This window comes from Weissella minor, from assembly GCF_001437425.1.
GTDB lineage: Bacteria > Bacillota > Bacilli > Lactobacillales > Lactobacillaceae > Weissella > Weissella minor.
Genome location: NZ_JQCD01000017.1, coordinates 1 through 53,525 on the forward strand (window position 1 = coordinate 1; position 53,525 = coordinate 53,525).

At 37.9% G+C, this 53,525-nt stretch carries 69 protein-coding genes and 4 tRNA genes; 8 read left to right on the forward strand and 65 right to left on the reverse strand.

What is annotated here, in order from left to right; all coding sequences use genetic code 11:
- The 45 genes from IV67_RS01280 to IV67_RS01480 all read right to left on the reverse strand — a co-directional run.
- Positions 1–3,251: phage tail spike protein (locus IV67_RS01280; protein ID WP_157050262.1), on the reverse strand; the 3,251-nt coding region annotated here is incomplete at its 3' end.
- The gene (locus IV67_RS01285) at positions 3,251–3,991 is read right to left on the reverse strand and encodes a distal tail protein Dit (RefSeq protein ID WP_057786349.1); all 741 of its coding nucleotides are present in this window, start codon (positions 3,989–3,991) and stop codon (positions 3,251–3,253) included. The genes IV67_RS01285 and IV67_RS01280, both read right to left, overlap by 1 nt.
- 8 nt (positions 3,992–3,999) lie before the next feature.
- Positions 4,000–8,346: a phage tail tape measure protein gene (locus IV67_RS01290; RefSeq protein ID WP_057786351.1), complete on the reverse strand. Its 4,347-nt coding sequence runs from the start codon at positions 8,344–8,346 to the stop codon at positions 4,000–4,002.
- A 15-nt stretch (positions 8,347–8,361) separates the two neighbouring features.
- A complete protein-coding gene (locus IV67_RS01295) occupies positions 8,362–8,544 on the reverse strand; it encodes a hypothetical protein (protein WP_057786353.1) in 183 nt (60 codons plus the stop codon).
- A 41-nt stretch (positions 8,545–8,585) separates the two neighbouring features.
- On the reverse strand, positions 8,586–8,990 hold the full coding sequence (gene gpG / locus IV67_RS01300; protein ID WP_057786354.1) for a phage tail assembly chaperone G: 405 nt from the start codon (positions 8,988–8,990) through the stop codon (positions 8,586–8,588).
- Between the two features lie 50 nt (positions 8,991–9,040).
- Positions 9,041–9,667 (reverse strand): major tail protein, encoded by a 627-nt coding sequence (locus IV67_RS01305; RefSeq protein WP_057786356.1) that lies wholly within the window; start codon positions 9,665–9,667, stop codon positions 9,041–9,043.
- 3 nt (positions 9,668–9,670) lie between these two features.
- The gene (locus IV67_RS01310) at positions 9,671–9,958 is read right to left on the reverse strand and encodes a hypothetical protein (protein WP_236698225.1); all 288 of its coding nucleotides are present in this window, start codon (positions 9,956–9,958) and stop codon (positions 9,671–9,673) included.
- Positions 9,959–10,038: 80 nt separating this feature from the next.
- Positions 10,039–10,467, reverse strand: a complete 429-nt coding sequence (locus tag IV67_RS01315) for a hypothetical protein (RefSeq protein ID WP_057786360.1) — start codon at positions 10,465–10,467, stop codon at positions 10,039–10,041.
- A complete protein-coding gene (locus IV67_RS01320) occupies positions 10,454–10,786 on the reverse strand; it encodes a hypothetical protein (protein ID WP_057786362.1) in 333 nt (110 codons plus the stop codon). Before IV67_RS01320 ends, IV67_RS01315 begins: the two co-directional genes overlap by 14 nt.
- 58 nt (positions 10,787–10,844) lie before the next feature.
- Positions 10,845–11,165, reverse strand: coding sequence for a head-tail connector protein (locus tag IV67_RS01325; protein WP_057786365.1), 321 nt, complete (start codon positions 11,163–11,165; stop codon positions 10,845–10,847).
- A gap of 113 nt (positions 11,166–11,278) precedes the next feature.
- Positions 11,279–12,355, reverse strand: a complete 1,077-nt coding sequence (locus IV67_RS01330) for a phage major capsid protein (protein WP_057786367.1) — start codon at positions 12,353–12,355, stop codon at positions 11,279–11,281.
- 19 nt (positions 12,356–12,374) lie between these two features.
- Positions 12,375–13,133 (reverse strand): head maturation protease, ClpP-related, encoded by a 759-nt coding sequence (locus IV67_RS01335; protein WP_057786370.1) that lies wholly within the window; start codon positions 13,131–13,133, stop codon positions 12,375–12,377.
- On the reverse strand, positions 13,114–14,223 hold the full coding sequence (locus IV67_RS01340) for a phage portal protein (protein ID WP_057786372.1): 1,110 nt from the start codon (positions 14,221–14,223) through the stop codon (positions 13,114–13,116). The genes IV67_RS01335 and IV67_RS01340 overlap by 20 nt, the downstream gene beginning before the upstream one ends.
- A complete protein-coding gene (locus IV67_RS01345) occupies positions 14,224–15,912 on the reverse strand; it encodes a terminase large subunit domain-containing protein (protein ID WP_057786374.1) in 1,689 nt (562 codons plus the stop codon).
- Positions 15,909–16,229 carry a P27 family phage terminase small subunit gene (locus IV67_RS01350; RefSeq protein ID WP_057786376.1) on the reverse strand — a complete coding sequence of 107 codons (321 nt, stop codon included), beginning with the start codon at positions 16,227–16,229 and terminating at the stop codon, positions 15,909–15,911. The genes IV67_RS01345 and IV67_RS01350 overlap by 4 nt, the downstream gene beginning before the upstream one ends.
- A gap of 109 nt (positions 16,230–16,338) precedes the next feature.
- Entirely contained in the window at positions 16,339–16,668 is a 330-nt protein-coding gene (locus IV67_RS01355) for an HNH endonuclease (RefSeq protein WP_057786378.1), read from the reverse strand.
- 68 nt (positions 16,669–16,736) lie between these two features.
- The gene (locus tag IV67_RS01360) at positions 16,737–17,396 is read right to left on the reverse strand and encodes a hypothetical protein (protein ID WP_057786380.1); all 660 of its coding nucleotides are present in this window, start codon (positions 17,394–17,396) and stop codon (positions 16,737–16,739) included.
- 2 nt (positions 17,397–17,398) lie between these two features.
- Positions 17,399–17,803 (reverse strand): hypothetical protein, encoded by a 405-nt coding sequence (locus tag IV67_RS01365; RefSeq protein ID WP_057786382.1) that lies wholly within the window; start codon positions 17,801–17,803, stop codon positions 17,399–17,401.
- 8 nt (positions 17,804–17,811) lie between these two features.
- Complete coding sequence (locus IV67_RS01370; protein WP_236698226.1) at positions 17,812–18,705, reverse strand: ParA family protein; 894 nt, start codon at positions 18,703–18,705, stop codon at positions 17,812–17,814.
- 94 nt (positions 18,706–18,799) lie between these two features.
- A tRNA-Lys gene (locus IV67_RS01375) sits at positions 18,800–18,872 on the reverse strand.
- A gap of 599 nt (positions 18,873–19,471) precedes the next feature.
- Positions 19,472–19,539: transfer RNA gene (locus tag IV67_RS09175), tRNA-OTHER, on the reverse strand.
- 121 nt (positions 19,540–19,660) lie between these two features.
- On the reverse strand, positions 19,661–20,074 hold the full coding sequence (locus IV67_RS01380) for an ArpU family phage packaging/lysis transcriptional regulator (protein ID WP_057786386.1): 414 nt from the start codon (positions 20,072–20,074) through the stop codon (positions 19,661–19,663).
- A gap of 178 nt (positions 20,075–20,252) precedes the next feature.
- Positions 20,253–20,975 carry a hypothetical protein gene (locus IV67_RS01385; RefSeq protein ID WP_057786388.1) on the reverse strand — a complete coding sequence of 241 codons (723 nt, stop codon included), beginning with the start codon at positions 20,973–20,975 and terminating at the stop codon, positions 20,253–20,255.
- 94 nt (positions 20,976–21,069) lie between these two features.
- Positions 21,070–21,288 carry a hypothetical protein gene (locus IV67_RS01390; RefSeq protein WP_057786390.1) on the reverse strand — a complete coding sequence of 73 codons (219 nt, stop codon included), beginning with the start codon at positions 21,286–21,288 and terminating at the stop codon, positions 21,070–21,072.
- A 2-nt stretch (positions 21,289–21,290) separates the two neighbouring features.
- The gene (locus IV67_RS09180) at positions 21,291–21,479 is read right to left on the reverse strand and encodes a hypothetical protein (protein WP_157050264.1); all 189 of its coding nucleotides are present in this window, start codon (positions 21,477–21,479) and stop codon (positions 21,291–21,293) included.
- Positions 21,480–21,506: 27 nt separating this feature from the next.
- Positions 21,507–21,635, reverse strand: a complete 129-nt coding sequence (locus IV67_RS09545; protein ID WP_269082753.1) for a hypothetical protein — start codon at positions 21,633–21,635, stop codon at positions 21,507–21,509.
- A gap of 149 nt (positions 21,636–21,784) precedes the next feature.
- Entirely contained in the window at positions 21,785–22,066 is a 282-nt protein-coding gene (locus IV67_RS01400) for a hypothetical protein (protein WP_057786394.1), read from the reverse strand.
- A gap of 2 nt (positions 22,067–22,068) precedes the next feature.
- Positions 22,069–22,305: a hypothetical protein gene (locus tag IV67_RS01405; RefSeq protein WP_057786396.1), complete on the reverse strand. Its 237-nt coding sequence runs from the start codon at positions 22,303–22,305 to the stop codon at positions 22,069–22,071.
- A complete protein-coding gene (locus IV67_RS01410; RefSeq protein WP_057786398.1) occupies positions 22,305–22,733 on the reverse strand; it encodes a hypothetical protein in 429 nt (142 codons plus the stop codon). The genes IV67_RS01405 and IV67_RS01410 overlap by 1 nt, the downstream gene beginning before the upstream one ends.
- Positions 22,734–22,886: 153 nt before the next feature.
- Positions 22,887–23,063, reverse strand: coding sequence for a hypothetical protein (locus IV67_RS09185; protein ID WP_157050265.1), 177 nt, complete (start codon positions 23,061–23,063; stop codon positions 22,887–22,889).
- Positions 23,064–23,145: 82 nt separating this feature from the next.
- Positions 23,146–23,658 (reverse strand): hypothetical protein, encoded by a 513-nt coding sequence (locus IV67_RS01415; RefSeq protein ID WP_057786400.1) that lies wholly within the window; start codon positions 23,656–23,658, stop codon positions 23,146–23,148.
- Between the two features lie 50 nt (positions 23,659–23,708).
- On the reverse strand, positions 23,709–23,855 hold the full coding sequence (locus IV67_RS09190; RefSeq protein ID WP_157050266.1) for a hypothetical protein: 147 nt from the start codon (positions 23,853–23,855) through the stop codon (positions 23,709–23,711).
- Positions 23,842–24,660: a hypothetical protein gene (locus tag IV67_RS01420; protein WP_057786402.1), complete on the reverse strand. Its 819-nt coding sequence runs from the start codon at positions 24,658–24,660 to the stop codon at positions 23,842–23,844. The genes IV67_RS09190 and IV67_RS01420 overlap by 14 nt, the downstream gene beginning before the upstream one ends.
- Positions 24,661–24,671: 11 nt before the next feature.
- Positions 24,672–25,190 (reverse strand): single-stranded DNA-binding protein, encoded by a 519-nt coding sequence (ssb, locus tag IV67_RS01425; RefSeq protein WP_057786404.1) that lies wholly within the window; start codon positions 25,188–25,190, stop codon positions 24,672–24,674.
- Positions 25,162–25,863 (reverse strand): putative HNHc nuclease, encoded by a 702-nt coding sequence (locus IV67_RS01430; RefSeq protein WP_057786407.1) that lies wholly within the window; start codon positions 25,861–25,863, stop codon positions 25,162–25,164. The genes ssb and IV67_RS01430 overlap by 29 nt, the downstream gene beginning before the upstream one ends.
- A complete protein-coding gene (locus IV67_RS01435; protein WP_057786409.1) occupies positions 25,863–26,525 on the reverse strand; it encodes an ERF family protein in 663 nt (220 codons plus the stop codon). The genes IV67_RS01430 and IV67_RS01435 overlap by 1 nt, the downstream gene beginning before the upstream one ends.
- Positions 26,526–26,535: 10 nt before the next feature.
- Entirely contained in the window at positions 26,536–27,024 is a 489-nt protein-coding gene (locus tag IV67_RS01440; RefSeq protein WP_057786411.1) for a siphovirus Gp157 family protein, read from the reverse strand.
- Positions 27,025–27,184: 160 nt separating this feature from the next.
- Positions 27,185–27,424: a helix-turn-helix domain-containing protein gene (locus tag IV67_RS01445; RefSeq protein ID WP_057786413.1), complete on the reverse strand. Its 240-nt coding sequence runs from the start codon at positions 27,422–27,424 to the stop codon at positions 27,185–27,187.
- Positions 27,417–27,614 carry a helix-turn-helix domain-containing protein gene (locus IV67_RS01450; RefSeq protein WP_057786414.1) on the reverse strand — a complete coding sequence of 66 codons (198 nt, stop codon included), beginning with the start codon at positions 27,612–27,614 and terminating at the stop codon, positions 27,417–27,419. Before IV67_RS01450 ends, IV67_RS01445 begins: the two co-directional genes overlap by 8 nt.
- Positions 27,599–27,802: a hypothetical protein gene (locus IV67_RS01455; protein ID WP_057786416.1), complete on the reverse strand. Its 204-nt coding sequence runs from the start codon at positions 27,800–27,802 to the stop codon at positions 27,599–27,601. The genes IV67_RS01450 and IV67_RS01455 overlap by 16 nt, the downstream gene beginning before the upstream one ends.
- A complete protein-coding gene (locus IV67_RS01460; RefSeq protein ID WP_057786418.1) occupies positions 27,799–28,011 on the reverse strand; it encodes a hypothetical protein in 213 nt (70 codons plus the stop codon). The genes IV67_RS01455 and IV67_RS01460 overlap by 4 nt, the downstream gene beginning before the upstream one ends.
- Before the next feature lie 10 nt (positions 28,012–28,021).
- Positions 28,022–28,264, reverse strand: coding sequence for a hypothetical protein (locus IV67_RS01465; protein WP_057786420.1), 243 nt, complete (start codon positions 28,262–28,264; stop codon positions 28,022–28,024).
- Positions 28,265–28,324: 60 nt separating this feature from the next.
- On the reverse strand, positions 28,325–28,543 hold the full coding sequence (locus IV67_RS01470; RefSeq protein WP_057786422.1) for a hypothetical protein: 219 nt from the start codon (positions 28,541–28,543) through the stop codon (positions 28,325–28,327).
- 2 nt (positions 28,544–28,545) lie between these two features.
- Positions 28,546–29,307: a Rha family transcriptional regulator gene (locus IV67_RS01475; protein WP_057786424.1), complete on the reverse strand. Its 762-nt coding sequence runs from the start codon at positions 29,305–29,307 to the stop codon at positions 28,546–28,548.
- Positions 29,308–29,309: 2 nt separating this feature from the next.
- Positions 29,310–29,531, reverse strand: a complete 222-nt coding sequence (locus IV67_RS01480; protein WP_057786427.1) for a hypothetical protein — start codon at positions 29,529–29,531, stop codon at positions 29,310–29,312.
- 272 nt (positions 29,532–29,803) lie between these two features.
- Between IV67_RS01480 and IV67_RS01485 the strand changes: the two genes are divergently transcribed.
- The 5 genes from IV67_RS01485 (at position 29,804) to IV67_RS01505 (ending at position 33,359) form a co-directional block, all read left to right on the forward strand.
- On the forward strand, positions 29,804–30,172 hold the full coding sequence (locus IV67_RS01485; protein WP_083486639.1) for a helix-turn-helix domain-containing protein: 369 nt from the start codon (positions 29,804–29,806) through the stop codon (positions 30,170–30,172).
- A complete protein-coding gene (locus IV67_RS01490; RefSeq protein ID WP_057786429.1) occupies positions 30,159–30,587 on the forward strand; it encodes a hypothetical protein in 429 nt (142 codons plus the stop codon). Before IV67_RS01485 ends, IV67_RS01490 begins: the two co-directional genes overlap by 14 nt.
- Before the next feature lie 163 nt (positions 30,588–30,750).
- A complete protein-coding gene (locus IV67_RS01495) occupies positions 30,751–31,431 on the forward strand; it encodes a PH domain-containing protein (protein WP_057786431.1) in 681 nt (226 codons plus the stop codon).
- A 71-nt stretch (positions 31,432–31,502) separates the two neighbouring features.
- Positions 31,503–32,129 carry a hypothetical protein gene (locus IV67_RS01500; protein WP_057786433.1) on the forward strand — a complete coding sequence of 209 codons (627 nt, stop codon included), beginning with the start codon at positions 31,503–31,505 and terminating at the stop codon, positions 32,127–32,129.
- Positions 32,130–32,270: 141 nt separating this feature from the next.
- The gene (locus IV67_RS01505) at positions 32,271–33,359 is read left to right on the forward strand and encodes a tyrosine-type recombinase/integrase (protein WP_057786435.1); all 1,089 of its coding nucleotides are present in this window, start codon (positions 32,271–32,273) and stop codon (positions 33,357–33,359) included.
- A gap of 304 nt (positions 33,360–33,663) precedes the next feature.
- Here IV67_RS01505 and IV67_RS01510 read toward each other — a convergent pair whose 3' ends face one another.
- The 4 genes from IV67_RS01510 to IV67_RS01525 form a co-directional block, all read right to left on the reverse strand.
- Entirely contained in the window at positions 33,664–34,404 is a 741-nt protein-coding gene (locus IV67_RS01510) for a peptidoglycan recognition protein family protein (RefSeq protein WP_083486640.1), read from the reverse strand.
- Between the two features lie 43 nt (positions 34,405–34,447).
- Positions 34,448–34,873, reverse strand: a complete 426-nt coding sequence (locus IV67_RS01515; RefSeq protein WP_057786437.1) for a phage holin family protein — start codon at positions 34,871–34,873, stop codon at positions 34,448–34,450.
- Between the two features lie 340 nt (positions 34,874–35,213).
- Positions 35,214–35,615 (reverse strand): DUF722 domain-containing protein, encoded by a 402-nt coding sequence (locus IV67_RS01520; protein WP_057786439.1) that lies wholly within the window; start codon positions 35,613–35,615, stop codon positions 35,214–35,216.
- Between the two features lie 15 nt (positions 35,616–35,630).
- Positions 35,631–36,167, reverse strand: coding sequence for a hypothetical protein (locus IV67_RS01525; protein ID WP_057786441.1), 537 nt, complete (start codon positions 36,165–36,167; stop codon positions 35,631–35,633).
- Positions 36,168–36,495: 328 nt separating this feature from the next.
- On the opposite strand from IV67_RS01525, the gene IV67_RS01530 reads away from it, so the two are divergent.
- Positions 36,496–36,870, forward strand: a complete 375-nt coding sequence (locus IV67_RS01530; RefSeq protein ID WP_057786443.1) for a helix-turn-helix domain-containing protein — start codon at positions 36,496–36,498, stop codon at positions 36,868–36,870.
- 3 nt (positions 36,871–36,873) lie between these two features.
- Positions 36,874–37,272 (forward strand): hypothetical protein, encoded by a 399-nt coding sequence (locus tag IV67_RS01535; protein WP_057786445.1) that lies wholly within the window; start codon positions 36,874–36,876, stop codon positions 37,270–37,272.
- 44 nt (positions 37,273–37,316) lie between these two features.
- Here the strand turns inward: IV67_RS01535 and IV67_RS01540 are convergent, their stop codons facing one another.
- The 12 genes from IV67_RS01540 to IV67_RS01595 form a co-directional block, all read right to left on the reverse strand.
- Positions 37,317–38,036, reverse strand: a complete 720-nt coding sequence (locus IV67_RS01540; protein ID WP_057786447.1) for a glycerophosphodiester phosphodiesterase — start codon at positions 38,034–38,036, stop codon at positions 37,317–37,319.
- A 3-nt stretch (positions 38,037–38,039) separates the two neighbouring features.
- Entirely contained in the window at positions 38,040–39,365 is a 1,326-nt protein-coding gene (locus tag IV67_RS01545; RefSeq protein ID WP_057786449.1) for an ABC transporter substrate-binding protein, read from the reverse strand.
- A 50-nt stretch (positions 39,366–39,415) separates the two neighbouring features.
- Entirely contained in the window at positions 39,416–40,234 is an 819-nt protein-coding gene (locus IV67_RS01550) for a carbohydrate ABC transporter permease (RefSeq protein WP_057786451.1), read from the reverse strand.
- Positions 40,224–41,102, reverse strand: coding sequence for a carbohydrate ABC transporter permease (locus IV67_RS01555; RefSeq protein WP_057786453.1), 879 nt, complete (start codon positions 41,100–41,102; stop codon positions 40,224–40,226). The genes IV67_RS01550 and IV67_RS01555 overlap by 11 nt, the downstream gene beginning before the upstream one ends.
- 31 nt (positions 41,103–41,133) lie before the next feature.
- Entirely contained in the window at positions 41,134–42,210 is a 1,077-nt protein-coding gene (locus IV67_RS01560) for an ABC transporter ATP-binding protein (RefSeq protein WP_057786455.1), read from the reverse strand.
- Positions 42,211–42,417: 207 nt separating this feature from the next.
- Complete coding sequence (locus IV67_RS01565; RefSeq protein WP_057786457.1) at positions 42,418–42,939, reverse strand: HdeD family acid-resistance protein; 522 nt, start codon at positions 42,937–42,939, stop codon at positions 42,418–42,420.
- A 91-nt stretch (positions 42,940–43,030) separates the two neighbouring features.
- On the reverse strand, positions 43,031–43,927 hold the full coding sequence (locus IV67_RS01570; protein WP_057786459.1) for a DNA/RNA non-specific endonuclease: 897 nt from the start codon (positions 43,925–43,927) through the stop codon (positions 43,031–43,033).
- Positions 43,928–44,008: 81 nt separating this feature from the next.
- On the reverse strand, positions 44,009–44,365 hold the full coding sequence (locus tag IV67_RS01575) for a DUF956 family protein (protein WP_057786460.1): 357 nt from the start codon (positions 44,363–44,365) through the stop codon (positions 44,009–44,011).
- An 80-nt stretch (positions 44,366–44,445) separates the two neighbouring features.
- Positions 44,446–45,411 (reverse strand): PTS system mannose/fructose/sorbose family transporter subunit IID, encoded by a 966-nt coding sequence (locus IV67_RS01580; RefSeq protein WP_057786461.1) that lies wholly within the window; start codon positions 45,409–45,411, stop codon positions 44,446–44,448.
- Between the two features lie 19 nt (positions 45,412–45,430).
- On the reverse strand, positions 45,431–46,243 hold the full coding sequence (locus tag IV67_RS01585) for a PTS mannose/fructose/sorbose transporter subunit IIC (RefSeq protein WP_057786462.1): 813 nt from the start codon (positions 46,241–46,243) through the stop codon (positions 45,431–45,433).
- 35 nt (positions 46,244–46,278) lie between these two features.
- On the reverse strand, positions 46,279–47,265 hold the full coding sequence (locus IV67_RS01590; protein WP_057786463.1) for a mannose/fructose/sorbose PTS transporter subunit IIB: 987 nt from the start codon (positions 47,263–47,265) through the stop codon (positions 46,279–46,281).
- Positions 47,266–47,434: 169 nt separating this feature from the next.
- Positions 47,435–48,856, reverse strand: a complete 1,422-nt coding sequence (locus IV67_RS01595) for an aspartate ammonia-lyase (protein WP_057786464.1) — start codon at positions 48,854–48,856, stop codon at positions 47,435–47,437.
- A 142-nt stretch (positions 48,857–48,998) separates the two neighbouring features.
- On the opposite strand from IV67_RS01595, the gene IV67_RS01600 reads away from it, so the two are divergent.
- Positions 48,999–51,863 (forward strand): YfhO family protein, encoded by a 2,865-nt coding sequence (locus tag IV67_RS01600; RefSeq protein WP_057786466.1) that lies wholly within the window; start codon positions 48,999–49,001, stop codon positions 51,861–51,863.
- 30 nt (positions 51,864–51,893) lie between these two features.
- On the opposite strand, the gene IV67_RS01605 is transcribed toward IV67_RS01600, so the two are convergent.
- From IV67_RS01605 to IV67_RS01620, 4 genes are all read right to left on the reverse strand, one after another.
- Entirely contained in the window at positions 51,894–52,838 is a 945-nt protein-coding gene (locus IV67_RS01605; RefSeq protein ID WP_057786468.1) for an ADP-ribosylglycohydrolase family protein, read from the reverse strand.
- Positions 52,839–52,851: 13 nt separating this feature from the next.
- Positions 52,852–53,151, reverse strand: a complete 300-nt coding sequence (locus IV67_RS01610; protein ID WP_057786470.1) for a hypothetical protein — start codon at positions 53,149–53,151, stop codon at positions 52,852–52,854.
- Positions 53,152–53,258: 107 nt separating this feature from the next.
- Positions 53,259–53,332, reverse strand: a tRNA-Pro gene (locus IV67_RS01615).
- A gap of 33 nt (positions 53,333–53,365) precedes the next feature.
- Positions 53,366–53,450, reverse strand: a tRNA-Leu gene (locus IV67_RS01620).
- Positions 53,451–53,525: the final 75 nt, after the last annotated feature.

The window sequence follows — 53,525 nt, forward strand, 5'->3', positions numbered from 1 at the left end:
CCTAGTCCAAAATTTTCATTAAACAACGATAAAAAAGTGTCCGTATTTGAGACTGGACCAGGGATATACCTTCCAAGTTCTAACGGGCCAAATCCAATATACGGACGTGAAACATACGCATTGGCATTGCCTCGAAGTTGATATTGAATGTATGCATTTACTGCACCACTAGGAACCGTAAATGATTTGGTATATGACGTCCATGGTTGAGGTTTTGTAATAGTTCCAGCTAAAGAACCGCTGCTATAATCGCCAACTTGGTTCCCATTTTTATCCATAAATACCACATAAACAATTAAATAATCATTACTGGTCGTGCCCATAGATCTAACAAATATATCAACATTTGCATAAATTGTTGTAATAGCTCTTACGTCAATTGGTTGACTAGTTATGAATGCATATTTATTACCCTCTCCAGTATTGTTAATACCAATAGATGGAATACTTTTATATCTAGTTGCGGCACTATAATACCAGTCTTTAGCACTTCCTTTAGAACCTTTAAAATTAGTTGTAGTCCACCATTTCACACCTTCAGTCAAGCTAGAATCAATCACTAAATTAGCCTTTGAAACATCTAGCATTATGCCATCAGCTGTCTGTGATATTGTGCTCTTAAGACCACTTTCAGAGCTTTTAATTTGGCTCGTCGTGAAATCTTTACTTTGCGTCAATGTATTGGTATCACCACTTTTACGATCCTTTATTTCTTGCTGAATCGCACTGTCTAATTGTGTTCTAGTTGCTGACAATCCAGTCGTTGGATTGTTGACAACACTGGCAATGCTGTCTGCTTTCTGTGTAACATTACTAATCTTGCCTTCTAAGCCCGTCACTGTAGATGTAATGCGGTCATCAAACAAAGCAAGTGTAGTATTACTATTAGATACTGGACCAGGGATATAGTTTCCGACATCTAGGGGGCCAAATCCAATATACGGACGTGAAACATATGCATTTGCATTACCTCGAAGTTGATATTGCATATAGGCTTTAGTAGCACCTTCAGGAATCTCAATGTTTTTTGCATGCGATTCCCATTTTCCATCTGTCGTCCTTTGATAAGTTCCAGTAAGATTAAATTGAGCGAGCATGTTGCCTGTCTGGCCCACAAATACCACATAGACAATCAAATAGTCTGAAGATTCTGCACCTATTTTTTGAACCCGCACATCAACATTGGCATATAACTGTTTAGATTTATTGGCAACATTAATGGGTTGACTTACAACAAAAGCATAACCCGCGTCTTCATTTGTGTTATTAATCCCTAAAGAATAAATCCCTTGATCAAGCGTGAGACCAGCCCAATACCAGCCATTCTTTGCCGTATTTGGATTGCCCTTCCAGTTTCCTGATTTCCACCAACTCATTTTTTCGATCAAACTTGAATCAACAATCAAGTTCTGACGTCCAACATTCGCCATAATGCCATCCGCAGTTTGATTAATCGTTGATTTCAAACCTTTTTCAGAATTTTCAATTTGACTAGTCGTAAAATTCTTACTTTGAGTTAGGGTATTTGTATCACCAGTTTTGCGATCTTTAATTTCCTGTTGAATCGCATTATCTAATTGCACTCGAGTTGCTGATAAACCTGTTGACGGGTTGTTAACGATGCTTGTAATACTATCCGTTTTGATTTCAACCTTTGAGATTTTTTGCGACGCATCCTGCATTGCTTCTTGTTTCGCTTTATCAATACGTGGTTGAACAGTCTGTAAATCTTTGGTAACTTGCTGGTTCAATGCATCAACTTTTTGTTGCGATGTATCAATAGCATCTTTTTTTGCTGCATCAATTTTGGGTTGAATCTCAGCTAATCCACTGTTAACTGTTTTTTCAAGCTCTCCAATATTCTCATTCGTCTTTTGGTTTAATTGTTCAGAATATTCTTTAGCTTTTTGAAGTGCATCATTTACTTCGTTTTGAATGCGTTCCCCGGTAGCCGGATCAAGAACTAGAACCCATTCTCCTTTTTCATATCGATAAACTTCAACATCACCGTTAGGTAATTCCTTAAACCACAAGTCACCTTCTTTAGCGCTAACAGGTTTTTTATCAGAGTAGAAAGTCCTTGTCCCATCACCGTTTTGCATGGCCCATAATGACTTATCATTTGCGCTTGAACTACTTGAAGATATAGATTTAATTTTACTTTCAAGGCTCTGCCCCGACATGTTATCACCCAGAGATAATTGTGCATTCTTGGGTGATAATAAATCATATTTAATCTTAAAAACTCGCGTCTTAAAATCTAAATCCCGGTTATCATTGCGTTTCACAACTACCGTATCACCCAAATTCAATTGATGACCATCTACAACTTGTGCCTGATACTCCACTTGAATATGATTGATCTCATTTAGACGACGGTATGCAGCTTTAATTAGTTGCTCAGGTTCTTCAATATCTTCAAATACTTCTACCAAGTATCGGTTGGTGCCATCTAATTGTCCAAACTTGGCCTTAGCATTCGGATCAATCAACACCTCACTTTTAAGTGGTTTATCTAACGGATTCCCTTTACTTTTAGACCAAGCAACATTGGCGATTGTTATTCTTCGACCGTAACCATCTGGCGTATCAGGGTTCTCGTCTTCAATCAATTCCCCCTTTCCACGAGGAACAATAGCCGTGTATATCGTACCTAAATTAGCTTCTTTAGAAACGTCAACAAGATTATTACCATACTCAAATCTATAGCCATTATCTGACCCTTGTTGATTTAAATATTCAATGTATCGACCAGTAATTTTATTTCCTTCAATAGTTATATAAAATGAAATTTCGCCTTTGGCCAACTCTAGAATTTTTTGAAGAGCTTCAAAGGGTGAAATATAATAAAAATTTGTAGAATAAGAGCCATCCACATTACATTTAGCTAAAGACCACGGTGTACCACTAATGGCAATGCTTACTAACTCTCCAGGCGTACGTTTTTGTGGACGTACATCTTTAATGTATTTGTAAGTTGCTAGTTCTGTATATGCCATTTCAGACGCTTGATATTCAACAGTTTCAGCTTTATTGAACACGTCGCCCAACATCAAAAATGAATATTTTTCAATTTGATTAGGATAAGGAACCGCAACATACATCGCATCATCCGGTAACTTCAATTCTTTTGGGAGACTAAAGGTTAATTCATCAGCACTATTAATCGCCTCTTCTAGGTGCATTTCAATAAACGCATCATCTCCGTAAGCTTTTAATAATTTCTGTGAATTATTAAATACATATAACATTAAATCACCTTCTCCCGGTACTGAATTTTTAGGTCATCGACCGTATTACTAGAAATTTTCATGCCGTTTACCAACTTTAAATCTGCCACATTTGAAGCGATCGTTAAGTGTTGATACTCATTCACACCACTTCTCGTTATGGTATTATTCTTCAGATTAATGACAATCACTTGTCCCGCAGGGTATGCAATGTCAAATTCAATCCGATATTTGTTATCGAACAAAATTGTTGGTTTCCCTTTAGTTGTTGTCGTCAGGGTAATCACATCTGGTTTAACCGGAGACGATACATTTAATCCATCTATTATTAATCCGCCAGTTTTCGTTTCAAGCATTTTGGTACCGCTATATTTATATGGATCAGACGCTTCAATCGTAAACGAACCCACTGGTGTTGTTGAATCACCCGAGGGTAAATTAAAGTCTACAACTGTTCCATAGCGCGTGTATTCAAGCTCGTCACCAAATTTAAAAGGCACCGCTTCTCCTTGGAGCAGTGCCTTTAATTTATCGGATAATTGATTAAGTTTTTTCTTGTCTGCAGCCTTAAGTAGAAAATTGACCCCGATTTGACGAGAATTCAAAAAAGCATTTAATACAATATCACCATCCCTTGGCGCATCTACTTTATTAACTTTACGTGAATAATTATCACGGCCAGTTGAATCTAACGTTAAATATTCAGGGATTTTTTGTTCTAAATCAACGCCGTTCCATATCAATCCTTGTTCGGTCTTCATGCTCACTCCTAAAAACTATTATTATTCCGTTGTGTAATTCTTTGACCGCTTCTATTATTTAGCGCATCAATCAATTCATTAACTGTGTTTTGAGATATAGCATTCCCATTTCCTGCCGTTCCTGAATTTGCCAATTCTAAGAGCTGAACAATCTGCCCTAGTCCACTATTTGAAGTTTGATTAAGTTGCTTTAACAAACTAACAACATCCGCATTAGGCGCTGTATTTACCTGATTTTTCCCAACTTGGCTTAAGCTTTGCACATCATCCATATTTCTACGAGCATCCAAAATTTGTTTCGTATCTGTAGCGTTGTAAATGGTAGAACCTGCGGGAAGATTAATATTACGATTACGCCCTGAAAATAGCATTTCTTGGCCATTCGGCTTAACGATCAATTCCTTATATAGGCTTCCTTTTTGGTCATTGACGGTAACATCTCCACCCGTAAAGTTTGGATCACCACCAGCTCTGAAGTGTTTCGTAATGACGTTAATATAACGTGTAACATTGTGAACGCTATTCAGAGCTTGTTTTGCCCAAGAAACAGCACCGCCACCCTGCCAACTAGCATTTATTCGCTTCGTTGGTACTGACTTACCATTATATGATGAAATGGCATTTCTACCACTAGAACTGGCGCTTCGAGCACTGGATGAATCCCCTCTTAAATGTTTCGTATTAGGGTTCGTACCATTAAACCGATTAATCCCATCTTTACCGCTCTTTGAAGCATTGTCCACATTACTAGAATTACCATTTAGCTTCTTAAGTTTTGGATTCGTACCATTGAAACTTTTGATACTTCCTTTTCCTTTATTAGAAGCTTTATCAACGCTTGATGAATTACCGTTTAATTTCTTGGTTTTAGGATTAGTTTTATTAAAACTATTAACACTTGACTTACCTTTTTTACTAGCATTATCTACATTTTTTGAATTACCTTTCAAGATTTTCATATTGGGATTAGTTCGGTTAAAGTTTTGAATACTTTTCTTTCCACCCAAAGTCGCTTTTTGAACACTGGCGTCTTTCCCGCGTAGAATCTTCATGCTTGTAGGTGTGTTGTTGTAGTCTTTAATATTAATCTTTGCCTCACTCAAAGCGTGTTTAGCATTTTCATTGTTAGCCAATAACTCTTTCACATCCGTGGGCAGGGCATTCCAATCTGATTGGCTTTTGATTGCCGCCTTAAAGTTTTCTGATGAATAATCTTCAGTCAACAATTTCTTCGTTGCTGGCTTTAAGTTATTCCAACCATCAATCTTCATTTTGCTGGCGTCGGTCACCATTGGTGCATTTGATTCGGTGATCAGCTTTTTAATTGGTGCTGGTGCATTTTTCCATTCACCAATTTTTTTCAATCCCTTTTCAATCTCTTCGGGCGTGTTTGAAGTCGTAATAATCTTTTTAGCTGGAATGGACATCTTATTGAAAGCATTAATCGTGCTTTTATCGGTTGCAATCTTTTGACCAACATTACTATTAATAGTCGCCTTCTTTTCCGCAATCGATAGTTTGTTCCATTTACCTGTCTCTAACGCCGCTTCTAAAAACACCTTACGTGCATTAGATCCAACTTTAGCTTGCTTGGCAGCTAGAACTAAGTTGTTCCAGTTCTTACCGGAAGCCATGGCTTTTTCAACCTCTTCTTTGGCGTTAGTCTTGACTTTTCCTGTCTTCTCGTCAAACACTAAACCATTCCATTGTTGAACCGCACTGCGGGTCTTTTCACTCATCTTTGAGGTTGAATCAATCACCATTCCGGCACTCTTGTTAGCTCCATTGGACATCTTTTCATACGCTTTTTGAGCATCATTTAAAGAGACGCCCATAAGTCCGAATTGCAACTCCATCTCATTAGTAGACATCCCGTTTGCTTTCATCAATTCATACATACGACCAATCATGCCATCTGTTGACTTTGCATGCTGTGAATCCAATTCTTTTAAAGCTGCGTGATATGCTTTTGAATCAATGATACCGGCATCATATGCTTTTTTGATTCCTTCTCGTTGCTTATTATAGGCTTGTTCTGTTTTTTCTAACGTTCCCCGAATGTTTTCGACAGCCTTCGTTCGCGAACTACGTGACATATTATCAACATCCGTATTTAATGCTGCTAGTACCTCTTTTTGCTTTTTACCACTTAGGCCCAGCGATCGCACTGCTAATTCATTCATCTTTTCTCGGGCATTATTAACATAAGTTTGTTGTTCTAGTGTAAGCTTTCCTTTTTGGTTTTCAATTTTACCAACTGTATCAGCCAACTTCTTCGCTTCATCAACTCGCTTGTTATTGGCATCTTGTTCTGCTCTAATAGCTTTTTCCATAACCGCACGTACTTCTGGTGGATAATCCTTTAAAGATTTTTCAAGCGCAGAATTAGTTTTCTTCGCCGCTTTTTCAACAGCCCCCGCAAGCTTATCAAACGCATCTCCCACATCTTTTGAAGCGGTTCGACCATCATTTCCAGTTTTAGCTAAAGCATCACTAATACCTTGTTGAGCATGTTGTACACCATCTAGACCTTTAGCTGCCCCTGCGCTCACGCCATCTCCCCAACGAGTTGCATATACATGGTCAGCAAATAATTTACCTGTAAGGGCCAACCCCCCGCCTAACAGAGCAAGGCCTCCTACTACACCTAAAGTGACCGGGTTCAATGCTCCAAGTAGGCCTGCCGCTTTTCCAGCTCCCATTCCTAGAACTGCCATTTTTCCGCTTGTCGCGCCTGCGGTTCCCCCTAATGCAGCAATGGTTTGTGCTGCTGCTGCGCCGGCTCGCATCCCTCTAAAAGCCGCAATCATTTCAACTGTACCAGTGGTTAACTTTCCGAATATCATTAATGTTGGTCCTGCAGCAACGGCCAACAATCCCATTTGAACGAGAATCCGTTGTGCAGTGGGATTCAACTCACTAAACTTATCCGCCAACATTCCAACAAAGTCTGCCAATTCACGAATAGTTGGAGCTACTTGTCCAGCAATTTTAATTCCGGCAGTCTCTAACGATCCCATCATTTGTTCAATAGATGCCTTGGCATTATCTTGCATGGTTCGAGCCATTTTATCAGCCGCACCATCTGAATTTTTCAAGCTGTTTGTCAACTTATCATATTTACCTGGCGTTGTGCCTACTAATGCCATCATTCCTGATAAAGCTTCTTTACCAAACAATGTTGTTAATGCGGCAGCCTTAGTTTTATCATCAACACCACCTAACTTGCCTTGTAATTCTTTCAAAATAATGCCGAACGGCTTCATCTTTCCAGACGCATCAAAGAAAGAAAGCCCATATTCGTTCATTGTGTCCGTCATCGCTGCTGTCGGCTTAGCTAATCTTGTAAGGGCACCACGCAAAGTGGTTCCAGCTTGACTCCCCTTAATACCGTTATCCGACATAACTCCAATAGCTGCTGCTGTTTCTTCAACAGACATTCCTAACTGATGAGCAACAGGCGCAGCGTATTTCATCGCTTCACCCATATCAGCAGTTTCAGCATTAGTTTTTGCTGCCGCTTCTGCAAACACATCTGCCATGTGACCAGCTTGGCTTGCATCCATACCAAAGGCTCGCATTGTTGATGCTGCAACATCAGCAGACGCAGCAACGTCTCCACCTGACACCGCTGCTAAGTCTAGAACCCCGGGCATTGCTTGCATAATTTCTTTAGCATTAAATCCTGCGGAAGCCATGTTTTCCATACCTTTTGATACTTCGGTCGCACTGAAGGCAGTTTTTTTACCTAAATCTAAAGCTTGCGCTGTCAACTGCTTCATTTCTCCAGCGGATGCACCAGAAACAGCTTTCACTCGACTCATACCTTCTTCAAAGTTAAATCCTGTTTTCAAAGCAGCGACTCCAACTGCTCCCAATGGGACAGAGACATGTTTAGTTAACTTTCCCCCTATTTCAGTTGCACCAGTACCAAGCTTATACATCGTCCCCGTGACACCGGTAGTTTTTGTTTGCATCACTGCCATTTCTTTTGATGTAGCAACAAACTCATTTGAATAACCATTCAGTTTAGCTTTGCTTTCATCATAAGCAGTCCGGAGTTTTTGTTGTTCCCCGGCGGTTAGCTTTGACATCTTACTGCTATCGCCCAATACACTATTATATTTTTGAGTGATCTTTGCTTGATCTTGGATAGAATTTGATAACATTCTCAACTTAGCTTGATTAACCGCTAATTCTTGTCCACCTCGACGAACAGCAGAAGAAAAACTAGAAAACTGTCGTACCCCGCCTTTTAAATCTCTTTCGATTTTATTAACGCCATCCGACACACCAGCGCCATCTAGGCCAACCTTAATTTTAAGCTTTCCTAAATCCATATCTCCTGCTGCCATATTTTTACCCTCCTGTTATATTTCACCAATATCCTCAGCCGACATCTTACTAAAATCAACCGTCTTTTTCTCTTTTGTTTCTTCGCTCTTTTTATCAGACAACAATTTCATTAATAAACGTGTATCAGATTCCAAAACATCATTAATCGAGAAATTAGGCATGTTTCTCACGACCGAAGCTAACAAATCTTCTAACATCTTAATGGTCTTAGAAATTTGTTTTTTGGCTTCAGAAGGGCTTAGTCTTTTCCCGAATCGTTACTTCCGTCTGCTTTGCTGTACTGATTCATTACAATTTCTTGAACATCAACAATTAGCTTATCCATAGCATTTGCATTATCGAGCAGTGCATCATACGTGACTTCTTTGTTATCAAATAAATCTGCAATTAATTGAATACGTCGTTCAAAAATTTCAATATCTGATAAAGGAGCCGTAGTTTCTGGGATTTCGCCAACTTCCTTCCCTTTACCTAAATCATCAAAGTACTTAAATAACTTTTGTTGATTATCGACCATCTCTGCGATCTCTTCCTCTAACTTAAGCCAATCCAAGACTTTACGAAGTGGAATAAATGTTTGAGTCACCGTATTAAATTCACCGGTCTTTTTGTCCCATAGCCGTACTTTCAGTGTTTTAGTCATGATAATAATTCCTCCATTTATTTATGTATGCCGGAAAAATCCGGCGATTGTTACTTTGCAGGAGCTGCAGGAATGGTTGGCTTTTCAAATCCTAGAACTGTAAACAAATGTTCTTTACCAGCATCATCTCCAATATGAGTTGCAACTGTATTTCCATTAAAATCTTTGTCATCAGAAATCAAAGTTTGTGCAGTGAACACATACTCCGCACCTTCTGGCTTAAACTCTTCATCTGGATCAATGCTGTCTGCTCCAGTCTTTTCACGACGGAATACACCACGCAAGACCGAAATATAAACAGGCGTTCCATCATCCAAATGTGATTCGGCAATAAAGGCCGCTTCAGGCGCCTCAGTTTCCTTTCCAATCAATGAAGTACCGTCCGTTGTGGTCTTACGTCCCAACATTAAGTTTTCACGTTCAAAAGGAACATCCAACAACGTTAGATTAGCAGTGACCTTTCCAACACCCTTACGTGCTAAATAGTAAGTGATATCAGAAGCTGCTACCGTAGTAGGCTCTTTAGACAAGCCTTCAATTTCAAGCTTTTGCGTTCCACCTTCACCAGCCTTTCCTTCAATTACGAAGTACTCAGGCGTTGATCCGGTATACAAAAAGACATGTAACCGTTCAAACCCATATAAAATACCACTGTGTAAAGTTAGTGATTGTGCCATGTTTTATTCTCCTCTGTTAAAAAATCTATATCGCCTTGCAGCGACATATAAGTAATCAATGCGATCAGAAAAGGCATCCCCAATTCTGAGAATGCCTTTGTCCATCAATAAGTTTTCTATTCTATCTGAAATATCAATCACATCAGCAAAACTATTTCCCTCCACATTAATTTGAAACTCAAATCTCCGCTTACTTGGAATATTGCTGGCCCATTCTTCCGGGCTTCCGAAATCACCCGGAATTAAAATAATTTGTGAACCATCTTGAACAGGAGCAACATCTTCATTCATGAAGAATTTCGCTTTTTTCCCTTCCGTCAAGTTCAGAATTTCCTTATTTTGATTGATAGTAGTTAAAATATCAGGAATTGTTAACGATTTAATATCTTTAATACCTCCTGTCTTGCAATTAAACGCGCTTGAACCCCAATTGGATTAACCGACCTTTGAATTGATCCTAGCCCTTTGGGATAAATACGATGAAGTGCCCCATTTTTACGTCTGGTATATCCAAATTCATTCAAATGAACTAATTTAACACGTTGTTTTGGACCACTCCATCCGATGTCAGCGTATGTAACACCGGCCAATGGCGCTCGTACCCTATAAGTTGTTTCTTTAACTGTCGCTCCTGTATCGGCATACCCTTTTTCAGCTGCCTTCACAATCTTAGCTCCCGACTGACCAGCCTTTTTAGCAAAGCCATTTGAAGCTTCCAAAATTGCACCACGACCTAATTTGCGCTCCAAATTGTTAAAGATACTATCTAAGCCTTCAACTTTAAACTCAGTTTTCCCCATCTTTGGCCTCTGTAAATTGTCCTTTTGCTTGCGTATGTCGTTTGACTAAAAGTTTGAGATATCGGCCATTTTGGATATCTGGAATAATTTCATCCACATCAAAATAACCAACTCCCAACCGTTTATCGTCGATGCGCAATATTAGAGACGTGTCGACAGTAATTTCATTAGACTGCGGTAATATAACAGTCAAACTGGTTTCTGACATTCGTGATCCCAAACTTTCAATGTCTTTCATCGATGGTTTATACACCAATGCCAAATTTTGACTGATTAAATGTAGTAAATACCTCACCCCGGAAAAACCACCATCATCCATTTCTTCTTTTCTGAACAATTTAACAGGCGTGTTTAATTCGTTTGATTGATATCTTAAGTTACGCGTTCGCTGTCTTTTGTTCAGCAACGTGTTCACCCCCATCCATTAATGCCAAATCATTAATTTCGGTTCGATAGTTCTCGAAAAAGAACTCAGCCTGATCATTAAACACATACATGGCTCTAGTTAAAATTAAATTACGATAGGTCGCATTTTCAAGATTTGTCACACCAGTAAATTGTGTAACAACTTCAACCGAAGCATCTAAAATGTCTTTTAGCATTTCATCTTCCTCATCATGAAATATATGCAATCGCTTTTTTAACATTTTTAGCAGTGCAAGTGCATCAGTTGGCTCGCTCAATTCTTTATACTCCATATCTGCCTCCTTAATTAGAAATCAACGCCAATAACTCTGCCTTACGTGTAACCCCCGTATGGTCTATGTGCTGTTGGTCTAAATAATCTATAATTTCAGCGACAGTATTACTGCTACTTAGCGCCACTTTCTGTGGGTGTAGTGCTTGAGCCTGCACCCCCTAATACTTGAGGCAAAGTAATCTTATAAAGACGAGACGCTTTATTATCAATAGCCTTTCCGTATGCAAATTGCTTTGCAATGTTTAGATTCATATCTTCCATTGCCAAAGTTTGGTCATAATTTGAAATCGTCAAACCACCACCAATTGCTGCATCGTATCGGCTTGGGATATACGCAATCGCTTCTCCCTTTTCCACCCCAGTTGCAGGCACTACCTTGATGCCCAAAGGATAGTTTTCAACATAAACGCCTGCCGCATTTTGCATCATAAATGTTCCACGCAAGATGTGATAATCAGCAGGACTGACTGCCAAGTTGACCACATTATCAACAGGTAGCATCTTTCCACTTTCAGTAATTGCCAAATCCTGGGCCATTTGAGCAACATCTTGAATAACCTTATCGTGATCAGAAAAATCAATTGTTCCGGCAGCGGTCTTCTTAGGATAAGTTGTAACACCATTGGCCACTTGTCCCTTTGAAATGTCCATCGCCAGACCGATTGGACGATTAGACCCATCACCATTAATAAAGGCTTCTTCTAGCGCAACCGCCATTGCTTCAGTAATTTGAGTAGTAACAAATTTCTTAATCCATTCAGGACCAAAGTCAGTCAGATCCTTTGGAATTGCAATAAAGGCAGTTAACTTATGGTGCAACGCATCTTCTGTTACAAATGTAGCATCCAATTGCCCCTTAATGTCGCCGAAAATGTCGCCCCATACTGCATTACCTGATGTATCAGCCTTAATAACTTTCATACGCAAGCCAGTATTTTGCATATTCAAAGTTGCTAAGAATGGGTGATCTTCAGTCAGACCATTAAACACTTCATTAATGGTGTCTTCAGGCAACACTTGTGTATCTTTAGTTCCAACATTTGTATTAATATCTGCAAAGAATTTGCGTTCTTCAGCAGTCATCTTTACGTCTGCTGCCTTACCAGATTGTGCATCAGCAACCATATCGACTACCATGGCGTTAATCTTTTCTTCAAATTGCTCTTGTGGCGTTTTTTCTAAATTCATAATATTCTCTCCTTAATAATTAGGCTTCAAGGCCAAACATCTTTGAAAATGCATCCGCAACAATCTTTTCTACATCGGATTGTGCCACAGGCTTTTCAACTTCTGGTTTCTTTTCATCATCTTCCTTCGGGTCTGCCTTCTTGGTCAATGCCTTTTCAATAGCTGCCAAATGCGCATCAATTGACTTCAATACATCCGCGTTGTTTACTTCTGGGGTCTTATCTTCATCCATGATTTTATCCTTCATTTCTGCCACCAATTGGCTAGTTTCTTCATTTTCAAACATCATGCTATCTGCAAAGCCTAGATTTACAGCTTGTCCGGCTGTCATCCAAGTTTCTTGAGACATCATGTTCTCAATTTCCTGTCGTTCTAACTTAGTTTTAAGGGCATACACATTTAGCATCCCTTGATTAATCGTTTCTAAAAATGCATCACTACTAGCGTTCCGTGTTGACGCATTATGAATCATAATGAACGCCGATGGACTAATAGCCACACTATTTCCCGCCATAGCTATAATACTTGCAGCACTTCCCGCCAATCCTACAACTTTAACGTTAATATTTTTTTCTGATGTTCGAAGTGTGGCATATATCTCACTACCAGCCATCACATCTCCACCACCCGAATTAATAAACACATCAAGAGAATCGGCTTCTTCATTAGCCAAGGCTTGTTTTACATCAGCTGGAGATGTCACTGTTTTACCGGATTGCCTAGCCATCACTGCAGTTTCATCATCCACAATTGTTCCTTTAATCTCCAGAATCTTCATCACCTCCCTTCATTGCATAATTCTTAGTTACAAACAATTGATCTCCACCTTCAATAGGTGGCAAATCATAAAAATCGGCGACCATATTGCGAGTTAATACACCCGACGAAATTAATTTTTCTACTTGTTCCGCTTCATCCAAAATCGAATGGTCTTTTTTAAAGGACATCGAAACATCTACTGCTAACTTTTTAGATACTTCACTTTCAAGCAAATGTTTAATTGGTCGGACAACATTTTGACGATACAAGGAGAGAGCTCCTGTATTATCAGCTTGCGTCCCAAATAACAATGCTGCAGGAACACCAAGAGCACTCGCAATATCAGATACAACCATCTGCTTTAATTTCGTAATTTCATCTGTTCCGCTCGTCGCATTAACATTACCTTGACTAGACTTTTCTTCATAGGTTAGGCCTTTTAACTCGGGGAATACTGCCACTTGATTATTTGAAATAGACCTGCGAATCTTTTCAATAACGTTGTTGATATTTTCAGACTGCCCATCCTTGGCTAGATTTCCATTCGCATCAACTGACAAAACAGCTCGTAACTGATTTTTCAATTTTGCATTTCCTAAAACATAACTATAAAGTGTATCGAGTTCTCGATTCATGCCACTAAAAACAGATTGCCAGTTTTCAGAACTTAGCGTAATGTGCCACACATCTTCAGCTTGGAACACCCTTTGAAACGTAAACTCGTTCACTCTGACATGTTTATATTTATCACCAAAATTAGTCCATTCTTCTGTATCAAATGAATCAGCAACTAACAAATCCTTAGAATCGTTCAATATCACCAAAACTTCATTATCAGTAATTAACTTATATACAATGTCTCGCCAAAATTCTGCTGAATTCTGATTCTTATTTGGTTTTAAATTCAACCGCTTATCAATAAGTTCATTACCACTCATGACTTTGACTTCCATAAAAGTTCGAGCTATAAAATTAGCCGCAATAGTCTTCCCGTAATCATTAAGAGTGCCTTTAACATCATCAAAGAAGTTTTCAAATATTACATCCGTTTCTTTGTCATAGGATGGATCACGCGCATTAGCATTAAACAACTTATTCCAAATTCCCATCTAGAAATTCACCTCCATCATCAAGTTTATCGATTCATCTAAATTGAATGACTCTTCCAATTCATCAGCTCGATAGAGTGCATATAAAAACGCCATAAAACCATCAGTTTTACGACGTCGTTCTTCTTTCTTTAAATATTCGCGGTTACCATCGGGCTTTACTTTGACTAACACATTCCATGTATACCAACGCATAATTGGCACATCTCCCCAAGCAAATTCACGATTAGCGAACCCAGCCTCAACTCTTGGTGCAAGCAATGATGTTACAGAACGTGGGCTTCTAATGACATCAAAATTATCAAATCCTGCATTTAAGAAGGCTTGTCTTAAAAAGTCTGCTCTAAAAGTATCAATCACAATCCTTGTAATCTGATATATTTCTCTCCGAGTATCAAACCAATCTACTACAACACTAGGCGAAATGATTTCTGAATCTAATATGGTTAAATCACCACGAGACTCCCAATCCTTCAATGGCGCAAATACTCGGCTACCTTTTATCTCAGTTTCTGGCAAATTGTAACCCATATGCGTTTCAACAAATTTCTTAGTAGCAAAACTATGCGTCTTCCACACAAATTTTCCATCAACATTAAATAACAGCCCAACTGCCGTAAAGTCGCGCACACTTGAGAAATCTACAGCTCCAATTGCCATAGCTCCTTGGGGCACTTCAATTTCTACATTAGTTGCCAAAATCTCATCTTTGGTTGCCACACTTTTTGTTGTGTCCGTAGCTGGTAAATTCATACGCTTGGTTAAAAATTCAGCTCGTTGTGAATCGCTCTCTGTCGTTTCTTGATACTGCTTCTTCACCTTATTAAATAATCTCTTGCCATAATCTGACAGCGGTTTAACAAACATAGGATTGGCTAACTCCCAATTATCTGGATCATCTAATTGCTTTTCATCATCGAGTTGAGCAATTATGGGTAACAATGTATCCATCGGCCTATCACCATTCAAAACTTTGTCAGCCAAATCTAGTTTTTTATCCATGAATCCACCACGAACATATCCCATTGAACCAATCATAATAGACCGTGACTCAGGCACTTTACCCAGTCCAGACTCGAAAACATTGACAATCGCGTCACTTTCGTAAGCGTGTATTTCATCAAAGACAACTAAACTATCTCGCTTACCGTCTTTAGTTTTGACGTTAGACGTACGGGGCGTGATTTTCCCATGCATCGTTTTACTTGCAATCGATTTTTTTAAACTTTCAAATGAATTATTCATTTGTGGATTGTCATCAATCACTTGGTTAATTTCATCAACTGATGTCATAGCTTGGTCTTCAGAAGTTGCGACGATCCCAACGTTATAGTTCTTAACACCATTCAATTCAGATACCAAGAAAGTCGCAACTGTTGAAAGCCATCCGTTTTTACCTGCACCACGTCCTAAAACCAAGAGAATTCGGTCAAAGAATGGCTCTTTTGTACTTTTACGATATAAAAACAGTAATGCATCACAAAATTTTTGAAAATCAGTATGCGCGAAGAAATACTTATCAGAAAATGCGATTAAATCATCAATTCTTTTGTCATCAAAATATAAATCATCACGAGTTAACACATCATGTTCCAGCCGATTTACCAGCTTAATACGACGTGTATTTAATCTAATTGAGCCATTCTTATAAGATTCAATGTAGTCATTTACATATTTATTGCTGATCATAGCAAGCCACCTCCCTGACTGGAGTTGTTTCCTTGTTCAGCTAAACTTTTTGCATCCAAACCAAGCGTTCTTAAAATAGCATTCATTGCAGTATTAATTTTCTCTTTTTCGGTAACAGCGGGGTTAACTTTACGATATTCTTGTGTACTATTAATGACTGTTATCATGACACCATTTTCTGCAATATCTTTATCAAATTCATCTAGATTTTGCTTAAATTTAACGTATCTAGAAATCATTTCTTGATCATATTCAGTGACCTCTCGTACCTTTTCAATACCGTCATACAGGCTTTTCTCGAATTTAGATTTTGCCATATATCTGTTAACACCCCCCTCCTACTAAATTTTTACGATTTTTGGTGAAATCGAGCCCATCCCCCCGGTTTCCACCGTTCTTCTTTGAGCGTTTTTTCTTAGGGGGGGCTTAGCCGAACCACTCATCAGATTTTTTTCTGTGACTTTTGAGCATGCTCTTGTACTTCTCATGTTTAGCATTGTGGTGTAGCCTGCATAGAACCTGCAAATTATCAGCGTCTAATACTAAGTCTGGTCTATCAATAATTGAATGAATATGATCTACTTCAAGCACTACACCATCTTGTCTATCAGTAGTGATGATGCCATTTGCTTTACATTCCTTACACTCATGATGTTCACGGTCAACTACTTCATCTCTAAGCTTGCGCCATCGCCTTGAGTTATAGAACTTCACTCTGTCTGCTTTATCATAAAATGTTTTAGGTAATTCACTCACATAACATCACCTCCTAATTTTGTGTACAAAAAAAGAGCAACCAACTTAATGATTACTCTTTTCTAAATTTAAATAAGGGATTCGTTTATATTTTTATATTCAATTTTTTGAGCTATTGTTAGCTGGTCAACATTAGATAATTTTTTACGCCATACTTCAGATACGATAAAATCATAAAAATACTTAATATCCTTATTAATTTTCAAGATTGTTTTGTTATTCTTTGTTTTAATTATGTCATTCAAAAAATTAACAACCATTGTATTACTAAATTGACTACGATGAATATTACTTGACGATTTGGCAAATAAATTATTGATATTATTTAGCGGATCTTTGTCTTTAAAATATGGTGTGTCTTTAAGAATTTGCCACATTCTCGAATGATTCATATTAGAAAGTTCTAAAAATGTAATCTGCCCGTCTGCATATTTAACACAAAGTCTCATAGTCCACTCAGCGGCAGACCTCACTGAACTCTCATACGCAACATCACTATAATTCAATAAATAGTACATCAACCACATATATACCGTTCTTACTTCCGTAAGGATTTTTTGAAAATCGTCATCATCAGAAATTCTAATTAAAAAGTCAAAAATATCAATACATAAAATTATGTATTTAATACTTGCTTTCATCGAATTGAGTGGTAAAACAGAGTTTGGAAAGTGATTCTCAGACCAATCAATTACCTTATTAACTTCTTCTTTTTTCTTATTTTCCATATTTATTCATGTCGTCCGAATTGTGTTAATAACTGGTCTACAGTATTTTTCTTGTTGCTTTTTTCTGGTTTTTTTTCATTATTACCTTCTAATTCATATTGGATAATCACTTTCTCAAGTGCGGTAACTAATTTTTTATTTTCTTCAAAAGAATTCTTTTGAACAACTCTAATCATTCTCGCAATAAGCTGAGTTCGACTAGAATAAACATATTCTTTTAAAAATATTCCATTTATTTCCAAAAACTTTTTAATATCTGAATTTTTTGGAAATAAATTTTTTGATAGAATCACTGCGGCAAAACCACCATAAAGTACTAATGAATTAGAATTACCAAAATGTTCCTGATATTTTATAAATTCCCTTAAATCACTTATTTCAGAAGTGAAGTCTCTATTATTTTCCATAATATTTCCTATTTTTCTACTTTTTCAATGAATTCTTTGTATAATTCGTTTAAATCATGCTTAGAATTATTAGCATTCGAATCTGTTATCGTGTATGCCAAATTTTTAGGAAATTCAGAATTATATTTAAAAGCATTGTTAAATTTTGGGACATTGACTAATTTTTCACTATTTAATATATCATCCTTTAAATTAATTTTACCAGTGGTTTCATGCGTTTTTTCAGCTGTAAATACAATACCCAAATTTTTAAGTGGATACTTAAATCTTAGATCATCTTCTTCTTGCACAGCTTGAACAACACTCAAGAGCATATTAACACCTAAAATAGAATAAAATTCTGTCCTAATTGGTATAATATATGCATCACTAGCAATTAAAGCGCCTGTTACATATGATGAATAAGTAGGTGGACAATCAATAAATATATAATCGAATTTCTCTTTTAAATTTTTGGTTCGGATAAATTTTTCTATCCCTATTTCAATAGTCTTACTATCAGTATTTCTTTGTAAAAAATTTATCCCTAGTTCTCCAGGAATAATTGAAAGGTTATCATCTAAATCTAAAATCGCATCACCATAAAGAATATCGCCCGTTTTCGTTTGTTTATAAATATTTGCAATACTCGCCCTGCTGACAATTAATTTTGAATTTGTTTTTTTGTCACTTCGATTTGCACGTTCGATCTCCTCAGCAACTTCTTCAGTTGCGGCGTATCCATATTTTAAAAACAACGACTGCGTTAAATTCATTTGTGGATCCACATCTATTACTAAAACTTTCTTCTTATCTATGGTTGATGCATATACTGCCAGTTCTTTTAACAGAGTAGTCTTACTTACACCACCCTTCATATTTACGAATGAAACAACCTTTCCCATATCTACAATATTCTCCATATCCATTTTTACCTATTATCCAACAAAAAAGACGAGCTGTAAACTCGCCAAAAATATGAATATGGTCGACTGTTGCATTTTTTGCAACTGTCAATGCTACCAGTAGGATTCGAACCTACGACCCAAGGATTAAAAGTCCACTGCTCTACCAACTGAGCTATAGAAGCAACAAATCATTCAACAATCTAGACTATAGCCAGTACATGTAGTCCACAAGCTAAGCTGAACGATTAACAGTATTGTACTACTGTCAGAGCATACGCTATTGTTTACACCCAATAGCAGGAATATCGCCGCACAGCAGCGTTATTATTTTGCCCACTCACTTCTGAGACTATCTCCGTGAGCCATAAGGACTTTAGGACTAACAACCCAGCGACTTCGTCCATAGTTTAAGTTTGTGTGAGGTCATTTGGTCATTCTTGGATGTGCGTAAAGCACTCGATGTCTTTAAATGACACTCACATGTGCACTCTAGGATTTATGTACATGTTAAGGCCACGATTGCCTTAACAATATTATCAACAACTCACAGTCGCCGTACGCACGCTGATGCCATCGGAACCTAGACAATTAAGTCAGACCTTCGCGTTATTGATAAATACACCGGTAAGGATTTGCACCTTACATACAGCTTTTCAGCATTGGGGCTGCATACCCGTTATATGTGCGTCTACCTATTCCGCCACGGTGTATAAAGCAAGCACCGGATTCCATTTTACAATGAATGCTTGCCAGTTATTCAAATATACAGCCGACGCTGCAACAGACACGGCAGGAATCAAACCTGCAAAGATACCTAAGTATGTGGCTTTACCATTAAGCTACGTGTCTTGCCATTTTATAAGGATTCTCATTACTCACGTCAAATGGCCTCGCCCTAATCATTCAACACTACTATAATAACACCTAACGTCTCCACTCGGTGTCCGATAATCCTCCATAGAATGTCCAATTATTTAAAAACTCGATAATCATAAATATCTGAAAATGCTTCAGCAAACTGTAAGAACGAATCATTGATCAACTGGTGTCCACGACTTGTGGAATATCCTAATCGTTCTGTTACTTGCATCCAACTAAGCCCTTTAAAGTATCTCGACTCTAAAACATCACGATAAGGGAACGACATAGCCTCACAAGCTCTGACGATGTCATCTAACGTTTTTCTTGCGTATGAGTAGTTGGTTAGCTTATCATCATTAGAATTGCTCACAGAACTCCCTGTTGGCATTCCTGATATAATGGGCGACTTAATACTGACATAAGAGATGTGCGCCATATTCTGCAATCGTTTAAAATCGTGTTCAAAGAAGTCCCGTACATTTGCAATAGTCTTTTCTTCATCAATCTCTGGTAATAACGCCACTCCCTAAGCCCTCCATGGTATAATTGAATTACTCAAATCAATTCGAAGAGCGTCTAGCAAAAGCTGGGCATTTTTTGTGTTATGATAGCTATGCATGGATTGTAGTTTTTCCTTGTTAAACAAACTCTATATAGCCCAATCCATGTAACACCACTTTCCCATTAAGTGGTGTTTTTATTTACTTCAAAGTCTGATTTGCCAATTGCAATGCTAACAATCGAGGCTCTTCGTCCGGTACATCCATCAACGTCTTCCCATAATCTGCGATCAATTCAATTCTAAATTCATGAATCAAGCTAAGTTTTGCTTTTCGGCTTTTTGCACGCATTACTGCATTAGCTAAACTATGATCAGCATATGCCAAACCTGCCTCATAACTCTTTTTAGTAACAATTTGTCTTAAAGCAGCAACTTCCATGTTCAACTTTTTAGCAATTTCAAAAATAGACAATCCCTGGCGATGATAATCAATGTATTTGTCATATACCTGAATCGCTGTTAATCGTTTATTTTTGTTGAAAGTTTTTGCTCTGTGATTTCTCATTTCTGGATGTTCACGATTAAAACGTCTGACATATCCACCTTGATAGTAATAACCTTTTCCACGATTCCTATTACGTGAAATATCGTCAATACTTTCCCCAGCCAAACGCCGTTCTTCAAATACACGATACTCTTCCTCGTCTAACTTCCCTCGATAAGTACGTGCTGATGTTACTTCATAATCATGCGCTCTACGTCCACGTAATTCTGGAAAATCAGGATGTTCATCATTGAACCGTTCCACATATCCATTTCTAATATAGTAATCTGTTCCATGACTATATTGGGTTGCAATATCACGTAGTGTCATACCACTTAGACGGTCTTTTTCAAATTGCTTATATATCAATTCATTCATATTGCCGCTCCTTTCTACAGTTTAATCTATTTCAATTGATTATTTCTATTCTTTTGTTAGTTTTAAATTAACTGCATTGTACATGTTTGTTCATTCATAGCTCATCATCGTCTTCTGATGCACCTTCACTGATTTCTTCATAAATAAATGGTCCAACAAGCATCGTCGTCACTATTCCTGCAAGAACTAAGTCAAATGTGTCTAGTGTCTCAAAAACCCAATCGAACAGTGTTAATGTTACAGCCGCTAAAAAACATAGACAAAAAAATATTGTGATTACTGCCAGTATCCAATTAGTTATATTTTTAATCATCTTCACTTACCTCTTAACTTCTCAATATAATCTAACGCTTCTTGCTCAGTTCCAAATAATGAATCCATGTAATAAGTCTCACCTTGACCCATATAAGGGACCTCCTCCTTAATGGTATGCCAGAAAAACTTATTCTTATATTTAATAATCCAATATCTATAACCCCACGGTACTACTTTATACTTACGCATTAGTCACTTACCTCAATCAATTCTGGATTATCGTGGGTATTGTACGATGTATTTTTCATCAGCCTCGTAAATTGCTGCATCATCTACTTGACCAGAATAACGTGTCTCTGTTTTACGATCATATCCCACAAGCGTTGCACCTTTATGCTTAGACATAAAAGTATTCACTTCTTTAAGATTTGAAAAACGTTTAATCTGATAAGTCAGTAACGTGTTTTTAATTTCATCACTGGCCGTAACTGTACTGTTTGTACTAAATATGCTGAATGCTATGATAGAAAAAAATATTAATACTAACTTTTTCATTACTCCTCTACCTCAATTAATTCAGGATGTTTGAATGCGTCGGCGTATCCATGTTCGTTTGACAACAACACTTCTGGTTTATCTCCTCGATAATCCACAATACCAATTCCAATGCCATCAGTTTCTCGCATTTTCATAATAGCCATCGCAATTTCTTTTTCAACCGGAACAGCTTTTGCATATGTGTCACATAATCTGTCTACTAACATTGCCATAATCGCTTTGTATTCTGGTTCAATATCATAACTGTTAATCTGTTTCATCGCTTCATCCAATGTCATTATTATTCTTCCTCCAAAGATTTCTCGAATCTTTCTAACATTTTTTTAGCAGCTTCTAGTTCATTTATATCCTGTTCTGCGTAATGAATAGAAGCCACCCAATCCTCGTGTGTAGTACCTGGGTTATCTTCGTTACATTCCTCATCACCATCTAGACCACGAATACAATAATTAAGTTCATCGTTTGCATTTTCCAACATGCTGTTAATATAATTCCAAAAATCATCAAATTTTGTCATTACTTTTCCACCTCAACTGCTTCTGTTTCTGGATTCGTCCACAGTTCTGCTCCTTCTTTGGTATCGAATTTAACAATTGGACCAACAAAATCATAATCGATTTCATATGTTGGTAAATCTGTATCCTCTGAATAAATTAGGTATTTATAATGATTTTCTCCATCATGATTGATACTCCGCACAATCCACTTCTTAGGCTTCTCTGCTTTGAATTGTGGGTCGTTTAACCAAACGTGCTTAATGAGCTTTAGTTGTGTTTGTTCACTGAGAGTATTTTTATATAAATAGTTAGCTAATTGTGGGTATGTAAAAGATAACATACTACGATGATAACGATTGAAAAGCTCAAAAGGAGAACCGTCCCTACAAAATTCTTCAAGCTCATCCATCATCTCTTGAGATACTACTTCTAAATTGTCTTCACTCATGCTTACTCTCCTTTTATCTTGTCTTGCATTTACACCTTTAAGCACAGGATGCGTTTTAAACTCGTTTTCACCCTATTGTCGCTTTGTTTGATAGCGTTTCTACCTCACCGAGGGTAAATACACCACTTTACATTAAAAGCTCTCAAATCGCCTTTATTTGCTTTGTGCTTCAATCAACCATTTATCGATGTAGTACATCATGTCGCTGTACGCATCAATTGCGCCTTCTGCGTATAGGTCATCATTCTTATTTTTCTTCTGTCGCTTGGCTAACCAGCTGATACGTTCTGTAGCTCGTTCGCTTAACGTCTCTCGTAACGTCTTGCTCATCTATCCATCCTCCGAATTAACCAAATAAATAATGCGATTAGGCTGCCCCAGCCTATTAATAAAAACCAAATCATGCTTTCTCCTACTTAATTAATTTCTGCATATCAATAAGATACGCATTTGCTTTATCACGTTGTTCTACCACCCTATCAATCCCGCTCACGAGCTTTTCGTACAATTCTGATACATTATTCACATCATCACCAGAACGCAACTGATGGGCTAATAAGTCCAAATTCATCAAAGGCACGTACATGTCTGATCCAAATTGGATTTGCTTGTGCTTAATTTTTCCCAATGCCATTTGTTCCAAGTCCACTTGTGCTTGCTTATCAGTCACAACATCTTCGATGTCAACATGTTCTGATTTCAGGTATACCGTCAGAATTGTCTTTGAACTAGGCTTAATCGCCATAAACACGTCATTACTTCGCCAAAGTTGTTTACCTTCTGATTGGTCCTGTATCTTTTCAGCATGCTTATTAAATGCCAACAACCAGGCCGTAATGTGACTACTCGTTGTCATAAACCGCTCATGTAAACGTCGCTTAGCATGTTCTGTAATCTGATAGGTTTCTATCTGTTTGATTCCCACCTTGTTCTCCTAATCCCCACCGCTTTACCCGCTTTCGCTATCCTTATTATTTAAAACAATCTATCTTGGTGCTGATCTGCACGATAATCTGCATACAATACTTTTGCTGTTTGTTCACCGTATTCTAAAACCATTTCATCCCAAGTACGGCATCCATGAGACTCAAGCCATTCTTTATACTCACTATATTCGCTCATTGTTTTGTTCCTCTTTCCGTAATTGCGTTAAATCTAGGCTGTGTATATCAATATCAGTCACAATTTGCGGAACAGAATCTTGATTTAGCATTTGCTGTTCACTCTTGTTAAATTTCATAAACTGATCATAATTCTTTGCCCCCCAATCGACTGCGTTGCTTACAATTGTGATTGCATAACTGACTGGCTTCTGAACTTTACCTAGATTGGTTTTGTCTATTGCGTCTTTCAATGCATCATCAAACATTGCATTTAGTTCTTTGACTGAATCAACATTTTTAACTAACGGCAATAATCGCTTCGTCACTACTGCTGAATATTCATTTTGGTTTTGCAGCTTGTTTTCGTTGAATGCTTTTTTCACGTTTGTATTAATGACTTGTTCATCATCATCCTTAGTATTGTTAGTATTTGGTTTATTAGTATTGGTTAAGTCAGTAATTGGTAGTGTTGGATTAGCCTGTGTAGGCTCACCCTGTGTTGGCTCAGCCTGTGTAGGAAAATCCAACATAGGCTCATCTGATATAAACCAATCAGAAGTTGTAACTTGTCCTTGCTTATTACGACTACGTTTGCGCCTTAGATAGCCATAACGTTCCAGTTCCTCAAGCCCTGAACGTAAACTATCACGCCCATCTCTTTCAGAATGTTTAGCTACCTCTGTTTCATAAAACTGCCAGTCTTCAGATTTTGAATAAAGATACTGAAATACTCCCCGAGCTTTCCAAGTTAACCGTTCGTCCTCAATAACCGTATTGGAAAGCATCGTAAACCTTTGTTTTCTAATTTTAGTCATCTTTGCCATGTCAATAACTCCTAAAACGGTAAGTCGTCATCTGAAATATCAACTTCTCGGCCACCCGCAAAAGTACCATTGGTTGGCATACCTGCATTTTGATTTTGTGCGTTATACACATTACCTGCCGCATTATTTCCAAATGCATTGGGTGTTTGTGAAGTATCCCCAAATCCACCATTATTCTGTGGTGCTGCATTCTTACGTTGTTCACTCTCCGCTCGGCTCTCGAGTAATGAGAAATTATCTACGACGACTTCTGTCACATATACTTTTTGACCTTGTTGATTCTCATAATTACGTGTTTGAATCCGTCCCTCTACTGCAATCAATGATCCTTTTGACGTGAAATTAGCTAGGTTCTCTGCTGATTTACGCCAAATTACGCAGCTAATAAAGTCTGTCTCACGTTCTCCATTCGTATTTGTAAATTGTCGGTTGACTGCTAGATTAAAGCTCCCTACAGCTGTCCCAGAAGTCGTGTACTTTAAATCAATGTCTCTCGTTAGTCTACCGACTAGTACGGTTCTGTTTATCATCGATTTGTTTCATCCTTTCATAAGTCATAATGCCTAATTGATTTAGCATTTTAGGTTCTAAATAAATTCCTTTAACGTGGTATAACTCTGAAAAACTAAGCCAGCCCATATTCTCAGCTTCCTGATGATGAATCCGACACAAGGCCACCAATCTCTTTTCTCGATGATCTGCTAATGCTCTAAATTGATTATTTCCAATTGCATCAACGTGATGTACATCCGCATGCTTCCCACAAAGCACACAGCTTCGATATTTGAGCGATTGATACATATATATGTCCAAATCATCTTGATATGACAAAGCACTCTTAGACAGCGGAATATGCCATTTAAGCGCATAGTCTAATAAAAAGCTAATGAAATATCTTGCCGTCGTCATATCAACATCTTTAAACGAAAATTGTTCAATTCCAGTAGCACCTTCAAACATGAACATCATGGTGTCTTTAAACACACTGTCTTCATAACCACAATAACTAGCCATATCATGCATTAAAGCAAATGCCTTCTTTCGTTGTACTGCACTAATATGTCGGTTATCAGGAATCTGTAAAACGGCTTCTGGCCTATCTTCTTGGGTGTACAAAGATAAGGTTGCAAGTTCTTCCAAGTTCTCTGCTGCAAAGCTCACAACATTCCCTTGCACACCTAACATGCGTCCCCAAAGTTCCATTATTTTACCTGTCCTCCAAGCCAGTTCAGAACATTTTGTTTGGTCTGATCATCTAGCTTTGCAAATGCATAAAAATCATGGATAGGCATATTCAGGCCTGTACTCATTTGATTGAAAAATGTTTGTTCATCAATATTTAAGTTGTTAACGATCTTATTTTTTAAGACGCCAAATTTTGAATTTAGTGGATTAGATGGCTTTTTATTTTGTTGATGTGCTTCTTCTACATCAGCATCTTTAGGTTGGGCCAAATTTCCGTCGTCATCAATTTCTGATGCAATACCAAACACCATTGCAAGACTGTACCGACGAGCATACGTTTGACCTGAACCATTAGCTTGTGGGTCTAAAGCTGTTTGCCACCCTTGCCCTCTGACTTGTCGCGCGCTAATAATTGCAGACCCACGATATACTTTTGTTTCATCAGTCGTCATAATCTCGGTGAAAATGTATTCCATACCTTGTTCATTTGTCTCGGTATATTGAGTGTAAGTGAGCTGGATGTCATTTTCTTTAATCGCCTTATCAATTGCTGTATAAATGGCGTCTAGCGTTACATAGTCACTTTGAAACTGTGGATTTTTTCCATCTTTTTTTGGTTGGTCAAACGCCTTCCTAAACGCAAGCATTTCTGTAAAAACATTATGTTTTTCTTCTGCCATAACCTATCCTCTACTTGATATTTAAACGGTCCCCTTGCTCAATTAAATTAGCAAACTGTTCCCCGTTACTCTTTTTCCATTCGTCAATAATTTCTTTTTTATCAATGACTGTTTCGGTCTTGGTTTTGACATACTTTTCAGGAACATCATCAATTGAAATGCCACCTTTAACATGTGGTGGATTCTTCTGAATACCAAAACTAAACAGCTCCGTATTAATTTTCTTGTTATCAGTACGTTCCATACTTTCTTTTAAAGCTGCTTTCATTGCTTTAATTCGATTTGTATTTGACTTTTTTCGTTGCGTCAAACGATCAGCTTGTGCCTTAATAGCATCATTTTCTGCTTCGAATTGTGCAATCATCTTTGCATAGTTATCAGCCTTCTCATAGATGGTTGTATCAATCGCTTCAAGCGTATCAATGTACGTTTCATCATCTAAATCATCACGATTAAACACTTCTTCATATGCGGCTGTTAGTTCATATAGTGTCTTCATTACTACTCCTCCATCATTGTGTATACTTGTAATTCAGATAATCCATCGTATTCATCGTCTGGTGGGTCTAACGGCTTATCAGGTACTTCATTCATTTGCCTGACCTCATTTTTTTATGCTATAGTTTAGGAGTTAAAAACTCGCCAAAGTTAATTAACTCCTAAGCGTTCTCTGTTGTAGCAGAGTGCGCTTTTTTATTTATCCATTTTTCATCTGTCCGCCCTAATAAATAGTCCAAGCTAACGCCAAAGTAATCAGCAATAGTACAAAGAGTCTTCAATTTTGGGTTCCTTAAGTCATGCTCATATCTGCTGATATTGTTATCAGTCACACCTATCTCATCTGACATCTGTGCTAACGTTTCACCTTTCGCTTCACGCAATTCTTTTATTCTATTCATCAGTTCTCCCCATCAAATAGTCGAGTGATACATCGTAATAATCGGCTAGTGCAATCCATGCCTCTTTATCCGGTTGATGTTTGCCCCGTTCGTATCGAGACAAAGTATTAGGATCTATTTTTAACTGTTCACTAACGTATCTTTGAGTTTCACCCAAATCCAGCCTTAACTGCTTTAATCGGCTAACCATTTTGAATGTTCCTTCCGAATGACTTCCGCTTGCTGTTTTCCATTTGTTAGCCAAACAATTGGATAAGCGCTCATACGCAATACCGCCATAAAAATGTTAATTATTGGTTTCTTGTACTTATCCCATGTCACTTTCATTCCGATTAATGCAAATGCAGATATTACTGTTACAAATAAAACTCCTGTCATTTGTATTCCCCTCTCCCATACTTTCTTAAAAGCTCTAACGAAAATCTGCTTGGTACTTCTTTACTTTCAACCCCCATAGATCTAAACAACGGGTCAACTCTTATTGTTTCGTTGAATTTCGAAGTGCTTAAGCTCATTAGGCTTGCTGCAGTTTGACAATCAACCCAGATTAACTGTTCGACGGGTAAATCCGTTTTAGCTTTTCCCATTTTCCTTCTCCTACATCCAATTCAAAGTAACCGTTTTATTCATGAGGTCAAGTTGTTCAATAATGATGCCCTCTTTTTCAAATTTGCCTTTATTTGCCATTACAAAATTAAATAGCCGATCTTCTGATGTATTTTTTTCGTAACTAAGCGTTTCCCAATTTTCAGCGGCCTTTTCTAAATCACCTTTGATTTCATCCCAAAATTCGTCAAACTTCTTATTGGCTTTATTTTTTAGTTCTTCCTGTAATGTCATGTTCGTACCTCTTTTGTTTTATAATTTATCTACTGGCTCATTTGCTTAGTCACTAATAAATCATTTTCGATATTTTTTTAACCCACGTTTCCAAGCTAAAAAGATAAATAAAGCTATAACAAATAGTAATGTGCTTGCCCCAAATAAGAACATTGCTATTTTTGTTTGCCAAATTAAATAGGCTAATAGCATAATGGCCTCTAAGATGGTCCCGAGTGATAGCCACCCTAACGCAAGCATTCCTTTCAACTTTTCTTTTTCTCTTTCATAGTTGTTCATCTCTATGCCTCCAATCGTGCACGCATCTTCTCTACTGCGCCATCTGTGTAGAACCAACGTTCATCTGCATCTTGAATACGATCAATACCTTCACGTAACCCTGTCCGGTTAGCAATCGTTCCAACCTTTGTTGGAGTTAATCCAAATCGTTCGGCAATATTTGTCGCTGTTAGATAGAACTCTGATAAATCAGGCGTATGTGCAATCGGTACAGCTTGCTTAATCGGTTGTCCAATGAATGTTTCCACTTCCTTTTCTAGCAACAACTCGGCTAAGTCATTTCGTTCCAACTTATCTGCCTGCTTCATCGCCAAACGGAACTCTTTCATTCGTCCGTTTTCACACTGCATCTTGTAAGCTTCCGCTGTGATGCGTTTTGTCTGTTGGTCAGGCGTTTCAACTTGGAAGAACTGTTGTTGTGCTTGTTGTTCAAGTTGCTTCTGCATATCGTCAAATTGCTCAACGAACATAACCTTATATTCCATGAATTTTTTATCAGTAAATCCACCAGCTAAAAGCGAAAAACCTTTTTGATTCATTTTGTACATACGATACGTCTGATGGTTTTGTTCATTCACATACTCACCAAGCTCAAAATACGCCATCGCCTTTTCTTTTAGGGTCTGCGTAATATTGCGCAGACCCTTTTCAATAATGTTGTCAATCGCTCTTAAAACGTCTCGATGCTCTTTATCAAAATACTTTGCTACTTCCAAGGACGTTGTCATTGGTTCGCCATTCTCTACAATAATTACGTTATCCATCGTTATGCCTCCTTTTTAACCTGTTCTTTTTTAAAAGCAATGTAATCTAATGCATCTGACCAGCGTTTCTTATCCAGATCAGTGGCAGTCAAGCCCTTGCCAACAATCATTTTTTTAACCAACGTACTCATTGGTGTTTTCTTCAAACCAATTTGTTTTCCAACTTGCTCTTGAGAAACTTTTGCTTCTGCAAGTTCTTGACGCCAATCCCATTTATCCGACATTTTTCTCCTCCTTGTATAATTAGTTAACAAAGTTAGTTGACTTTACCAGTTTTTGGCACTATAATTACACACATAAACAACCCTTTATTTATCAGGGTTTCAACATATTATCTCTTTCGCCTCGTACGCTATAAAAGATAATTTTTTTATGTTGTGTAACATCGTTTACTAACTGCTACAAGAAATATAGTACACCATAACTGGTATTTTGTAAATCACAATTTTACAGTTTTTGGCACTTTTTTCTTTAATTTTTTGGAGAAAACACTGATATGACGCTATTAGATAGAATAAAAGAAATTTCAAAAAAACGAGGACTGTCTGTGAAAGAAGTATCAAAAAGGGCTGGATTCGGAGAACGCACTATTTATAGATGGGATACTAATAACCCATCAACTGAAAAAATTAAGGCCGTCGCCGACGTCCTAGGCGTATCAGTAGACTACCTATTAGGTAACGCAGATGAGATGCATACTAAACAAGCAGACACTTCAAAGCCTATTGAAGTGAACCTTGATGAAGCTCTACAAGACAAGGGTATGGTCATGAAATTTAACGGTAAAGACTTATCTGATACAGCTAAGCGTGGAATATTGAATATCCTTGAAATGCTCGAGGAGGATAAGCATGATTCCAAATAATCTTGAGGAAGTCGAAGCTTTATTGGATATGAAAATATATCAAGCTGGTATTCAACTTTTTGAAGATGAATGGGAATCAGATGATCCAGACGTGGCCTTTAGAACAAATGATGATGAATATCTTATTATTATGAACACCAATTTTAAGACGCCTTATACTCGTGTACACCGAAAAGCTCATGAATTTTCACATACCTTATATTCTGATATACAACATGGTGAAGCTTATCACTTTTCACCATATTTAAGAAATAAGGATGAAGTTGTGGCTAACCACGGTGGAATAAAAATATTAACTGAAATAATCTACCATGAAATGCCTCTTGAAGAACGTGATTGGATGAAATTCATGGATGTCATGAACCTTCCAATAGAGTATGAATCTATTGTTCAAGAATGTGTACGCACTGCTTAACCTAATTTCAAATAAAAAACCACCTATAGGTGGCAAATCAAATGCTAAAATCTTCAATATTTCAATTTGAGTCATACTGAAATTGGCTTTAAACGTCAACCAACCTTACCCAAACTGCTTAAAACGCACGTAATGTTCGTATACCTCTAGGAGAAATAAAAAATTGTTAAACCTCAGCATCCTTTTACTAATAATCTTTACTTGCACTTTATTAATTATATTTTCTATCAACTCAGGAACTAAATCAGAAAGTAAAGTTAAAACTGAACAAATAAAAACAGAAATATTGTACCCAGAAACCACGTCAAAGAAATCTAAACGGATTAATACCCAGTTGTGTAACTTACCCGGTTTCGATTCTTTTGGAACAAAAAAAGAACTGTCTTTGCTGCCCGACATCTTAAACGATACGGAAAACATAATTTACGTAGTAAGCGGTAACGCCAAAAACGATGGTTTATTTGGGATAAGTTCCATTTTACTTGTTTTGACTGATCAACGTTTAATCATGTTCGATGCAGGTCTTCTATACGGATCAGAATATACGGAAATACCTTTTGATCATATACAAGGGGTCTCCCTATCATCAGGTTTGGTACTTGCAGATATACACATTGAAAATGGGCGACGCCAAATCAATATCATAAACGTCACTAAACCATTTGCGGCTTATTTTGTTGATCAACTTAATAAGAAAATTAACGAAATCAATTTTTCTAAAAACAATCAGAATACAATTAGCTCTCCAGCCGACGAATTACAAAAATTGGCTAACTTATACGAAGACGGTATTTTAACAAAACAAGAATTTTCAGATCAAAAGAAAGAGTTATTAGGCAAATAAAAAAAGCCACCCTTTCGGATGGCATACATACGTGTAAATCTGAATCACGTTAAAAGCTGTAGGAGATTTTTTTGGCATACTTACTATTAATTTTAGCGATGATTGGCATAATTTTAGGCATTTTCATACTAAATAATGAACAGCATAAAAAAGCAGGAATATTTATTATAATAACTTGTTTTATCACAACTATCTTGTCTATTGCATTGATGATGTACACACAAAATGTATCAGACAAAAAAGAAGCTCAAGAAGCTTCTATTGAAAGCAGCATCATGAAATCAGTTGAAGAAACTTCATCAGGATCAAATGAGTCAGATAAAAATTCAACCGAAATCAGTTCGGATGAAGATGTAGCAGATGGATTTGATTCAAATTATGCACTGGAAGATTTCATTCAGGAAAATACATCGTATTCAGACGTTAGCGTTAAAGGTACATACGTATCTGATCCGTATACATGTGTAATCACGATAAATGATACCCATGATTTTCGAGTAGTTATTTCCAATGTATTAGAAGCTTTCCACGATCATGCAGATGACAAATTAAATAACTTTGATGAAATTAATATACAGGTAAAAAATGATAGTCAAACCTTAAAAACTTCATACCCAGTATCTACTGTTATGTACGATAGTGGTGTATATCGGCCTTCTAAAGTCGAAGGATTGGCTACTCAATGGATCATTAGATAAACAAAAAACGCATATCCCCCACTCCGCTAAAAGTAAGGATATGCGCCCCCTCGGGTTTACTCCCGTTTGATTATTATATCAGACCTGAGTATGTCTTTAAACTACTCAATTATTAAAACGGAAGGTTAGGTTTAAATTAACATGGCTTATATCACAAAGCGCGGTAACTCATGGTATGCTAGAGTATCTGTGAAACTCAATGGAAAATATACCAAGAAAAATAAGGGTGGTTTTAAGACAAAAGCACAAGCTACAAATTGGGCGAAATTACAAGAAAGCAATAAAGTTACCGGTAATATTACTATTCCTGATAAACAGCTGTATCCTGCTTATTTTCGCAATTGGGTAGACCTATACCGAGCTGATGCTACAAATTCTGCAAAAAGATGGTATAAATTTGCTGCAAAAGTCTTTGATGAGTACTTGGGAAACGTTCGCTTAGACCAAATAACTCGCCCGATTTTACAGCAGTTCTTAAATGAATTAGCACTCAAATATTCATTTGCCACTGTTAAGAAGATAAAAACTTACCTGACACAATCTCTAAAAACTGCACTATATGATGATCTCATTTCAAAAGATCCAACTACAGATTTAAAGTACGGTGGCCAAAAAGGGAAGTCAAGTGAACTCAAATTTTTGGAAGAACCACAAATGCGTGCATTAATTACTGAAATCGAAAATAAGCCCCTTCCTGAACGTTCTGAAAGCGACATGATGATTTTATTAGCCTTACAGTCAGGGGCCCGCTATGAAGAACTAGCAGGGCTTACATGGTCAGATATTATGTCAGGAAACAAAATATCTATTAACAAAGCTTGGGACCAAGTAGATAAAATTATTAAACCAACAAAAACCAAGTCTTCAAAGCGTAATGTTTCAATTTCTCCAAGTTTTATTACTGACCTTTATTCTTGGAAGAAAGGTCACAACGCATCAGATTTTGTTTTCCAGGTTGAAGACACAGATTATCCCCTCACAAGTGCATCAGTCAACAAACAACTGAAAAGATACCTAGTGAAAATCAAATCACCAAAAGTGATTACTTTTCATGGACTGCGTCACACTCATGCAAGCTGGTTACTTTCACAAGGCATTGACATTAAATATGTTTCCGAACGATTGGGACATTCATCAATAACCATGACTCTGGAGGTTTATACTCACTTATTACATAGTACTCGAAACAGTGAAGATGAACGTTCAATCAATTTATTAGAAAATCTATGATTTATTTTGTGTCTAATTTTGTGTCTAAAATTTTAGGAATGTGTGTCAAATCGCGGTAATCTGCGGTAACTAATTAAGTATTTGGAATTTAAGAAAGACCTATATACCAGTATTTATAGCGGTTTAAAGCCATTTACAAAAATGCTCATTGTTCCCCCCGGGTTCATTTTATATACCTTATAAAGTTTGATATATAGGTATTTACTCAAATATTTGACCAAAATTTGACCAAAATCGAATTTTGATTCCAAATAAAAAAGCCTAGTAAGTAACTCAGTTAAGAGATACCTACTAGGTTTTTCATTTATTTATCTTGTAAATCTTGTTGTAGCACATTCCAAATCGTCAGATTGTCTTTATAGTGCATCACCACTTGATAAAAATACTCAGATTTTGATTGTTTCTTTGCAGTCTCACGCGTTACGATGCCCCAGGTTCCTCTCGCCGCATCGCTAAAAGGTGTCCCATACACTGATTGAGATGCTTGAGCGGTTAGTCGAATCTTATCGCCTTCTTTAAATCGTTTCATATCTGTACCTGCTGCCTCCTTGGCATATTTAATAAGCTTGTTGGTATCCAAACCACCAGGACAAGCCGTTGCTGTAATTTCTCCGTGCGTTTTGATTGTTGTTCGGTCAATTGGTAAATTATATCGCTTACAAATATCCGCAACTAACTTGGCTGACTGACGTAATGTCTTATCTGAAACGCCCCAGGTAGGTGCTCCAGATGAGTTCACATGTTCTAATCCGATAGAAAGTTGGTTAATGTTTGCAATCTTTGGGACATCACTCCCTCCCGTTCCGCCAGAATGATAGGCAACATAATTTTCGCCCAAACATCCAATAATCTCGTTATCAGTAATTTCATAATGTGCTGACGTATATGATCCAGTCCCTTGAACCCAGGTATTCATTGCAGCGTCCTTATTAGTTGTCGCATTATGATGGATCACAATGTATCGAATCGCGCCACTACGCAAACCACCATTGTACATTACCTGCGGATTCTTACTTGTTGTTGTTTTTGAATATACTTCGCTCATATTAAATTCCTTTCTATATAAAAAGACCACCGATTTGGTAGTCTTAAAGTTTCTTATCATTTTCATTTGGCAACGCTTCGTCTGTATGAACCGTTCCCACACGTTCTTTTTGTTCTAACTTCTTTTCATCAAAGAAGCGACGCCACTCTTCTTTGAATGGTAACCCCATTGCAATCCAGTTTTCTAAAACACTACCAGCTTCTGATAATGCTAAAAATGCAATCAGCCCATCGGCCACGGATCCATATCCTATAATGTCAACAAAGGGATATATCAGCATGGGTACAATTAAAACCATCACATGTTTCGTAATACCTGCAAGGCCAATGGTTGAGTTAAATTTTTTTAATGCAATGGCTCTGCCAAACCCTAAAATCAAATCCGCAAAAACTAATGCGACAAGTAACATGTAGTAATTTGAGGTCCAGCCCTTATCAAAGGAACGTGCCATATTATAAAATACATCCATTATTTCTCCTTTCCAGCGCTTCTTTATGCTGAGATTTGAAACGCAGACGCCTTTTTTCCTGACGTCTCAAAACAGTCAAGCTAACATTTCACGTTGATATCTCTAAAGTAGTCCGTCTCCCCCTTAGACCGTTTAAAAATTTGCAAGCCAACTATTCTTTGAGCATTCCGTTTTACTGTACTCACATAAAAATAATTTCCATAAATTGGTCTTACTATCTGTCCACTTTGCTTTTATCAACACTATCATTATGCTAGGCATGACTAAGCCAAAACGTGCAACAATCCCGACCGAAAAAAAATGACGTCAATCATTTTGTGATTTTACGTCATTTTTTTAATTAAGATTCATCCGAAATAACCTGTCGTGCGTAGACTCGTTTTAATTCATCGCGCCAACGCCTAGCAGTACTTTCATTAATGAAATGTAATTGCGCAATATATTGCCAAGTTAATTTATTTCGATAATATTGGTAAAAAACCTCTTTATGTTCATCCGAAAACATATCAACACACTGTTGAATGTCTTTCTTTTGCTTTTTTAACTGATTCAAATACTCATCTGATTCAATCTTGATCAAACCATTTTCGACTTGATTAAATTGCTTATTTTTTGCTCGACCGCCACCAATATTTTCATGTGTCTTACCAGTCTGCCTTAACGTAGCTTCTCGCATTTTTATCTCAACATCCAGCCCACCCGAAAAAAAATGCCTTAACATCTTATCGTACTTATCCGCCAATATTCTTACCTCCTTTTAACTGAGCATGCGATTAGCTAGCTGTAGTGCTAATAATCTCGGCTCCTCATCAGGTACTGCCATCAATGTTTTTCCATAATCTGCCACCAATTCAGTTCGATAATCTTGAATATATCCCAGTCTTTCTTGGCGTGTTTTCGCTTCAAGAACGTGATGGGCTAACTGTGTATCAACATTTGAAAAATCATTTTCTAAGAAATTTGCTGCATTATCAGCATCACTTAACAAATCATTTTGACTACCATTTAATTGCTGCATTATTTTGTGCTTTGTTTGACAGGAATCTGACATCATTTTTTTATACTCCACACTAAATAATAGTCGTTCAGCCATCGATTTTTTCTTATCATGTGACATCCAATTCTCAAGCTCTAAAAATAAATGACGCTGAATTTGATCAACATGTCCATTCAGAATTGCATAAATTAGAGCATCCCTTACACCCAAATCATGCGCCAACATTTTACTTGTATAGTCAAATTTTTGCATGGCAGACTTTAACGCCAATCGAAATTCAGTTGTAATGTTTACCATTTCATCCCCTTCCTAAAATCAGTTTAAACGTACTAGCCTCTTAAAAATACATTTAAACTTAACTTTGTGTTAAAATTTTACTATCCCTTTTGGTTCTTTGGTCTGATTAACTAGTATCGTTAATTGACTATTACTAAATTTAGTAATATGATAGTAAACATAGTAATCCAGCTAAAAAAGAGCCCGTTTAGGCGCCGACTATTAATCTAGTAAGTCCTTTTTAGTTGTGTTTTCTTTATCAACCTGTCAACACAATTACTATATTACTAAATATAGTAATTGTCAAGCATATAAACTACTATATTTGATAAAAAGGAGCCTTTCAATTATGTTATTTGATCGTATTAAGGAGACAGCTGATAAACAAGGTCTCTCGTTAACCCAATTAGCCACACAAGCAGGCATCGGAAAAAATGCTATTTATACTTGGAAACCCTCAAAGCAATATAAAAATGGGGTTAAGCCTCGTACAGAAGCCCTTCAGGCCGTCGCAGATGTTCTGGGTGTTTCTGTCGATTATCTCCTTGAGAATACATCTGAATCATTTACAGATACCCATCTATCCCAAACAACCCCTTCAAATAATTTAGATGAATTATTATCAGAAGAAGGCATGGCCATGTTTGATGGAAAGCCGTTGAGCGAAGACTATAAAAAGGCATTATTAGCAATGCTTCAAACAATGGAAAAGCGTGATAATTAGCCTATGCATGAAGAATTATTTAAGCAATTACTCTATATCGCACAACAATCTGACATCAGCATTAAAGAAGTCGCTGGACTGCCAACCGATCCAGATGTTGCCTTCTGCAAGCAACGCATTATTAATATTAATCATAATTTTAATAGCAATATTAGCGTTGCTTTTCGTTTAGCCCATGAAATCAGTCATATTCAATTTTCACAACCTTCTTTTCTATACACATTTTCACCCTATATCAACAATAAAGAAGAACGTATCACCAATGAGCATGCCATTCATATGATTGCGCGCTTAGTCTATTGCGACACCCCCAATGAGTATCGTAATTGGGCTGATTTCATGGATGAATTTAATTTACCAAGTTGGTTTGAACCACTCGTTAAAGATATTATTTATGACTAAACACAAAAAAACATCGCTAGTCCCATTGACTAACGATGTTTTTTCTATTTTAATTCATCCCTTATGAGCATTGCTTTTTCAAAATCATCTGTAAAGAGACCCACATAGCCAGCCTCAATGATTTTACGCATTTCCTCAGTTGTATTAATCGTCCATGGACGTTCAATATCTAGATGTTGTCCGTCTAGAATCGTTTTCTTTAAATGAAATGCCACAAGTTCATGTGCCTTCATAAATTCAATTGGATTTTCAATCACATCACGGATAATTAATGCAATTGATTTCGTTGGATCCAATGCCTTTAGCTTTTCGATTGTTGGTAAATCAAATGAAGAAAATAAGACTTGATCTTCTAGACCGGCTGCTGCCACAGCATCCAAAGTAATCTGTTCAATCCCGGGATAGTAGATATTGTCAGTTTTAATTTCAATATTCATAAAGATATCCGTATCTTTGAAAATATCCAATACCTCAAACAACGTCGGAATTAATGGATGCTTAGGCTTCGATTGCCCCGGTCGTTTTGAGTCAACTTGTAACTCAAACATTTGTAATTCATTTAAAGTAAAATCTTTGATATAACCTTGTCCATTTGTGGTTCGATCAATTTTTTCATCGTGCATAATCACAGGCTGATTATCTTTTGTCAGCTGCACATCAAATTCCACGGCTTCACCGTGTTCAGCAAGATACTGAAAACCATCTAATGAATTTTCAACATATTTCTCGGGAATCCCTCGATGACCAAAGATTGTCGTCTCCATGTTTTACTCTCCTGACTGCTCGTTAGCTGCCTTAATATCCTCATCAGTTTGCTTGGCTGCTTTTTCAAGTTCAGAATTGACGTCTTTACCATTGATTACATTTTCCATAGCATTTTGTGTGTTAACACGTTCCTTTGGCATTGCAGTAATCAACGCACCAGCCGTTGCAGGGTTACGCTTTGAATCGTTCAATTGATCCACAGCAACCTTCAAGTTTGGCGTTTCCTTAAAGGCATCCTTCATTGTATCAGTATCATAAGACTTCTTGTTAATGGCAAAGTAACCAGTATCCTTGGCCCACTTGGCTTGCTCTTCAGGTGAAGTTGCAAACTTCAAGAATTCATATGAACCCTTTTGCGCCTTATCTGACTTACCCTTTGATTGCCAGATACTTGCACCACCAATAGCAACACCATTCGCATCTGTTCCTTCAGGACGTGGCATATATGTCACACCAACATCAAACTTTGCATTCTTTTGAATATCACCCAATGAAGCTGATGAATTCATAAACATATCAATTTGACCTGAAGTGAAACCAGCAATTTCGTTGTCACCAGCATTTGCACCAGTTCCATAATCAACTAGCGTCTTTGCATCCGCATTCGTCTTGATCCAATTTAGGACATTTTTACCAGCTTCATTGTTGAAAGTAGACTTTGTCGCTGTTTTCTTACGCCCATTTTCATTATTCACAAGCGTTTGATTTTGATTAGCTAATAATTCTTCGAATGTCCAACCATATGGCAAAATTGAAAGTCTTGCCTTACCATTATCATCCTTCAACTTCTTAGCCGCATCGGTAATTTCTTCATAAGTTGGTGACTTTGGTAATTCGTCAATTCCGGCCTTCTTAAATGCATCCTTGTTATAGTATAACACCGGCGCACTTGAGTTAAATGGCATCGAATATAGCTTACCATCAATCTTATAATAATCTAAAATGTTCTCTTGAATGTCATTAATATCGTATTTATATTTCTTTGTGATAGTTTCCATTGGCTCAATCATGCCAGATGAAGCTAATTGCTTGGTTGAAATTTCATTTGATTGGAATAGATCAGGGGCTTTCTTACTTCCCCCAACAGACAAAAACTTTGGCAAAGCTTCCACATATTGACCTTGGAATTCTGGAACAACTTCATAATCCTTTTGTGAATTATTGAAATCTTTTACGATTCGTTCAATTGACTTTTGATTTTGTCCAGTCATTGAATGCCAGAAAACAATTTTTTCAGGCTTGCTAGCAGCATCCACTGTCGTTACTGGTGCAGCTACTCCGGCCCCAATTGCCAATAATGCACTGTACTTTGCGATATTCTTAAACATACTCTTTCTCCTATTAGATCCTAATTAATGTCCACAATCTGTTCCAAAAGTTATTTGATAACACCACTCGTCAAACCATTCTTGAAATACTTTTGCCCCAAAAAGATAATTAACAATGTGGGAATCACCACAATAATCGTTGCGGCCATAATCAGCCCCCAATTACTAGCAGTGTCTTGCGCCCGCATTTGTCGCAAACCAATTTGAGCCGTACGCACCTTATCATTATCCGTCGAAATCAAAGGCCATAGATACATATTCCAGTTGGTTAAGAAACTATATAAAGCAAAGGTAATCAAGCTAATTTTGCAGTAAGGCATCACCACCATTCTCAAGAATTGAAAGTGAGATAAGCCCTCAATTTCACTTAGCTGTCGTAATTCAGCTGGCATTTGTTCGAAACTTGTTTTTAACATGAACGTCCCAAAGGCAGATGCTAAAAAGGGTAACGCCATGGCTGAATACGTATTTAGTAAGTTCAAATCGCGCATAATATTGAAGTTTGGAATAATTTGCGATTCGAACGGCAACATCATTGTGCTTAACAAGATGATAAATGCTGTCTTCTTAAATTTAAAATCAATGAAGACAAAGGCATAGGCAGCTAAGATTGATAGCAACACTTGGCCAACCATCACCACACTTGAGACAATGAAACTGTGTGCCAAGAATTTCAACATATTAGTATCTTTCACAACATCAATATAGTTGGTAATGACAAATTTATCTGGAATCAAATGGCCTTGGGCGATTGATTCACTTGTTGAAAAGCTCAATGAAATGCCTAATAGCACTGGCAACATCAAGAGTAAAGTCACAATGGTTAAAAGGATATATTGGCCATATTTATGAATTGGACTAATCTGCATAGCGGGCCGCCTTTCGCTTGTTTAAGTAGAATTGAATAAAAGTGACCACCATAATAATGACCGTTAAGACCACTGATTCGGCACTCGCACGACCAACCGCATGATTAACAAATGCGTCTTGGTAAATTGAGTAAACAAGCAAATTCGTATGATAATCAGGTCCACCTGCAGTCAAAATATCAACTTGTCCAAATGTTTGGAATGCATTAATCAAAGTCACCACTGTCACGAAGAAGACAGTTGGTTCTGTCGCTGGTAACGTAATCTTTGTTAAACGCAACCATTTTGAAGCACCATTCAAATCTGCAACTTGATATAAATCTTCAGGGATTGCTTGCACGGCCCCCAATAAGATTAAGAATGAAAATCCTAAGTTCATCCAAACCGTTGTCCCAATAATTGCCACCAATGCCCAAACTGGATCGGACAACCAGTTAATATCTGGTAAATGTAGAAATGCTAAGATGCGACTAAACATACCAATTTGCGGGTTAAACATGAATAACCATAGAATCGACGCTACAGTTACTGAAATTCCCATCGTCGCTGAAAAAATTGTTCTAAAGAAACCAATTCCCTTTAACTTACTGCTAGCCAAAATTGCTAACCAATAAGCAAGGACCACTGTCACCACCGTCGTTACCAAAACGAAAATCAAAGTGACCGTAATTGAAGTTCTAAAAATTTCTGAATTAAATAAATTAGTAAAGTTTTTGAACCCAACTGAATTAATTGGATTTCCCATTAAGTCAGTTGTTTGGGTACTCAACCAAAATGTTTTAATCATTGGATAGAAGACAAATGTTCCCAATACAAGGATTGATGGAAACAATAAGCCAAATGCCAATAGATTTTGCCGTTTATGCATCTCTTTTTCCTCTATACCTAACCTAACTAAACTACACCGCAATATTCTCTGCTTGTCCGACACTTAATAGTTGTTCTGTCTTTGCATCAAACAACATCATTTGGTCCAAGACAACATCAAAACGGACATCATCGCCAACATTCAACAACAATTGTTCACTAACCTTCATACGCATCAATTGACCAGCGCCAATATCAACCGCCAAGTTTGTCCCATCACCAAGTGGTTCAACAAAAGTGACCTTCCCATTCATACTACCGCCTGGATAAATGTGCACATTTTCTGGACGAATTCCAACCTTAACTGGTCCTTCCAGCGTTTGATTGAACTTAAATGAATGGCCATTTCCTAGTGTTAATTTGCTATTTGCAATCGTTGCATCTAACAAATTAATAGCTGGTGAGCCAAAGAAGTCGGCCACAAATGTATTAACCGGATGATTATATAGGTCTAATGGTGCCCCAATTTGTTCAATCTTTCCTTGATTCAATAGCATGACTTTATCACCCATAGTCATCGCCTCAGTTTGATCGTGAGTCACATAGATAACGGTCAAACCTAATGCCTGTTGCAATGAGCGAATTTCACGACGCATTTCAGCTCGTAATTTGGCATCCAAGTTTGAAAGTGGTTCGTCCATCAAAACCACTTTGGCATCTGAAACTAAAGCACGTGCGAGTGACACACGTTGTCGTTGCCCACCTGATAGATTAGTCGGACGCTTATGTTGATACTCAGTCAAATGAACGGCATCCAATACTTCTGCCAGGCGTTCTTGTTGAATATTTTTATCAACATGGCGTGCTTTTAAACCAAAGACAATATTTTCAGCAACCGTTAAATTAGGCATTAAAGCATAATTTTGGAAAACCATTGCTAAGTTACGATCTTTAGGTGGTAAATTGGTCACATCTTTATCACCAATCAAAATTTGTCCTTCAGTTACCGGGATGAATCCGGCTACTGCATTTAGAATCGTACTCTTTCCGGAACCTGAAGCTCCCACCAACACATAGAATTGGCCATCTTCAATCACTGTATTAATATCTGTTAAAACCTCTTCGCCATTATCATAGGTTTTCTTCAAATGCTGTAGCTTAATTGACATGAACTAAAAAATCCCTTCATTCCTAAAGTTTATTTATCTGCTATTCCTTAACAATTTAACTATAACAATCCAAAGTAAAGAGAACGTAGTTGTCATGTAAAGCATTTTCGACTTATGTAAATAAATCGATACAATAACAACTTTTATCGAAATTTTAGGCAAACAAAAAATAACCATGCGCAATTAAGAACATGGTTATTTTTTTAATTAAAAGGCGTTTACGATTTGTACGATACCGAATACCAAGAAGTATGCCGCTACCATTGCCACAACAAATGTCAAAGCAAATGCTGGGCTAAACATCATAACAATTCCAAAGATAATTCCAAGGATAGCCATGATGACGATAAACCAGTAGTAACCTTTACCAAGATGCTTAACATACTTAGCGGCCCAAAGTTCAAACAATGAGTCCATCACCATTCCGACGGCCACTACAATCCAAACATACATTGCACCAAAGCTTGTTGGCATGAAAATAATCATCAAACCAGCAATGATGTCAATAACAGCTGAGAATGTCAACATCCCTGTGCTCTTCATACCTAGTTCGCGCAAGCGACTACGACGGCCAAAATGTAGAATACCATCAACAAGCATGAAAATACCAATGATAATGATGACAACTGACATTGAAACACCAGGGTGATTCAAGACGAAAAATGCCAAAATAACTGACAAAATTCCAAGCACTAAGCTAAAAATGTCAAATCCTTTACTCTCGTTCATGACTGAACCTCCAAAAAAATAAATTGCTTTAAATCATTAGTAATGATACCACAATCAGAACGTAATGCAACTGTCATTCAAAACGTGCTAATTATGATGCAACCTGTGCACTACCGTCATTGTAATCAATTTGAACGCCTGGCTGCACATTTGGCACAAAGACGTTGAATTGTAATGAGCCATCCGTTGATTTCGCTTCAATTTTAGAACCAGAGGGTACCAAATTACGATTGTCATAAACAGGTGTCACACGGTAACGAACTGTTTTGTGTTGATCTAATGCTTTACGTACTAATGATTCATAATAGTTTTGCCCGGTATTACGTGCATCCCCATTTGATGCTTGATTAGCCCAAGTCGTTTGTGTCGTAATGTTCTGACGGTTCGCTTCTGAAGCATCAAAGCCTTTCACGCCACCCGCTAAAGCATACGCAATTGAATGCCCACGATTGTACAACACTTGTGAACCATTCATACGCATTTGGCGCCAACCGACTGGATTTATCTTAGTATCGTTTCCCGTATGTTCACGTTTACGATATTCACGACTTGTATTATTCAAATACGCGTTTGCAACTCCAGGGCGTCCAAGGCGATCGGTCTTAGATAATTGCACATAAGGCGCCACATTTACATCAGCGTTTAAATCGGTTTGGTTATTATTAATCACAAATGCGCCCGTACCATTAAATTCAATACTCGTTGCATTCAATTGTGCTTGGACATCTGCGGTAATGACAGACTTCGCCAAGGCTTCGCTGGGATGCTTAGCTGCGCCTTCTGCTTGATTCGTCTGTAAAGAACCCATTTTGTGGGATGATTGTTGTGCCTTTTGGGGGACATTTAAAAACTGGTCAACTTGTTTATCGGAAATAACCCCGAACTGTTGTCCGATTAATAATGCAGCTGCAACTGCTACCCCAGCAATAGTCAACTTTTGACCATTACCTTTACGTTTGTTATAACTTTTTCTTTTGCGTGCCGCCATCTCTTTGCCCTCTATTTCAATTCTTCCATAAAAGACTATTAAAACACAAAAAAAGCCATTTTGTATAAAATGGCTTTTAACTTATGATTTTTTTTGCTTTCGTCGTTCCAAGACCCCTAAACGACGACGTAATTGTTCCGGCTGCAAATGTTGTTCTAAAATTGCTAAAGCCTTCTTAGGCTTACCGCCAATAAATTCAAATGACTGGCCTTCCGTGGTCTTGATGATCAAACCACGATAGTAAAATTTCATAATAATTTCAAGACTCACATAGTCAATTTTTTCCCAAGGGATGATAATATAGCCACCCTTATTTGAACGGAATTCGATTGCTTTATCACCATAGAACAAATAACCAGGTTGAATATTAACGGGCGACATTGCCGCGTTTGCTGCTGCACTTAGTTCCGGCTTATTTTCAAAGTGTTGTTCTGCCATTTTTCCACATTACCTTCAATTTATTTTTTATGTATAAAAGCTAGTACAATATGTACTAGCTTTTAGTTTACTTATATGTTTTATGCCATGATTCCTAATGCGTAAGCAAGGATACCAACTGCAAACAATCCGAAGATAATAACAATTGGAGAAACATTCTTACGTAGCAACCACAAAACAACGAACATCAATAGTAATGGTGCCAAACCAGGAATCAATTGGTTCAAAGTATCTTGAACTGTTGTAATCTTAACAGCTCCAAGATTTTGCTTTGCTTGAATTCCTGAAACAACGTCAGAAATTGTCTTGGCATCTAAGTTACCATTGTTAATTTGTGTTGCCAAAGCGTTTGTGTCGATGTAACCACCCTTTTGCAACTTAACTTCTGAGATAACCATTGGGAAGTTCATTGTTGTCCAACGAGGAACCAGAACACCCATGATAAACATACCTAGAATTGATGCACCAGTTGTTAACTTTTGCATCATACCACCACCCAAGTTTTCGGTGATGTTTGTACCTTCACGATAACCTAATTCTTGTGTGTACCACAAGAAGGCCATACGCATAATATTCCATACAAGGAAGAAAATGATTGGTCCCAAGATTTGACCACTTTGCGCCATACCAGCCGCGAAAGCTCCCAAAACCGGACGAACAGTTCCCCACCAAATTGGGTCACCAACACCGGCCAAAGGTCCCATCATTCCGACCTTCACACTGTTAATGGCGTCGTCATCGATTTCAGCACCATTAGCTTTTTGTTCTTCCATCGCCATTTCAACACCAAGGATTGGTGAAGCAACATATGGATGTGTGTTAAAGAATTCCAAGTGACGCTTCAAAGCAGCGGCACGATCTTCTTTTGTCTTATATAAACGCTTGATAGTTGGCACCATTGAGTAAGCCCAACCAACGTTTTGCATACGTTCGTAATTCCAAGCAGCTTGAAGGAAAGTTGAACGCCACCAAGTTGCACGACGGTCACCCTTTGTTAGATGGTTGCCCGTTTGTTGTGCTTGCACTTCTTGTACTTCATCATTCATTGTACTTTTCCTCCAAACCCTAGTAATTATTCAAGATTGCGTCGACAGGGTCACCCTTTGAACCTGAGCCACCGCCTTGTCCACCGTTTCCACTATCATCGCCACCGTTGAAACGAGGTGATAGTTGTAGGTAAACCAAAGCAAGAACAAGTCCAATAATACCCATCGCAATCAAATTCAATTCTGAGATAGCTGACAAAGCGAATCCCAAGAAGAAGAATGGCCACAATTCAGGCGTTGCCATCATGTTAATAACCATGGCATAACCAACAACCACGATAAATCCACCGGCAACAGCCAATCCCTTAGTAATGACATCAGGAATGGCATTCAAAGCAGCGTTAACTGGTCCAGCTCCCACAACAATCACGATGATTGTTGGAATCGCAATACGCAATCCTTGCAATGAGAGCGCCGTCATATTAACCGCGTCAATTCCACGTAAACTACCCTTTTCAGCTTGCTTGTCCGCAACGTGCGTAAGCATAACTGTCAATGTACGAACACCGATTGTCAAAACTTGACCGGCAATCGCCAATGGCACGGCAATCGCCATACCTTCAGACACGCTCACTTGAGCAGGTCCTGTTACCAAGTAAGCTGAAACAACTGAGGCCAAAGCGGCGTCAGGCGCAACAGCGGCACCAATATTCATCCAACCCAAAGCCAACATTTGAAGGGTTCCACCTAAGATAACACCTTCAGTCAAATGACCGTTTGCCAAACCAATCAACGTTGCCGCAACAATTGGTTGTTGGAATTGGAACTGATCCAAGATTCCATCCATTCCAGCTAGGAATGAAATTAAAACTACAAAAAACGCTGAAACCATGCGTTTATCCTCCTACTTTACTCTAACAGTAACGATTACTTTTCCTTTAGTAATGCAAAGATGTCTTTACTTTGGTCGCTAGGAACCTTACGAACATCGAACTTAACCCCTTGATCACGTAATGTTTCAAAGGTCTTAACATCGTCATCATCAACCGCAATCGCATTCGTAACCATGCGCTTACCTTCAGAATGAGACATTGATCCAATATTCACGTCAGTTAACTTAACACCGCCAGCAACGGCACGTTCAACATCTTGTGGTGTTTCAAACAATAGAATTGCCTTTACACCAACAAAACGAGGATCATCCCAAACATCAATCAACTTTTGAACTGGCACAACGCTAACCGTTACACCAACAGGCGCAGCTTGTACCAACAAAGTCTTACGTAGTTCATCCTTTGAAACTGAATCTGAAACAACGATAATACGGTTTGGTTGTGCAGCCTTAGTCCAAGCTGTTGCAACTTGACCGTGAAGCAAACGTGAATCAACACGTGCCAAACGAACATCCATTGTCATTTCACCAGAGTGCTTAACTTCATTAATATCAGTATTGGCACTTACAGCTGGTGCGGCTTCTTCTGTTACATCTTCTGATGCAGCAGCCGGAGTGGCAACAACAGTTTCTGGAATTGTCTTAACACCATCACGTGCAACATCAACCAAATAGTGTGCAATATCTTCAGCCTTATCCATTGTGAAACGAGCACCGTAGGCCTCAATCAACATTGGTAAGTTAAGTCCTGAAATAATTGCCATGCGTTCTGGGTTCTCAGCTTGAATACGAGAGGCCACGTTAAATGGTGATCCACCCCATAAATCAACTAAAAATAATACTTCGCCGGCATCGGTTGAATCCCCAAGGGCGTTGTTAAAGTGTGCCATCAAATCATCAGGCCCTTCATTTGGCATGAAAGTAACCACTTCAACGTCTTCTTGCTCTCCAAAGATCATCTGTCCAGATTGACGGATTCCCTTTGCAAACTCACCGTGACTAGCAATAATGAACTTTACCATAATTGCTTCTCCTTAAATAATATCTTTATTAAACCATTGCTTAATACATTAAACATAATAGCATGAAAATGTAACGCTTGTAAACGTTTTCACGGAATTATTTTCATAATCCCGAAAAAACTTTACCAATTCGCAACTATGCCCAGTGCCATGCACCTAATTGGTATACTTACTCTTCAAAACTTGCTAACCCGTGCTCGGGCGTACGCGCATTTCGAACAATTTTATCAACCGCAAAAACATTCTCTAATTGGTCTGGCGTAAACTCACCGGTTGCCTCAGCTAACTCACGTAACGGTTGATTTGTCTTTAACGCCGTTTTCGCTAAATCAGCAGCTTTTTTATAGCCAATCATCGCTGCCATCGCTGTGGTATATGAAATTGACAAGTCAATATCTTGTGCTAAACGTTCTTCATTCGGTGTAATCCCCTCAATGGCATTTTCTCGGAATGTCTTCAACACTTGCGTCAAATGTTCAATTGATGCAAACAAACGATACAACATCACGGGTTCAAAGGCGTTCAATTCCAACTGACCTGCTTCAACCGCTGCTGTTACCGTAATGTCATTTCCCATCACCTCAAAAGCAACTTGGTTGACCACTTCTGGAATCACGGGGTTTACTTTCCCGGGCATGATTGAACTTCCGGCTTGACGTGCTGGTAGATTAATTTCATGCAAACCTGAACGTGGCCCTGAACTTAATAGACGCAAATCATTAGCGATTTTTGATAAATCAACTGCTAATGACTTTAGCCCAGCAGATAGTTGTAAAAAGCCATCTAAGTTTTGCGTCGCATCAAATAAATCAGATGCTTGCTCTAACTCTAAGCCGGTTACGGCGTTTAATTCAGGAATAATATTTTCTTGATAATAACGTGAGACATTAATTCCAGACCCAATTGCTGAACCACCCAAATTAAGGACATGTAAAGCAGCTTGAGCCTGATCAATGCGTTCCAAGTCACGATGAAGTGGCTTTAAATACGCATGGAATGAATTCCCCAAAGTCATTGGAACGGCATCTTGTAACTGGGTCCGGCCCATTTTATAGACATCAACGAATTCATCCGCTTTTGCACCCAACGCGGCCATCAACTTTTGAATTTCAGCAATCAGTGGCTTCACAATATGAATCAACGCTAATTTCCCAGCTGATGGGAACACGTCATTCGTACTTTGACTTTTATTGACATGGTCATTCGGATTAACGGCACTGTAATGTCCCTTTTCATCGCCCATTAAAGTCAAAGCCATATTCGCAATGACTTCATTCGCATTCATATTCATACTGGTTCCAGCACCACCTTGAATTGGATCCAATGGGAACATATTTTCAAAATCAATGGGGTCTGCTAGCAATTTATCAGTTGCTGCAAGAATGGCATCAGCAACATCAGCATCAAGCGTTTCTGCCCCTTTGTTCGTCTTAGCGGCGGCTGCTTTAACCTGGATCAAGGCCTTAATTAAATTCTCGTTAACCTTATCGCCTGTAATTGGAAAATTTTCCAAAGCACGCATGGTATGAACACCATAAAAGGCTTCGTCAGGTACTGCCACTTCACCGAGTGAATCCGCTTCAATTCGCATTTGTCTAATATCCTCTTTTCTTTAAAATCACTGTTATTATCAACATAATGAACTTTAATATTTTATTATACCAACAATTAAATCAAAACAGGACATTTTTCAAAATGATATAATAAAGACTAATTTATTCTTAGGAGTTACTATGATTAACAATGAAAAATGGTGGCCAAAACACTTGTTACTTTACAGTGTGGCTTTTACAATCATTGCCCTTATTTTATTTCTACCTTATTTTATAACCGGTACCAGTTTCGTTTTACAAGCTGATGGTATTTCACAGCATATTCCGGCCTTAGTTGAATGGCAAAAAGACTTGCAACACCTGCTATCGACGCATAATTGGCCTGAACAATGGAATTTCAAGTTAGGGCTCGGCGCTGACTATTATCAAACTTTTGCGCATTATACGCTCGGTGACATTTTTAGCTACGGGGTCGCCTTTATTGGTGCCCAACATGTGGTGACTTATTATAATGTCATGATCATTGTGCGCCTGTTCTGTGCAGGTTTGGCTTTCTTAGTTGCCGTTCGTCATTTTCTGGATTCAGAGCGCCCATTAATTAATGTCTTAGCAAGCATGGGTTACCTTTTTACTGGGTACACGGCTTTTTCGATGTACTCACATCCTTTTTTCATCAACCCGCTCATTATCTTCCCGCTCTTAATTGTGGCGCTAGATAATGTGATTGCATCTGCTAAGCCCAAATATGTTCCCTTCACGGTCATGGTGGCCTGGACATTATGGAATAATTACTATTTCGCATTTTTATTGGCGCTTGGGGCTTTAATTTTCTTTAGTATCAAAACCAGCTTAAATCACCAATGGCTCTCGATTCGTTACTGGGTCAAATTACTTGTTCCGACCATGATTGGTTTATTACTACCAATGATTTTATTATTACCTAGTTTATTGGGGATGTTTTCATCGGCACGTAGTAACCCTGAATTTGCCAATGGATTATTCTTATATCCTTTAAATTATTATCTCGCTTTGCCTGGTACATTGATGAGTAATATTGCCACGCCTAATTTTTGGCTAACAGGTGGTTTCAGTATAATCGGTCTCATCGGTGTTATTTATGTTGTGCGACGCTTTAAACATTATCCTGTTTTAACTTGGATTTTTATTATTTCGGGAATTATGTTGCTCTCACCTATTTTCGCAGCAATTATGAATGGTGGTTCTTCACCATCAAATCGTTGGATCTTAATGCTTGCACTTCCTGTCAGCTTGGCAAGCATCATCTTATTAAATAATCTAAATACACTTCAAAAGAAAGATTTTTACTGGATGACAGGTAGTTTAGTCGTCGCAAGTGTGTCACTTTTATATTCAAATAATTTTGACTTTAATTCTAATTACGCAGGCATGTTGCTGATTGCTGTTGCAATAGTTGCGACACTTAATTGGTACACACAACACACTGGCAAATTGTATTTGCTTAGTTTCCTTGCAATTTTTAATATTTTTGTGATTATGGTGCAAAATACCCAGGTACAACTTAATCCGAATAAATCCGAATTACTCTCTAATACAAATATTAAAAAATTGATTGATCAACAAACAAGTTATCTAAACGAGACTGATGATCAAAAAATCGCTAAGGCAACAGGAGCAGCGACTGACCCTGTCCAATCGAACCTATATCGCTCATATATTGATACACAATTGGGCAGCAGTGAAGCGATTGACCCTGCGCCAGCAACTAATTTAGCTTTATCAAGTGCAGCTCATAATGCTGAATCATATTGGTCATACCAAAATGGTGCTGTCTCTGGCCTCTTTCAACAGTTAGAGTTACCTAATATCAGCAACAATAATGTCACAAGCAATTTTGACCAACGCAATGTGCTCAGCAATACCCTTGGTATTAAGTACTGGTATCCCAATGCTGAAAGCCAACAACCAGATAACTATAAACGGTTACCTGGTGCGCCCAGCGTCAATCAGCAACCAATTACTAAAAGTGACTATGTTTATCCGTTAGCCTATGTTAATGATCAAGTTTTATCGGAGAAAGCATTTAAATCACTTGATCCGACTATGCGTGAAGCCGCACTAGCTGATCGCGTCGTAGCTGATACGACGATTGGTACGCAGCAAGATTCAAAATTTGCCCAAACGGTTATGACGGTTCCCTTACAACGTGATTTATCAAAGCCTGTGCAAACTAAGACGCACATCACATTCTCACCAGAATTAGAAGACGATCAAACTGGTATTTATCTTCCTGAAAATGCTGCTTTAGATGGCACCGAATTGCACTTGGAAATTGAAAACATCACATACAAGCCCGCCTCATTCCAAGAAAATGCTGATTTTGCAACCGCCAATTATTTAAATACCGTCCAACAAAAAGCTGCAAATCCACAAAAGAAACCTGATTATCATACAAATGCTGCGGCTTATAAATTTAATTGGCAGCGTAAGCATTTAAATACACTTGGTAAGAGCGTTTCTGGATACAGCTTAACAGCCAAATACAATGGTTATGAAAATACATTTACGCAAACTGGTCGTAAAAATCTTTCTTTCTATAACCCTAAGGACACGATTACAATGAATTTGGGCCCAGCAACCGATATTGAAGACATGAACTTTATTGGATTAAACTTTAGCCAACCCGGCACCTATTCATTTGATGTCAGTGTCAAAGCAATACCGACGGATAAGCGCTTTAAACAAGTTGCACGTAAAGCACAAGCAAATGCCGTCCCCCTTACCTACAAAGATGACCAACTTCAAGGCGAGGTAACCACCGATCGACCAACCATTTTGACAACATCAATTCCATACTCAGATGGTTGGACCTCAAAAAATCAGAAAATCATTCAAGTTAATAACGGGTTTATCGGGCTTGAATTAAATTCTGGGAAACAAGAAATCGATTTGCGTTATCAAACACCGGGACTAAAACTAGGTTACTGGTTAAGCTTAACTGGTTTAATCTTAATTGTTTTAGTTGGTACAACCAGTTTTGTCATTAAAAAAAGAGCTAAGAAATAACTATTTCTTAGCTCTTTTTTCTATATCTCATTAATCAAACTTTTGCGATTCATCTGCTAATATCAACACACTCTCAATTTTATTTTTTGCCTGCAATGTGTCGAACCAGTGTTTTGGTAATTGCTCATCAATAAAACTCATCACCAATCCAACGAGCGCAGCATTTGTGTCTGTGTCACCACCTAAGCTCACAACATCAATTACTGCTGATTCATAGTCTTCATGGTTCAAAACTGTCCAGAGAACCGTATTGAGCGTATCAATGACATACCCACTCGGTACGATATCTGAACGACTTTGCTGACGTAATTGGTCGACGATATCAGTGACTGATTGTTCGTCTGATATCACAAAATTGCCCAGTTCTTCTTGCTCCAATAAGCTTTGAATTGCTGGCTGTCGATTAATTGCCCTAATGGCTTGCATCAGAGCGCGATCCACATTTTTCATTCGTGGCATCAACCTAATGAAATACACAAACAAACGTGAGACTAATTTAGAACGCATTTGTCCATGCGTCAAACCTGTAACTTCATCAACAACTTGTTCTAGCGTTTGATCTGATGGAAAATCATAAAAGGCAATGGGCCAAACTCGCATTAAAGCACCATTCCCGTTCCCCATTGGATTATCTTTACCAAAGTCACCAAATTTTCCCTGGTCATGGAAATACTTAATCGCAGCTTCCGTCTCTTCACCATAACCAAAGGCACGCTGATTCGGTGTAAATGCACCTTGATATAAATAATCATCAAAATTTTGCATCATGGCCTTTGGATCGTACATTCCAGTTAGCGCCATGATACTTGCTAAGACCATACTTGTGTCATCACTCCAAGCACCGGCTAATTGACTATCACTACCAATCATTTCATTATTATTATCGATGTTTGTTTGACTAAATTCATAGGGAACACCATAAGCATCACCCATTGCAAAACCGTATACACCACGTCTCAAAGATTCAGCTCTCATATTATGCCCACTTTCAAATTGCTTCGGTCTCAAACCAGTCATTGATGCTTGACCATGAATCAGATGCCTGAGTATAAATTTGATAAGTTGTTATATTCGTCAACGTATGCCGATCAGCTTCTAATGGCATCCAAAATGTATCATCAGCCCGTTTCAATATATCAATATTTGAAAAAATTTGCTCATTGCCTTCAGCATCCTTCAGGTGAAAAAAGTCAGTAATCGCGTACTTTTTTTCACCAACAACGGGACCACCTTTAGTGAGGTCATCAATTAAATCTTGAAATGATTCATTTGTTATTGTGTCAGCCATTTACTAGTTCCTCCTGCATTTAGTTGATCTCTTAATTATACGCATATTTTATGGTTATAAACAAAAAACTGGATTATCCATAAGAATGGATAATCCAGTTTTCATCATCGGGACGACAGGATTCGAACCTGCGACCCCCTGGTCCCAAACCAGGTGCTCTACCAAGCTGAGCTACGTCCCGAAATACATCATAAGCAGTTCCTATACTGGAACATGCCGTCGGTGGGAATCGAACCCACACTCCCAAGAAGGGAACTGGATTTTGAGTCCAGCGCGTCTACCAGTTCCGCCACAACGGCAACTAATCAAATCATCACATCAAGGGCGATTGATGGGACTCGAACCCACGCGTGCCGGAACCACAAACCGGTGTG

What these genes read in the sequence shown, in the direction of transcription:
- IV67_RS01330 (WP_057786367.1), bottom strand. Translation starts at nt 12,355, where the DNA reads ATGAATTTAGAAAAAACGCCACAAGAGCAATTTGAAGAAAAGATTAAC.
- IV67_RS01285 (WP_057786349.1), bottom strand. Translation starts at nt 3,991, where the DNA reads ATGAAGACCGAACAAGGATTGATATGGAACGGCGTTGATTTAGAACAA.
- IV67_RS01590 (WP_057786463.1), bottom strand. Translation starts at nt 47,265, where the DNA reads ATGGTAAAGTTCATTATTGCTAGTCACGGTGAGTTTGCAAAGGGAATC.
- IV67_RS01605 (WP_057786468.1), bottom strand. Translation starts at nt 52,838, where the DNA reads ATGAGAGCTGAATCTTTGAGACGTGGTGTATACGGTTTTGCAATGGGT.
- IV67_RS01305 (WP_057786356.1), bottom strand. Translation starts at nt 9,667, where the DNA reads ATGGCACAATCACTAACTTTACACAGTGGTATTTTATATGGGTTTGAA.
- IV67_RS01410 (WP_057786398.1), bottom strand. Translation starts at nt 22,733, where the DNA reads ATGAGTGAAGACAATTTAGAAGTAGTATCTCAAGAGATGATGGATGAG.
- IV67_RS01440 (WP_057786411.1), bottom strand. Translation starts at nt 27,024, where the DNA reads ATGAAGACACTATATGAACTAACAGCCGCATATGAAGAAGTGTTTAAT.
- IV67_RS01545 (WP_057786449.1), bottom strand. Translation starts at nt 39,365, where the DNA reads ATGTTTAAGAATATCGCAAAGTACAGTGCATTATTGGCAATTGGGGCC.
- IV67_RS01535 (WP_057786445.1), top strand. Translation starts at nt 36,874, where the DNA reads ATGCATGAAGAATTATTTAAGCAATTACTCTATATCGCACAACAATCT.
- ssb (WP_057786404.1), bottom strand. Translation starts at nt 25,190, where the DNA reads ATGATAAACAGAACCGTACTAGTCGGTAGACTAACGAGAGACATTGAT.
- IV67_RS09545 (WP_269082753.1), bottom strand. Translation starts at nt 21,635, where the DNA reads ATGTCTAAGCATAAAGGTGCAACGCTTGTGGGATATGATCGTAAAACA.
- IV67_RS01325 (WP_057786365.1), bottom strand. Translation starts at nt 11,165, where the DNA reads ATGGAGTATAAAGAATTGAGCGAGCCAACTGATGCACTTGCACTGCTA.
- IV67_RS01530 (WP_057786443.1), top strand. Translation starts at nt 36,496, where the DNA reads ATGTTATTTGATCGTATTAAGGAGACAGCTGATAAACAAGGTCTCTCG.
- IV67_RS01405 (WP_057786396.1), bottom strand. Translation starts at nt 22,305, where the DNA reads ATGACAAAATTTGATGATTTTTGGAATTATATTAACAGCATGTTGGAA.
- IV67_RS01560 (WP_057786455.1), bottom strand. Translation starts at nt 42,210, where the DNA reads ATGTCAATTAAGCTACAGCATTTGAAGAAAACCTATGATAATGGCGAA.
- IV67_RS01480 (WP_057786427.1), bottom strand. Translation starts at nt 29,531, where the DNA reads ATGTCGGATAAATGGGATTGGCGTCAAGAACTTGCAGAAGCAAAAGTT.
- IV67_RS01385 (WP_057786388.1), bottom strand. Translation starts at nt 20,975, where the DNA reads ATGAATGAATTGATATATAAGCAATTTGAAAAAGACCGTCTAAGTGGT.
- IV67_RS01540 (WP_057786447.1), bottom strand. Translation starts at nt 38,036, where the DNA reads ATGGAGACGACAATCTTTGGTCATCGAGGGATTCCCGAGAAATATGTT.
- IV67_RS01450 (WP_057786414.1), bottom strand. Translation starts at nt 27,614, where the DNA reads ATGGTTAGCCGATTAAAGCAGTTAAGGCTGGATTTGGGTGAAACTCAA.
- IV67_RS01290 (WP_057786351.1), bottom strand. Translation starts at nt 8,346, where the DNA reads ATGGCAGCAGGAGATATGGATTTAGGAAAGCTTAAAATTAAGGTTGGC.
- IV67_RS01365 (WP_057786382.1), bottom strand. Translation starts at nt 17,803, where the DNA reads ATGGAAAATAATAGAGACTTCACTTCTGAAATAAGTGATTTAAGGGAA.
- IV67_RS01335 (WP_057786370.1), bottom strand. Translation starts at nt 13,133, where the DNA reads ATGAAGATTCTGGAGATTAAAGGAACAATTGTGGATGATGAAACTGCA.
- IV67_RS01370 (WP_236698226.1), bottom strand. Translation starts at nt 18,705, where the DNA reads ATGGAGAATATTGTAGATATGGGAAAGGTTGTTTCATTCGTAAATATG.
- IV67_RS01600 (WP_057786466.1), top strand. Translation starts at nt 48,999, where the DNA reads ATGATTAACAATGAAAAATGGTGGCCAAAACACTTGTTACTTTACAGT.
- IV67_RS09185 (WP_157050265.1), bottom strand. Translation starts at nt 23,063, where the DNA reads ATGAGCAAGACGTTACGAGAGACGTTAAGCGAACGAGCTACAGAACGT.
- IV67_RS01595 (WP_057786464.1), bottom strand. Translation starts at nt 48,856, where the DNA reads ATGCGAATTGAAGCGGATTCACTCGGTGAAGTGGCAGTACCTGACGAA.
- IV67_RS01465 (WP_057786420.1), bottom strand. Translation starts at nt 28,264, where the DNA reads ATGACATTACAGGAAGAACTAAAAAATAAAGCCAATAAGAAGTTTGAC.
- IV67_RS01550 (WP_057786451.1), bottom strand. Translation starts at nt 40,234, where the DNA reads ATGCAGATTAGTCCAATTCATAAATATGGCCAATATATCCTTTTAACC.
- IV67_RS01475 (WP_057786424.1), bottom strand. Translation starts at nt 29,307, where the DNA reads ATGGATAACGTAATTATTGTAGAGAATGGCGAACCAATGACAACGTCC.
- IV67_RS01350 (WP_057786376.1), bottom strand. Translation starts at nt 16,229, where the DNA reads ATGGCAAAATCTAAATTCGAGAAAAGCCTGTATGACGGTATTGAAAAG.
- IV67_RS01515 (WP_057786437.1), bottom strand. Translation starts at nt 34,873, where the DNA reads ATGGATGTATTTTATAATATGGCACGTTCCTTTGATAAGGGCTGGACC.
- IV67_RS01485 (WP_083486639.1), top strand. Translation starts at nt 29,804, where the DNA reads ATGACGCTATTAGATAGAATAAAAGAAATTTCAAAAAAACGAGGACTG.
- IV67_RS01460 (WP_057786418.1), bottom strand. Translation starts at nt 28,011, where the DNA reads ATGGGAAAAGCTAAAACGGATTTACCCGTCGAACAGTTAATCTGGGTT.
- IV67_RS01455 (WP_057786416.1), bottom strand. Translation starts at nt 27,802, where the DNA reads ATGACAGGAGTTTTATTTGTAACAGTAATATCTGCATTTGCATTAATC.
- IV67_RS01430 (WP_057786407.1), bottom strand. Translation starts at nt 25,863, where the DNA reads ATGGAACTTTGGGGACGCATGTTAGGTGTGCAAGGGAATGTTGTGAGC.
- IV67_RS01340 (WP_057786372.1), bottom strand. Translation starts at nt 14,223, where the DNA reads ATGGGAATTTGGAATAAGTTGTTTAATGCTAATGCGCGTGATCCATCC.
- IV67_RS01575 (WP_057786460.1), bottom strand. Translation starts at nt 44,365, where the DNA reads ATGGCAGAACAACACTTTGAAAATAAGCCGGAACTAAGTGCAGCAGCA.
- IV67_RS01360 (WP_057786380.1), bottom strand. Translation starts at nt 17,396, where the DNA reads ATGGAAAATAAGAAAAAAGAAGAAGTTAATAAGGTAATTGATTGGTCT.
- IV67_RS01490 (WP_057786429.1), top strand. Translation starts at nt 30,159, where the DNA reads ATGATTCCAAATAATCTTGAGGAAGTCGAAGCTTTATTGGATATGAAA.
- IV67_RS01320 (WP_057786362.1), bottom strand. Translation starts at nt 10,786, where the DNA reads ATGGATGATGGTGGTTTTTCCGGGGTGAGGTATTTACTACATTTAATC.
- IV67_RS01565 (WP_057786457.1), bottom strand. Translation starts at nt 42,939, where the DNA reads ATGAACGAGAGTAAAGGATTTGACATTTTTAGCTTAGTGCTTGGAATT.
- IV67_RS01345 (WP_057786374.1), bottom strand. Translation starts at nt 15,912, where the DNA reads ATGATCAGCAATAAATATGTAAATGACTACATTGAATCTTATAAGAAT.
- IV67_RS01570 (WP_057786459.1), bottom strand. Translation starts at nt 43,927, where the DNA reads ATGGCGGCACGCAAAAGAAAAAGTTATAACAAACGTAAAGGTAATGGT.
- IV67_RS01445 (WP_057786413.1), bottom strand. Translation starts at nt 27,424, where the DNA reads ATGAATAGAATAAAAGAATTGCGTGAAGCGAAAGGTGAAACGTTAGCA.
- IV67_RS09180 (WP_157050264.1), bottom strand. Translation starts at nt 21,479, where the DNA reads ATGCGTAAGTATAAAGTAGTACCGTGGGGTTATAGATATTGGATTATT.
- IV67_RS01585 (WP_057786462.1), bottom strand. Translation starts at nt 46,243, where the DNA reads ATGGTTTCAGCGTTTTTTGTAGTTTTAATTTCATTCCTAGCTGGAATG.
- IV67_RS01295 (WP_057786353.1), bottom strand. Translation starts at nt 8,544, where the DNA reads ATGTTAGAAGATTTGTTAGCTTCGGTCGTGAGAAACATGCCTAATTTC.
- IV67_RS01510 (WP_083486640.1), bottom strand. Translation starts at nt 34,404, where the DNA reads ATGAGCGAAGTATATTCAAAAACAACAACAAGTAAGAATCCGCAGGTA.
- gpG (WP_057786354.1), bottom strand. Translation starts at nt 8,990, where the DNA reads ATGACTAAAACACTGAAAGTACGGCTATGGGACAAAAAGACCGGTGAA.
- IV67_RS09190 (WP_157050266.1), bottom strand. Translation starts at nt 23,855, where the DNA reads ATGAGCGAATATAGTGAGTATAAAGAATGGCTTGAGTCTCATGGATGC.
- IV67_RS01310 (WP_236698225.1), bottom strand. Translation starts at nt 9,958, where the DNA reads ATGAATGAAGATGTTGCTCCTGTTCAAGATGGTTCACAAATTATTTTA.
- IV67_RS01555 (WP_057786453.1), bottom strand. Translation starts at nt 41,102, where the DNA reads ATGCATAAACGGCAAAATCTATTGGCATTTGGCTTATTGTTTCCATCA.
- IV67_RS01470 (WP_057786422.1), bottom strand. Translation starts at nt 28,543, where the DNA reads ATGAACAACTATGAAAGAGAAAAAGAAAAGTTGAAAGGAATGCTTGCG.
- IV67_RS01400 (WP_057786394.1), bottom strand. Translation starts at nt 22,066, where the DNA reads ATGACATTGGATGAAGCGATGAAACAGATTAACAGTTATGATATTGAA.
- IV67_RS01610 (WP_057786470.1), bottom strand. Translation starts at nt 53,151, where the DNA reads ATGGCTGACACAATAACAAATGAATCATTTCAAGATTTAATTGATGAC.
- IV67_RS01505 (WP_057786435.1), top strand. Translation starts at nt 32,271, where the DNA reads ATGGCTTATATCACAAAGCGCGGTAACTCATGGTATGCTAGAGTATCT.
- IV67_RS01390 (WP_057786390.1), bottom strand. Translation starts at nt 21,288, where the DNA reads ATGATTAAAAATATAACTAATTGGATACTGGCAGTAATCACAATATTT.
- IV67_RS01315 (WP_057786360.1), bottom strand. Translation starts at nt 10,467, where the DNA reads ATGGGGAAAACTGAGTTTAAAGTTGAAGGCTTAGATAGTATCTTTAAC.
- IV67_RS01420 (WP_057786402.1), bottom strand. Translation starts at nt 24,660, where the DNA reads ATGGCAAAGATGACTAAAATTAGAAAACAAAGGTTTACGATGCTTTCC.
- IV67_RS01525 (WP_057786441.1), bottom strand. Translation starts at nt 36,167, where the DNA reads ATGGTAAACATTACAACTGAATTTCGATTGGCGTTAAAGTCTGCCATG.
- IV67_RS01580 (WP_057786461.1), bottom strand. Translation starts at nt 45,411, where the DNA reads ATGAATGATGAAGTACAAGAAGTGCAAGCACAACAAACGGGCAACCAT.
- IV67_RS01435 (WP_057786409.1), bottom strand. Translation starts at nt 26,525, where the DNA reads ATGGCAGAAGAAAAACATAATGTTTTTACAGAAATGCTTGCGTTTAGG.